General features: G+C 45.2%; 39 protein-coding genes. 26 read left to right on the top strand and 13 right to left on the bottom strand.

Annotation, left to right across the window (positions count from 1 at the left end):
• Positions 1-805 precede the first annotated feature (805 nt).
• The 10 genes from BIZ37_RS11110 to BIZ37_RS11065 all read right to left on the bottom strand — a co-directional run bounded on the left by BIZ37_RS11110 (position 806) and on the right by BIZ37_RS11065 (position 10,001).
• Positions 806-1,057 (bottom strand): hypothetical protein, encoded by a 252-nt coding sequence (locus tag BIZ37_RS11110; protein WP_187461562.1) that lies wholly within the window; start codon positions 1,055-1,057, stop codon positions 806-808.
• A gap of 446 nt (positions 1,058-1,503) precedes the next feature.
• A complete protein-coding gene (locus BIZ37_RS11105; protein ID WP_187461561.1) occupies positions 1,504-2,706 on the bottom strand; it encodes a Gfo/Idh/MocA family protein in 1,203 nt (400 codons plus the stop codon).
• Positions 2,707-2,718: 12 nt separating this feature from the next.
• Complete coding sequence (locus BIZ37_RS11100; RefSeq protein ID WP_187461560.1) at positions 2,719-3,396, bottom strand: hypothetical protein; 678 nt, start codon at positions 3,394-3,396, stop codon at positions 2,719-2,721.
• Positions 3,397-3,488: 92 nt separating this feature from the next.
• Entirely contained in the window at positions 3,489-4,679 is a 1,191-nt protein-coding gene (locus tag BIZ37_RS11095) for a Gfo/Idh/MocA family protein (RefSeq protein ID WP_187461559.1), read from the bottom strand.
• A gap of 109 nt (positions 4,680-4,788) precedes the next feature.
• Positions 4,789-5,799, bottom strand: coding sequence for a DctP family TRAP transporter solute-binding subunit (locus BIZ37_RS11090; protein WP_187461558.1), 1,011 nt, complete (start codon positions 5,797-5,799; stop codon positions 4,789-4,791).
• A 356-nt stretch (positions 5,800-6,155) separates the two neighbouring features.
• Complete coding sequence (locus tag BIZ37_RS11085) at positions 6,156-7,001, bottom strand: class III extradiol dioxygenase family protein (RefSeq protein WP_187461557.1); 846 nt, start codon at positions 6,999-7,001, stop codon at positions 6,156-6,158.
• A 3-nt stretch (positions 7,002-7,004) separates the two neighbouring features.
• Complete coding sequence (locus BIZ37_RS11080) at positions 7,005-7,358, bottom strand: protocatechuate 4,5-dioxygenase subunit alpha (RefSeq protein WP_187461556.1); 354 nt, start codon at positions 7,356-7,358, stop codon at positions 7,005-7,007.
• Positions 7,359-7,367: 9 nt separating this feature from the next.
• Positions 7,368-8,243, bottom strand: coding sequence for an amidohydrolase family protein (locus BIZ37_RS11075; protein WP_187461555.1), 876 nt, complete (start codon positions 8,241-8,243; stop codon positions 7,368-7,370).
• A 20-nt stretch (positions 8,244-8,263) separates the two neighbouring features.
• Positions 8,264-9,331 (bottom strand): 4-oxalomesaconate tautomerase, encoded by a 1,068-nt coding sequence (locus BIZ37_RS11070; protein ID WP_187461554.1) that lies wholly within the window; start codon positions 9,329-9,331, stop codon positions 8,264-8,266.
• Positions 9,324-10,001: a 4-carboxy-4-hydroxy-2-oxoadipate aldolase/oxaloacetate decarboxylase gene (locus BIZ37_RS11065; protein WP_187461553.1), complete on the bottom strand. Its 678-nt coding sequence runs from the start codon at positions 9,999-10,001 to the stop codon at positions 9,324-9,326. The genes BIZ37_RS11070 and BIZ37_RS11065 overlap by 8 nt, the downstream gene beginning before the upstream one ends.
• A 169-nt stretch (positions 10,002-10,170) precedes the next feature.
• On the opposite strand from BIZ37_RS11065, the gene BIZ37_RS11060 reads away from it, so the two are divergent.
• The 10 genes from BIZ37_RS11060 (at position 10,171) to BIZ37_RS11015 (ending at position 21,694) form a co-directional block, all read left to right on the top strand.
• Positions 10,171-11,394 (top strand): LysR family transcriptional regulator, encoded by a 1,224-nt coding sequence (locus BIZ37_RS11060; RefSeq protein ID WP_187461552.1) that lies wholly within the window; start codon positions 10,171-10,173, stop codon positions 11,392-11,394.
• A gap of 140 nt (positions 11,395-11,534) precedes the next feature.
• Complete coding sequence (locus tag BIZ37_RS11055) at positions 11,535-12,416, top strand: NAD(P)-dependent oxidoreductase (RefSeq protein WP_187461551.1); 882 nt, start codon at positions 11,535-11,537, stop codon at positions 12,414-12,416.
• 49 nt (positions 12,417-12,465) lie between these two features.
• Complete coding sequence (locus BIZ37_RS11050) at positions 12,466-13,443, top strand: Gfo/Idh/MocA family oxidoreductase (RefSeq protein WP_187461566.1); 978 nt, start codon at positions 12,466-12,468, stop codon at positions 13,441-13,443.
• The gene (locus BIZ37_RS11045; protein WP_222939642.1) at positions 13,431-14,438 is read left to right on the top strand and encodes an aldo/keto reductase; all 1,008 of its coding nucleotides are present in this window, start codon (positions 13,431-13,433) and stop codon (positions 14,436-14,438) included. The genes BIZ37_RS11050 and BIZ37_RS11045 overlap by 13 nt, the downstream gene beginning before the upstream one ends.
• A gap of 392 nt (positions 14,439-14,830) precedes the next feature.
• On the top strand, positions 14,831-15,841 hold the full coding sequence (locus BIZ37_RS11040) for a DctP family TRAP transporter solute-binding subunit (RefSeq protein WP_187461550.1): 1,011 nt from the start codon (positions 14,831-14,833) through the stop codon (positions 15,839-15,841).
• Between the two features lie 64 nt (positions 15,842-15,905).
• Positions 15,906-16,391 carry a TRAP transporter small permease gene (locus tag BIZ37_RS11035; protein ID WP_187461549.1) on the top strand — a complete coding sequence of 162 codons (486 nt, stop codon included), beginning with the start codon at positions 15,906-15,908 and terminating at the stop codon, positions 16,389-16,391.
• 26 nt (positions 16,392-16,417) lie between these two features.
• Positions 16,418-17,683, top strand: a complete 1,266-nt coding sequence (locus tag BIZ37_RS11030) for a TRAP transporter large permease (RefSeq protein ID WP_187461548.1) — start codon at positions 16,418-16,420, stop codon at positions 17,681-17,683.
• Positions 17,684-17,729: 46 nt separating this feature from the next.
• Positions 17,730-18,671 (top strand): AEC family transporter, encoded by a 942-nt coding sequence (locus tag BIZ37_RS11025; protein WP_187461547.1) that lies wholly within the window; start codon positions 17,730-17,732, stop codon positions 18,669-18,671.
• Between the two features lie 73 nt (positions 18,672-18,744).
• Complete coding sequence (locus BIZ37_RS11020; protein WP_187461546.1) at positions 18,745-19,800, top strand: Gfo/Idh/MocA family protein; 1,056 nt, start codon at positions 18,745-18,747, stop codon at positions 19,798-19,800.
• 43 nt (positions 19,801-19,843) lie between these two features.
• Positions 19,844-21,694: a bifunctional sugar phosphate isomerase/epimerase/4-hydroxyphenylpyruvate dioxygenase family protein gene (locus tag BIZ37_RS11015; protein ID WP_255526736.1), complete on the top strand. Its 1,851-nt coding sequence runs from the start codon at positions 19,844-19,846 to the stop codon at positions 21,692-21,694.
• 128 nt (positions 21,695-21,822) lie between these two features.
• Here BIZ37_RS11015 and aroQ read toward each other — a convergent pair whose 3' ends face one another.
• On the bottom strand, positions 21,823-22,269 hold the full coding sequence (gene aroQ / locus BIZ37_RS11010; protein WP_187461545.1) for a type II 3-dehydroquinate dehydratase: 447 nt from the start codon (positions 22,267-22,269) through the stop codon (positions 21,823-21,825).
• Positions 22,270-22,593: 324 nt separating this feature from the next.
• Here aroQ and BIZ37_RS11005 point away from each other — a divergent pair, with 324 nt between their 5' ends.
• The 4 genes from BIZ37_RS11005 to BIZ37_RS10995 all read left to right on the top strand — a co-directional run bounded on the left by BIZ37_RS11005 (position 22,594) and on the right by BIZ37_RS10995 (position 25,906).
• The gene (locus tag BIZ37_RS11005; RefSeq protein ID WP_187461544.1) at positions 22,594-23,325 is read left to right on the top strand and encodes a PIG-L deacetylase family protein; all 732 of its coding nucleotides are present in this window, start codon (positions 22,594-22,596) and stop codon (positions 23,323-23,325) included.
• Between the two features lie 240 nt (positions 23,326-23,565).
• Complete coding sequence (locus BIZ37_RS30445) at positions 23,566-23,691, top strand: hypothetical protein (protein WP_255526735.1); 126 nt, start codon at positions 23,566-23,568, stop codon at positions 23,689-23,691.
• 184 nt (positions 23,692-23,875) lie between these two features.
• A complete protein-coding gene (locus BIZ37_RS11000) occupies positions 23,876-24,169 on the top strand; it encodes a hypothetical protein (RefSeq protein ID WP_187461543.1) in 294 nt (97 codons plus the stop codon).
• Between the two features lie 519 nt (positions 24,170-24,688).
• Positions 24,689-25,906 carry a hypothetical protein gene (locus BIZ37_RS10995; protein ID WP_187461542.1) on the top strand — a complete coding sequence of 406 codons (1,218 nt, stop codon included), beginning with the start codon at positions 24,689-24,691 and terminating at the stop codon, positions 25,904-25,906.
• A 72-nt stretch (positions 25,907-25,978) separates the two neighbouring features.
• Here BIZ37_RS10995 and BIZ37_RS10990 read toward each other — a convergent pair whose 3' ends face one another.
• Complete coding sequence (locus tag BIZ37_RS10990) at positions 25,979-26,446, bottom strand: hypothetical protein (protein WP_187461541.1); 468 nt, start codon at positions 26,444-26,446, stop codon at positions 25,979-25,981.
• Positions 26,447-26,632: 186 nt separating this feature from the next.
• Between BIZ37_RS10990 and BIZ37_RS10985 the strand changes: the two genes are divergently transcribed.
• Entirely contained in the window at positions 26,633-27,310 is a 678-nt protein-coding gene (locus BIZ37_RS10985; protein WP_187461540.1) for an SDR family oxidoreductase, read from the top strand.
• Between the two features lie 126 nt (positions 27,311-27,436).
• Here BIZ37_RS10985 and BIZ37_RS10980 read toward each other — a convergent pair whose 3' ends face one another.
• A complete protein-coding gene (locus BIZ37_RS10980; protein WP_187461539.1) occupies positions 27,437-28,243 on the bottom strand; it encodes a MerR family transcriptional regulator in 807 nt (268 codons plus the stop codon).
• Between the two features lie 393 nt (positions 28,244-28,636).
• Here BIZ37_RS10980 and BIZ37_RS10975 point away from each other — a divergent pair, with 393 nt between their 5' ends.
• The 11 genes from BIZ37_RS10975 to ald all read left to right on the top strand — a co-directional run bounded on the left by BIZ37_RS10975 (position 28,637) and on the right by ald (position 44,634).
• Complete coding sequence (locus BIZ37_RS10975) at positions 28,637-30,448, top strand: ABC transporter ATP-binding protein/permease (RefSeq protein ID WP_370577336.1); 1,812 nt, start codon at positions 28,637-28,639, stop codon at positions 30,446-30,448.
• A gap of 144 nt (positions 30,449-30,592) precedes the next feature.
• Positions 30,593-31,396 carry a MetQ/NlpA family ABC transporter substrate-binding protein gene (locus BIZ37_RS10970; protein ID WP_187461537.1) on the top strand — a complete coding sequence of 268 codons (804 nt, stop codon included), beginning with the start codon at positions 30,593-30,595 and terminating at the stop codon, positions 31,394-31,396.
• A 342-nt stretch (positions 31,397-31,738) separates the two neighbouring features.
• A complete protein-coding gene (locus tag BIZ37_RS10965; protein WP_187461536.1) occupies positions 31,739-32,746 on the top strand; it encodes a putative 2-aminoethylphosphonate ABC transporter substrate-binding protein in 1,008 nt (335 codons plus the stop codon).
• A 124-nt stretch (positions 32,747-32,870) separates the two neighbouring features.
• Entirely contained in the window at positions 32,871-33,893 is a 1,023-nt protein-coding gene (locus tag BIZ37_RS10960) for a putative 2-aminoethylphosphonate ABC transporter ATP-binding protein (protein ID WP_187461535.1), read from the top strand.
• Between the two features lies 1 nt (position 33,894).
• Positions 33,895-35,613, top strand: coding sequence for a putative 2-aminoethylphosphonate ABC transporter permease subunit (locus tag BIZ37_RS10955; protein WP_370577335.1), 1,719 nt, complete (start codon positions 33,895-33,897; stop codon positions 35,611-35,613).
• A 196-nt stretch (positions 35,614-35,809) separates the two neighbouring features.
• The gene (locus BIZ37_RS10950; RefSeq protein WP_187461534.1) at positions 35,810-36,691 is read left to right on the top strand and encodes a LysR substrate-binding domain-containing protein; all 882 of its coding nucleotides are present in this window, start codon (positions 35,810-35,812) and stop codon (positions 36,689-36,691) included.
• A gap of 136 nt (positions 36,692-36,827) precedes the next feature.
• Positions 36,828-38,759, top strand: coding sequence for a methyl-accepting chemotaxis protein (locus BIZ37_RS10945; protein WP_187461533.1), 1,932 nt, complete (start codon positions 36,828-36,830; stop codon positions 38,757-38,759).
• Positions 38,760-39,020: 261 nt separating this feature from the next.
• Entirely contained in the window at positions 39,021-41,978 is a 2,958-nt protein-coding gene (locus tag BIZ37_RS10940; protein ID WP_187461532.1) for an EAL domain-containing protein, read from the top strand.
• A 66-nt stretch (positions 41,979-42,044) separates the two neighbouring features.
• On the top strand, positions 42,045-42,692 hold the full coding sequence (locus tag BIZ37_RS10935) for an HAD family phosphatase (RefSeq protein WP_187461531.1): 648 nt from the start codon (positions 42,045-42,047) through the stop codon (positions 42,690-42,692).
• 84 nt (positions 42,693-42,776) lie between these two features.
• Positions 42,777-43,043 (top strand): hypothetical protein, encoded by a 267-nt coding sequence (locus tag BIZ37_RS10930; RefSeq protein ID WP_107300437.1) that lies wholly within the window; start codon positions 42,777-42,779, stop codon positions 43,041-43,043.
• A gap of 475 nt (positions 43,044-43,518) precedes the next feature.
• Positions 43,519-44,634 (top strand): alanine dehydrogenase, encoded by a 1,116-nt coding sequence (gene ald, locus BIZ37_RS10925; RefSeq protein WP_107300438.1) that lies wholly within the window; start codon positions 43,519-43,521, stop codon positions 44,632-44,634.
• Positions 44,635-44,874: the final 240 nt, after the last annotated feature.

Here is a 44,874-nt window from a genome sequence, read left to right as displayed (position 1 = left end):
TCTAACAGTCATTCCGATGGTGGGGTATCGGAACGGCCAAGTCAGGATCCTGATCGAAGATATCATTCTAACAGTCATTCCGATGGTGGGGTATCGGAACCTCGCTGCTCGACGGGATGGAGTATGACCCATTCTAACAGTCATTCCTATGTAGCATCTCGCCAGTGAGATTACGTGGCCTAATCGTGGCTATTGAGCATAGCCATACTCATAGCAGATTAACTGTAGTGGATGAGTAAATTTGGCCACCAGATTAGAGGTTTGCAATACCCTCGGTAATCCGTGTACTGCTAGTTTAGGTGAAGCACTGAAAACATTTTGTCCAATGACATGTGCAACTGAAGGGCATTACAGTGAAAGCATCTACTAGCCTAATATTAAGGTTATAGGACGATTCCAGTTTTATCTCTACTTCCCTTTATATCTGTATGGATATAGCTGTGTTGTATTTAGGACTGTTCAAAAATATCGAGTGTTCATTTTTTTTGAACAGTATGATTTATTGAACACAGATCTGATGACGTTGGTTATGCAAAAATTATGAGCGCGGAGTGGTATCTCATTTGATGTATCGAAAGGGACTCTCTTTGCGTGGGACTGTTAGATTTAATGCTCTAAAACATTTATGTCCAGAGGTGTGTTACAGCAATGCATGTAACACACCTTATCAACCTGTTGATGCTGCCAGGTAAGGTGAATCTTTTGCGAATACGTTTTAGTTGCAAATACGAAATCCATCTAGATGTACAAGAATGGTTCGAAGCAGCACTCTTCCATCATTTTGTCAGTTTTATATTGATTAATGCTAATCCCATAGACCAATACCAGCAGGCGCTACATAACGATGCTCTTCTCGCAGCCTGCAACCGTTAATGAAGACAATTATGTCATTTAGGTTATATCGCTTAAGACTCCCAACTTGGTAGGTAGGGCAAAAGAACACCCTAGAGCTAACTAGTTCATCAAACTCCTCTTTAGTTATATCAAGCATGCGAGCAACGGTTTCTCCAGAAACGAGCTTAAGCTCTTCTTGCGTTTGGTGCTGGTTGTTTTCCATGTGTTTTACCTCAGTAGTAACGTTTACTTCACTATATCTCTTGCTCGGTATGTTCGAAGGTTGGCATGTCGGGGAAAATCTGAATGGAGTATGAGTAGGGACTCATTAGTTAATTTAGGGTGATTATATAGTGCGCTGTACTATTTACATTGATTGTGTAGTCTCCTTTATAAAGGAAAGTTCAAAGCGAATTTCAGCCTGAATGTCCTAAAATCTTTCCGAATATTTTTTTGTCCTATCCCATAAGTAATTGAGTTTATTGAGGTGAAAAAAGGGGTTTTATTCGGAAAATTCGGCTTAAGCTACTGATTATTAAAGATACAACAAGGGATTTAAAATCCCTCGGCGTTCGCGCTGTGCCGGTTCAAGTCCGGCCCGGGGCACCATCTATAGGAAAGCCCGCAAGCATTAGCTTGCGGGCTTTTTTGTTTTTCATACAAGACTAATTACAAGTTCAACTTACAACTAACCCAACTTCCACCTTTAGTGTGTGACTCGACCGTAGCATCTGAGAATTTCACCCCAGCAGCTCCAGCTTCAACCAGTGGGAACAACAGCCAATCAGAAGGTGCTTCAATGCCGTCTCTACGGGCTGCAACAGCGAGCGCAAACTCGGTATATAGGTTTGCCCAAGCCTCGATAACGCCTTCGGTAAAACCGCGGGCTAGACGCGTAGTTCGCTCGACGGATGGGAAGAGTTCCCCGCCCTGACCACGTGTTAGTACACGATCGGCTTCACCGTGGACACTGAACTTAAGCTGTTCCGGAAATTCCATATCCCATTCAATGCCGCCTTCGTCTCCGTATACACGAAGTCTAAGCCCCCCACGGTTACCTGATGCCAGCCGAGTTGCCATTAAGGTACCCGGAATTGAGTGATTGTATTTGGTCATCATCATCACTGTATCTTCCAGGGCTTTTGGGGCACCACAAACATGCATTTGGGCCAAGATATCGGTCATTGGCAAGCCGGTAACAAAGGTCGCCAAGTTCTGGGCATGGGTGCCGATATCACCGGTACAACTGGTGGAACCTGACTTTTTCGGATCAAGCCGCCATTTAACATGCTCGGCCTCGTTGATACTTTCGTTCATCATCCAGTCTTGCATGAATTCAACATGGATCTGGTTGATATTGCCGATATCACCACGGGCAATCATGGCTTTTGCCTGGCGTACCATTGGGAAGGAGGTGTTGACGAACGAGACACCGAAAACCAGCCCTGTTTCTTTGGCAAGGTGGATCAAATCAATGGCTTCATCTAGTTCATTGGTTAAAGGCTTATCACACAGTACATCGATACCTTGTTCCAAGAAGGCTTTTGCTGCTTCATAATGGAGGTGGTTCGGAGTGGTGATCATCACTGCATCAACCCCATCTTCCCGCGAAGCTTCTGCTTTGGCCATTTCCTCAAAGGAGGTATAGCAGCGATCTTCCGGTAAATACCACTGTGCCCCTTTGGCTTTAGCCTTGGCTGGATCGGAAGAGAGTGCACCAGCCGTGACCTCCCAGTAGTTGCTAAGTCGTGCAGCAGCAGATTGGGTTACTGAAATACGCCCGCCGCCAACAATCCCCAGTCGGAGGCGACGAGACAAACGCGGGTAAGGACCGGCAAAAGTTAAGTCGCCTGGAAGTAATTTTTCCTTCATGCTGTCACTTCCTTATTGGGTTGCCAGTAATGCTTGTTGAGCCTCGGTTAGCTGAGACGGTGACATCTCCATCTCTATAGCCATAAATACCCCCTGGGTGATGGTCTCGTATTGGTGCCACGGGTAGCTGCCACTTTCATCGTACATCGGTTTGTGGCTAGCACCTGGGGCAAGTGTGTCTTCCAAATACAAGGTCTTGATATCTTTTTCAAAGCACTGTTGCATTTTGCCATAACCGACGATTTGGGTGTGGATTTCCTTGAGGTTATTGAAACCGACATGAGTCTGGTGCAAACCAACTTGCAGTGGTACTCGACCAGCAAAGTACATGCTGAATTTGATGTTGCCGAGCGTGTCTTTCGGTGACATCCAGAAAGGTACCCCTTTAAGGCGTTCTTCCCCGCGGACATCGTAAGCTAGCGCCCATGTTTGCTTGATATTTTCAAACAGCTTGGCTTCATTAGGGTGCGCATCGAAGCCTTCGATTAGCACGATTCGTTCGATATTTTGTAGCTCGATGTTGTTGATAATCTTTGACTCGTAAAAGGCGATACTCTGCGTATTGGCCTTTATGGGCGTATCAGACAGGTTCAGTAAGATACTGTTGTTGCTCACCCTATACAGGGCTTCATTTTCAATTAAGGTCGCTTTGAAAAAAGGGGCGCAGAATTCCAGTGATTGAATGCTCATTAAAGTAGCTCCATGTAATTGCCCAACGAGTCCGGTTTGTTTTTTTTGGGCATAATCCTAGAAATAGATAAACTAATCAAAGTATTAAGCCGTTAAAGCACGGCATCAGTTTGTTGCTCCGCAGAGTGAACTACGGTTTCACTGTCTGGGAAGTTAACGGGCAGTGCCGCAGGGATAGCACACTCTGTAGTTAACTGCTGGTGGTGACCGGTTTTTGCTGAAAGCATGATTCCCTCCATCACTTCGCAAACATGCAGTGCCATTTCTCCACTGGCGCGAACAGGACGCTGATCCCTAGCTGCATACGCGAGATCGATCAAGCCTAGGCCACGTGAATCCTTCGAGAAGTTATGTTGGTTTTTCGCGACGGTCCAATTGTCCAGGCCTTGCTGACGGGGGCGGTAATTCCAGCGGGCGTTGTCACGGGTGCGGTATAGGACGTCGCCCCCGAAAATATTGGTTCCATCGGTAGGATCAGGATCGGCAATGCAAATCGTACCTTTGGTGCCATAGATCTCCAGCCTTGGTAACTCGGAGTCCCAAATATCAAAACTGGTTAGCATCATCGCTGAGACACCGCTTTTGAACTCTAGTAGGCTGGAAATATGGGTATCGACTTCGACATCGATGAGTTCACCAGCACGAGGTTGGGACTCAATCAAACGATGGTTAAATGATTTCTTAGCCATACCCGCACATTGTTTGATAGGGCCTAACAGCGAGATCAAAGCAGTCAGATAATATGGACCAAGATCAAATAGCGGCCCACCGCCCGGCTTATAATAGAAATCAGGGTTTGGGTGATGGCGTTCTACACCATGAGTGCCAACAAACGCCGTTGCACCAATAGGTTCACCGATAATGCCGTCATCCAGTAGCTTTTTACAGGTTTGGATCCGGCTACCCAAGAATGTATCAGGGGCGTTACCGACCAGGACATTGTTTTGCTTGGCAACCGCGAGGATTTCCTTGCCTTGCTCTAAGTCGGTAACAAAGGGCTTTTCAGAATAAACATGCTTACCCGCTTTCACCGCCGCCAGAGAGATATCCCCGTGGACAGCTGGGATGGTTAGGTTGAGGACTGCATCAATGCTGGGATCATTAATGACTTCATCTGGCGTACAGAACTTCGCAATATTGTATTTTTCCGCCTTGGCCTTTGATTCACTTAAATCTAAACTGGCACAAGCAACAATATCGACAATATCAAACTTCTGGCAGGTTTTAAGGTAGATGTCGCTGATAACACCGCAACCAATTAACCCTATGCGTAGTGGTTCCATTTTTTTCTCTTATTTATTGGATGTGATAAGTTATCGGATTGATAAGAGTTCTATTCAATCCGATCATAAGTAATTGTGTTTTTAGTTAAACTGGTTTGAATTGGACTAATTAAATATTAGTGCTGGCATTTTTTACTGACTCTTGTGCTTGGTTAATCCATTTAGGATCAATCTTGGTTGAAAGCCAAGTTAGCATCTTGGGTTGAGAGGCATTTCTAAATGCATTCAACTCTTCAGAATTAAGCGCACGTACATTCATGCCTTCTTTAATAATAGTTTCTAGTCCTTGAGCAGAGTTAATTTGCTGAATCGCGCGTCCTACCGTACCGGCTATTTTTGCTGAGCGGTCAATGATCTCGCGGTCGGCTTGGTTTAATGAACTGTAGAAATTGTCATTAATTACTAAGAAGTCTGCACTGTAAACATGGCCGTCCAAGGTAATATATTTTTGCAGTTCGTAGAGTTTTTTCTCAACAATCACACTGACAGGGTTTTCCTGGCCGTCAATCACGCCAGTGGTCAGGGCTGCTGGCAGTTCAGGCGCCGCAATCGGAGTTGCCATGGCATCCAATACTTTCATAAATTCGATGAAAGTTTGGTTAGGCATAACGCGCATTTTCATGCCTTTGAGATCTTCAGGCTTTGCAATCTCTTTTTTCGAATTGGTAAAGTGGCGGAATCCCGTCTCTCCATAAGCTAATGTTTTTAATCCTGTTTCAACTCGGCAGTGCTCACTCAGGTTTTGACCGAATTCACCATCAAGTACTTCCCAAGCCACTGGTGATGAAGGGAATAAGTAAGGGATCTCTATAATCGCAGCTTCTGGGCAAACTTTTGAAAATGCACCCGATACAATGGTCATGCTCAACATACCTTCTTGTACGGATTGTAATAATTCGGTTTCACCACCGAGTTGCCCGGCAGGAAAAATATCAACCTGGATGCGGCCCCCTGATTCGGCCTCGACTAGGTTTTTGAACACCTGGGTCGCAGCACCTTTTTTAGATACAGTCCATTCTTGTGAATCGACATGACCGATATTTATTTTGATATTTGATGCAGCAACGTGTGGGGTGATAAGTAGGGAAGAAAGTAGGACAATTGATTTAGCAAACTTCATAGGTTGTTCCTGTTATTTACGTTATTGGTAAAAGACTGATCACAACTTAAGATCAAATTTATTATTAACATTTTATTTACAGGGGATAGGTTAGACGTGCTTTTGTATGATGAGAAATAAAATAATTGCAAAGGGTATTAGAATAATATATTGTTGACTTTTATATGCTACTTTAAATAAATAATAATGCCGGTAAAATTGTGATGATGGTTTGATTTTTATAGTAACTAAAAATAAATTTTCACATGATGACTAGTATCAAACCGTATTTTTCAAAGAAAATTTTTAGGGTGTTTAATAAATAAAAAAGCTACTGGCAACAGTAGCTTTTATAACGAGGAAGGTGAAGGCTTAAACTAGAGTTGCTGCTCTTGGATGAGCATTGTACCCGCACCGGTATTTGAGATCGGGTAGTGGTAATTGCTATGTAACACCTCAAGGTTGTTGGATAGTGCACCTCGCATACCTAACCAGAGGATCAGTTCAGGGCCTTGTGATCCGGCTTCAATTATTAGATCGCGGATGCTGAGTTTTGTCAAAGCTTCAGGCTCGCTGATGATCTTGTCCATGCAGTAGCGGTCGAACTCGGTATTAATAAAGCCAGCACGCTCGCCATCAAGTTGGTGGGATAAACCACCAGTACCCAGAATTACCACCTTCAGATCTTTATCGAAAGAGCGGATCGCATCACCGAGTGCCTTGCCCATATCAAAGCACCGCTTTGGGGATGGCATCGGGTGCTGCTCGACGTTGATGCAGACCGGGATCACTTTCATATGGCCATAGCTGTTGTTTGGCCACATTAGCTGCATCGGTACGGTAAGGCCGTGGTCGACTTTCATTTCCTGGCAGATAGTAATATCGAATTCGTTTTCAACCAGTTGATTACAGATATGCCATGACAACTCAGGTGCACCCTTAATAGGCGGGATAGTGTTGATGCCCCAGCCTTCGTCGGCATTATGGTATTCCTCGGCAGCGCCAATCGCGAAGGTTGGTTTCTTATCGAGGAAAAACTCAAGGCCATGGTCGTTGTAGAACACAATGGCGACATCCGGTTGCTCTTCATCAAGCCAAGCATGGATAGGTGGGTAGGCGTCAAAGAAAGGCTTCCAGTAAGGGGTCTGCTGCGAACCCTCAGCGATAGCTTTGCCGATTAGCGGAATATGTGATGTGGTGATACCACCGATGATCTTGGCCATGGCTTAGCTCCCTGGATTATGCAGTTTTTGGTTGAATTCTTCTAGTGTGACGCCGGTTTGGATGGCTCCGATGTCCTGCATGTTTAGCCCCAACATGCCAACAAACTTGGCGAGATAATAGATGCTACCGCCTTCTTCGATTAGCTTGAGTACGTCGCGATCGGCAATGGCTTGTTTTTGTGCCTCGGTGAGGTTGAATTTATCGCAGTAGGCCATCTCATCAGCGGAAAAGGCAGCTCTGCCCTCGGCATTGTTAAGCGAGAAACACATTTTGTTTAGGCCATAGCCTTTTCGGGCCATGGTGCCGTCGAATAGGGTTGTGCCTTCAATGGCATTTGGGTTATCGAGATAAGACATGTGCTCTCCCTAGGCTTGCTGCCAGTAAAGTTTATCGGGGTTTGTGACCAATAGTGCCTGCTGTAGGGCAGGGGTTGGCGCAATTTGCGGGATCACATCAACCAATTGCCCGTCATCCGGGGTGTGCGATTTCATGTTCGGATGAGGCCAGTCAGTACCCCATAGCACTCGTTCGGGGAAGCGCTCTACCAAGTACTTGGCAAACGGTACCACATCGCTGTAATCCGGCGGGGTTTGGGTCAGCCTTTCTGGGCAGCTGACTTTAGTCCAGAAGTGCGGGTTACGCTCCATTAGGTTAACGAAGGCTTGGAATTCAGGTCCGTTTACAGGCTTGCTGACATCGGGGCGACCCATGTGGTCAATAACGATAGTTGTATCCAGCTCTTCGAGGAAAGGGGCGATATCTTCAAGATCTTGGGCTTCGAAATACACTACGATATGCCAGCCAAATGGGCGTATTTTTGCTGCAATGTTTTTGAATACCGTCTTCGGAGTGGTATCAACTAGGCGTTTGACAAAGTTGAAGCGCACGCCTCGCACGCCAGCTTGGTGCATGGCGAGAAGCTCTTCTTCAGTGATGGATTCATCGACAACGGCAACGCCACGGGCAAGATCTCCGGCTGCGTGTAGGGCATCGATCAGAGCAGCATTGTCGGTGCCATGACACGAGGCTTGGACAATCACGTTGCGGCTAAAGCCTAGGTGATCGCGCAGGGCAAACAGCTGATCCTTACTGGCATCACACGGGGTGTATTTGCGCTTTGGAGAATAAGGGAACTGGGCGGCAGGACCAAAGACATGGCAGTGGGCATCTACAGCACCGGCCGGAACCTTAAACGCCGGGGTACTAGGGTTTGGGTGGAAAGGGAGGTAATCAGCGTCCATGTTTATTCCTTTTCGTTTTTTTAAAATTGGTTTGCGACGAATACGTTGCCATCGAACAGTTTTCTTGCGGTTCGTAATATTGCAGCGCTCTCGTCACCATCGCTGCGATTGACTATGACGGTAAGTGCGCCGGTCGGGTGTTCGATGTCCAATGTCATCGTGTTACCAGGTTCAACACTGGCGAGCTCAAAGGCCGGAGATTCTGGTAGTAAGCAGGCGGATGCCACACTCACGGCGCCCAGCACCCCTATAGAGGCGTGACAGCGGTGAGGGATAAATGTTCGGGTCGATATAGCCCCACCATTTTGCGCAGGGCTAACCAATGACATCTTCGGGACGGATTTGCTACTTACATCGCCAAGGTTCATCATCGGACCGGCTTGCAGCCTTATAGACTCCAACTGTGCTTTGAGATCGCTGTTGCTGTCTAATTCATCACGGGTTTCACCACCGCTGATACCAACATCTTCTGCTCGAATGACGACAACAGGCATTCCATTGTCGATGAGCGTGGCAGCAACCCCATCGATGTTATCGAACTGGCGCCCGGTCGGTAATAAAGCACCGCAGCTAGAGCCCGCTGTATCCCTGAAAGTCACTGCAATTGGTGCAGCCGTTCCTGGGACACCATCAATAGCCGCGCTTCCTTGGTAACTTACGGCGCAATTTGGCGTAGGCACTCGGCACTCGGCAATTTGACCGGTATTTTCCATATATACCGTGACAGAGGTTTCCCCGTCTTGGGCATTGACTAAACCACGTTCGATGGCAAACGGGGCGACGCCGGCAAGGATATTGCCGCAATTCTGTCCGTCACTTACCACAGGCTTATCGACAAACACTTGTAGGAACAAGTAATCAACGTCTACACCTTCACGACTTGAGGGGGAGACGATGGCAACCTTGGAGGTAAGGGGATCTGCGCCTCCCATACCATCAATCTGACGAGGATCTGGTGAGCCCATCACCCCAAGTAAAAAGTCATCACGGAGCTTTGGGTTGCTCGGTAAATCACTAGCCAGGAAGTAGGCACCTTTTGATGTCCCTCCCCGCATCCACATGCAGCGAACAGAGGTTTGATCAAACATACTTCAGACCTTTTTCAGCTAAACGACCACGCATGTTGTAGATATCTAGGCCCAATTCACCGTTTGCCAAACGGATGCGCTTTTCTTCTTCCTTCGCCATTCGTGCACGAGCCAGGGAAAGTACTTGTTCGGCTTCATCACGGCGCACGACACAAACGCCGTCATCGTCAGCGACAATGACATCACCCGGATTGATGAGCTCATCGGCACACACCATAGGAACATTGACAGAGCCAAGAGTCTCTTTGATGGTGCCCTGGCTAAAGACATGTTTCGACCATACAGGGAAATTCATTTTCTTCAGGTCACGCACATCACGAACACCGCCTTCAATGACTAAGCCGACCACGCCGCGGGCTTGTGCTGAAGTTGCTAATAAGTCGCCAAAAAAGCCAAAATTCGATGGGGAGGTAGGGGCGAAAACAAGAATATCGCCTTCACGGGCCTGTTCTATAGCAACATGCATCATCCAGTTGTCACCCGCTGCGCCTGAGATTGTCAAGGCCGAGCCGGCAACGGCAACATCAGCGTAAATTGGACGCATGTAGTCGGCCAGCAACCCACGACGTCCTTGCGCTTCATGGACCGTAGCGACTCCGCACTCAGCCAGTCCGGCGATGATTTCAGGGTTAACTCGTTCAATGTTTTGCACCACGACGTTGTTGTTCATAGTGGGGTTCCCTTTTCCTATCCTTGAAAAAATGTATCCAATTGGCTGTTAAAGATTACAGTGATCACAGTATCTGGTCTTAACACTTTTTTTACCATTTCGAAATAATGTAAAGGTATTCGTTTTTGGTATAGTGCCGTTATTAATTCAATTATTATTAGACGTGAAGATGGTAGATATCCCCAATTTAAGGCATTTGCGAGCATTTATTTACATTGCTGATTCAGGCAGTATTAGTAAGGCTTCGGAATTAGTTTTTTTATCCCAACCTGCATTAACCCAAGCAATAGCAAAGCTGGAAAATGCTGTGAAAGCAACGCTATTCGAAAGGCGTTCTGATGGCATGCATTTAACATCACTCGGAATGATATTTAATAAACGAGTCAGTCGTGCAATTAGTATCTTGGATGATGAATTGACCAAAATTCTAAATATAAAAACAGGAAATTCAAAAAAATCAAAATCTTCCAATTATATCAATACCGTCACTATCACTCAGTTAAGAGCTTTATTAGCGGTTGCCGAAAATAAAAGTTATTCGGCGGCAGGGCGCAGTATTGGCGTGTCACAGTCTTCGCTTTACCGAGCATCAAAAGAATTGGAAGCCAGCTTAGATGTCGTGCTATTTGAGAAGACATCGTTGGGGATCAGTATCAGTAAAGTAGGGCTTGGTTTGCTAAAAGCAACCAAGTTGGCGTTCAAGGAAATTCAGCAAGGCCTAGAGGAGATCAGCTCCGAACAGTCTGCAGGGGCAGGGAGAATCGTGATTGGCAGTATGCCGCTTGCCAGAACCTGCCTGCTTCCAGAGACGATCAATGATTTTTCTTATATCAATGATGATTTCAATATCAAGGTCGTGGAAGGAGATTATTCTGACCTGCTTTATCACCTTCGTAATGGTGAAATCGATGTGTTGATTGGCGCACTACGCTTCCCGCCACCGGCTGTAGATATAAGGCAAGAAACCCTTTTTGATTCAAGTAATAATATTATTGCCAGAACCGATCACCCATTAACAAAAGTGGATGATTTAACAATGGATGTTCTCGCCGAGCAAAGTTGGGTGGTACCTGGCGAACATACACCTGCCCGAAGAATGTTTAATGAGTTTTTTTCCGACACCGAGAACTATCCCCAAAAATTAATCGAAACCAGTTCGCAAATACTGGTAAGGGAAATATTACTCGGTAGTAATAAGTTAGCAATCCTTTCAAAACACCAAGTACAGCGAGAGCTTAATGAGGGCAAGTTCACTATTTTAGACTTTCCTTCATTCAGTCATTCCCGGCCGATAGGGCTGACTTTCAGGCAGAATTGGCATGCGACAGAACTACAGAAAAGCTTTATAAGTTTATTGCGTGATAAGGGTCTGGCACTATCGGTTTTGAGTTAGGAATTATTAGTACCTATTCAAAAAATGAATATCTCTCGCTTTTAATTAATTACCTTTAAAAATCAGCAGGTGATAGCTTTTGGTTAACGGCGCATTAACAATTGCGCGTTGTGAATGTTAATCGATTGAAAGGAGTGGCAATGGCCAAGCTATCACAAGTTGCCTTTCTAGGTTTTGGTGAAGCAGGACAGGCGATCATGTCTGGTTGGAGTGAAAACCAAGCTCCAATTGCAACGGCTTATGACATCAAAACGGATAATCCTTCTTTAAGGAAGGCGAAACTGACTGATTATATCGAATCAGGTGTACAGGGATGCTTCAACCTTGGCGCAGCACTGAGTGGCGCGACCGCCATTTTCTCTCTGGTTACTGCTGATCAGGCGCGGGTTGCTGCTGAGCATGCCGCGCTTCATATTCAGCCGGGACAATTTTATTTCGACTGTAACTCTTGCTCGCCGGATTCTAAGCGCATGAATGCCCGATTGATAGAACAAGCAGGAGGCAAATATGTTGATGTTGCCATCATGTCGCCGATCCATCCGAAGCGACACCAGACACCCGTTTTGATCAGTGGCCCCCATGTAGCGGAAGCCAAAAAGATCATGGAGCAGCTGGAGATGAACCTCGATGTGATTGATGGCGATATTGGTGCCGCCTCTTCGGTCAAGATGATCCGGAGCATTGTGGTGAAGGGGATGGAAGCGCTGATGGCGGAATCTTTCCTTAGTGCCAAAAAAGCCAATGTCGAGGACTATGTGTTGAGCTCACTGGAAGCAAGCCATCCGGGTATCAACTGGCGTCAGGCTGCAGCATATAACCTAGAGCGGATGATGGTCCATGGACAGCGCCGAGCCGCTGAAATGCGCGAAGTGGCTCTGACTGTGGAGCAACTTGAGCTGGATAATGCCATGGCGCAGGCAACGGTGAAATGGCAAGAACAAATAGGTGTATTGGCACTGAAAGCCGATAGTGATGAATTTACTGAGTTAGCAAACACGGTGCTTAAACGCTTGGCCTCTTAACAGGTGCAAAAGCGTTACAGACTGACTTAAACATAAAAGGGATGTAATGATGAAAGTATGTGTAGTGGGTGCAAACGGTGCATTTGGTACTAAGCATCTTGAAGCAATCAAGAATATCGAAGGTGTTGAAGTGACGGCACTTGTTGGCCGTGACCTAGATAAACTCCAGTCAGTAGCCGCTGAATACAATCAGCCTCTGGTTACCGAAGAGTTAGAGCAGGCGCTGGCGCTTGAAGATCTGGATGCGGTGATTTTAGCAACACCAACCCAGATGCACGCCAGCCAGGCTATTCAGTGTTTAGAGGCTGGCAAGCATGTGCTGGTGGAAATTCCGATGGCAGATAATTTGGAAGATTCCCGCCGCTTGGTTGATGTACAGCAGACAACCGGTTTGGTGGCAATGGCTGGTCATACTCGCCGATTTAATCCAAGTCATCAGTGGATCCATAACAAGATCCAAGCCGGCGAACTGAATATCCAACAAATGGATGTCCAAACTTACTTCTTCCGCCGTACCAATACCAATGCCAAGGGTGAGCCACGTAGCTGGACGGATCATCTGCTTTGGCACCATGCCTGCCACACTGTTGATCTGTTCCAGTACCAGACCGGTGAAGTCGCTTCGAAAGTCACCGCGTTACAAGGGCCTATCCATCCTGAGCTTGGTATTGCGATGGATATGAGCATTGGTATGAAAGTGCCGTCAGGCGCTATTTGTACTTTGTCCTTGTCTTTCAACAATGATGGCCCATTCGGTACGTTCTTCCGCTACATCTGCGACGAAGGCACTTTCATCGCCCGTTACGATGATCTGTTTGATGGCCGTGAGAATCCAATTGATTTGAGCGACGTTGCAGTATCGAACAATGGTATTGAGCTGATTGACCGTGAATTCTTTGCGGCCATCCGCGAAAAACGCGAACCGAATTCAAGTGTTCGCCAATGCTTGAGCGCAATGGAAACCTTAGACCGCATTGAACAAGAACTGGAAAGTGACTGGTCACGGGGGCATGCATGCGCAGGATAGGGCAGTTGGATACCGCGCCGGTTGCGCTTGGGTGTATGAACCTCTCCCATGCATACGGCCAGCCTCCGACGGAGAAGCAGGGGATAAAGCTGCTCAACCAAGCGCTGGATCTCGGCTATAACATGCTAGATACAGCCATGTTGTACGGTGCTGGGGCCAATGAAGAGTTGTTGGTCAAAGCGGTAGGTCATCGCCGTTCTGAGTTTTTGCTGGCGTCAAAAGGTGGCATGTTCATCGGTGATAATGGCAAGAAGCAAATTGATGGCCGCCCAGCATCACTGCGTCAGCACTGTGAGCAGAGTTTGTCCCGGCTAAAAACCGATGTGATCGATCTGTATTACCTCCACCGCTGGGATAAGTCCGTGCCCATCGAGGACAGTGTCGGTGAACTATCGCGTCTGGTCGAAGAAGGGAAAATTCGCGAAATCGGTTTATCGGAAGTGTCGGCTGATACGCTGCGCAAAGCTGATGAGGTTTACCCCATAGCGGCGGTGCAGTCAGAGTATTCGCTATGGAGCCGCAATCCCGAGATTGCATTGCTTGATGCATGTAATGACATTGGCGTTACCTTTGTCGCATTCAGCCCTCTAGGGCGGGGGGCGTTGACAGGGTGTATCCGTGACCCGGAACTGTTTGAAGGTAATGATATCCGCCGGGCGATGCCGCGTTTCTCTTCGGAATATTACCCAGATAATTTGAAGTTAATTGACCAGTTGTTTGAGGTTGCTGAGCAGGTAAGTTTGCAGGGAGAGCCCTCACGGCAAATCTCGTTGGCCCAATTGTCTTTAGCTTGGGTATTAGCCAAGCAACCAGACAGCATTGTTTTGCCAGGAACCACAAATCGCGCTCACTTGGTTGAGAATTGGCATGCTGCAGATTTTGAGTTATCCGCTGAGGTCGTTGAACAGTTGGATAAGATCATTAATCAGCAAACGGTAAAAGGTCCTAGATACAACAGCGTGGTTCAGCTGGAAATTGATACAGAAGAATTTTAGTTCAATCGAGGTGTGTTGCTAGACGTGAACTGATTTGTAATAGGCGATAAGTCATGTTCTGTCCTTGCCCGAGGCTATGCCTCGGGCTTTTTTTATTTGTTGCATAAATGTGTGTAAATTATTCTGAGTTTTACTGGGTGTAAGTATTGAATAAACGCTATTGTTAGGGCGCTAAATTAAATGTGAGCCAGCATCAATTTATCAATAAAACACCAAAATTAATCCAAAGTAAATTTTTACGTTTATTTGTATAACATAATGAAAAATAAAGATTAAGTTTACGTGTTTTAAACAGCTTATACCTAATTTGAATGCCCTATGCGCTATATCAATTTCTGGGGATAAATTTCCACTGTTAGTATCAAACGTATGTTAACAGGAGGTAAACGGTTGTGAATATTATAAAGTCATTAGTCATAGCGCTTTCGCTAGCAACTGCGGGCACAGTGAGTGCAAAAACAATCAACATCACCATTGGTCACGTCGATGCTCAAGAGTGGACAACATCCAAAAAGGGGGCTGCCACTCAGGTGTTCAAAAACTTGGTTGAGGCAGAATCCGGCGGCAGGATGAAGGTCAACATCTACCCTGCGGGTCAGTTGGGTTCAGAAACCGAGTTGGTGCAGTCTACCCAGGAAGGAATGGTTACAATGAGCTTGGTATCGGGTGCTTTTGCCAAGGTCTGTAAAGAAGCTTCGGTATTGGAAATCCCATACCTGTTCCCTTCATCACCGGTTGCCTGGAAAGTGCTAGATGGTGAGTTCGGCCAGAGCTTGAGTGAGCACTGCCTGCAGCAAACAGGTCTGCGTACTCTTTCTTATGGTGAAACAGGTTTCCGCCACTTCACCAACTCCAAGCGTCCTATCCATTCACCGGAAGATCTGAAAGGTCTGAAAATTCGTGTCATGACGCTGCCTCTATACATCGAGATGATGAAATCACTGGGTGCTGAAGCGACACCAATCGCTTTCCCTGAAGTACCTACAGCACTGACAACCGGTGTTATCGATGGTCAGGAAAACCCAGTTAGCGTTATTACCCTGAGCAAATTCTACGAATTCCAGAAATACATCACCCTTGATGGTCATGTTTACAGCACTGACTTCCTGCTAATCAATGAAGACTTCTACTCATCATTGAGCCCAGCAGACAAAGAAATCATTGACCGTGCCGGTAAAGTGGCTGGTACCGTTGGCCGAGCTATCCAGCAGGTTAACTCTGCACAAGGTTTGGAGATTCTGGCCAAGAATGGCATGGAAATCACCTCACTGTCCCAGGAAGAGCTGGAAAAATTCCGTTCAGCTGCGCAACCACAGATTGTGGAATGGCTGAAGAAGCAGGTTGATCCTAAGTGGGTAGTGAAAGTACAGGACTCTGTTAACGCAGCGAGTCAGGTTCAGTAAGTGGTTTTAGCCGGCATGGATAAACATGCCGGCTCTTCCACCTAAAGCAATATCAAGGATGTGTATGATGGTCTTCTATAAAAAACTACTGTCAGTGCTAGCGGCCTTGTCGTTATTTATTCTTTTTAGTGTCATGCTGGCTGCCAGTATTAGCCGTTACTTTTTAGATAGCCCAATCCTATGGAGTGAGGAAGTGGCCAAATACTCCATGATATACGGTGTTATGTTTGGCATGATCCTCTGCTATTTAGAGGGCCTTCATATAAAGTTTTCGGTGCTTGACAGTTTTTTATCGAAAAAAAGTTTGGATAGGTTAAATATCCTGACGGACATAGCAGTATTGGCAAGTGGTGTATTGATTACTTGGTCTGGCTATTTATTTGTAATTCGTCGTGGTTCAATTACCTCGCCAGGTACTGGCTTAAGTATGTATTTCTTCCAATCAGCCATTGTTATTGGTGGAGCAGGCTTAACCATTGCTGCAATCATGAAGTTAGCTAGCTATATTCAATTGCGCCGCTATGAATTAAGTACGCTTACCAGCAAATAAAAGATAAATAAATATAAGGAAGTAACATGTTATCTTTAGCATTTCTATCCAGTATGCTAATACTGGGTATACCGCTCGTGTTCGGTATTATTCTGTCAATAACGTTATTTATTTCTGATACCCCTATTTCTTTAAGCCTTATCGGGCAACGTATTTTTGGTGGGTTGGACTCATTTTCAATCCTTGCGATTCCGCTTTTTGTATTGGCGGGTGAGCTAATGAACAAAAGTGGCATCACCAAACGAATTATCACTTTTGCCAACGCACTGGTTGGTACGTTTAAAGGTGGTCTGGCGCAGGTCAATATTTGGTCATCGGTTATGTTTGCAGGGCTTTCAGGTTCTGCAGTAGCAGATACTTCCGCACTGGGTCGGGTATTTATCCCCGAAATGGAGAAGGAAGGTTATTCCAAGTCCTTCTCATCGGCATTGACTGCAGCCTCATCGGTCATTGGCCCGATGATCCCACCGAGTATTCCAGTGATTATCTATGCTCTGATTGCTAGTGGTGTATCAGTTCCGGGGCTTTTCTTAGCAGGTATTGTTCCTGGCATTCTCTCTGCAATTTGTTTGTCGGCATATGTGTATTACTACGCGACGAAGCACAATATCAAAAACACAGCAGTTGTGACGGGGCGTTTCAAGGCGTTTGTAAATGCAATCATTCCGTTGACCATGCCGGTACTGATCCTGGGCTCTATCCTGATGGGGATTGTGACACCGACTGAAGCGGCTGCCTTCGCGGCTTTCTATGCCCTAACTATTGGTATGTTTGTCTTCAAGACATTGAAGATTAAAGATTTACCAGAAATCTTCATCACCTCCATGCGCGATTCGTCAATTGTGTTGATCTTGATTGCAGTCGTATCGGTAGCAAACTGGCTACTGACTTTCTCGCAAGTGCCGCAAATGATCAGCCAGCAGGTACTGGATAACATTACCAATCCGATTGTATTCCTGCTGTTGGTTAACTTGATCTTGCTATGCATTGGCCTGTTCCTTGAAGGTATCGCGGCTATGCTGATCCTTATTCCTATCCTTCATCCTATTGCGATGAGCTTTGGTATCGATCCAATCCACTTTGGCATCATCGTCATTTTCAACTTGATGATTGGCTTGATCACGCCGCCAATGGGGATGTGTCTGTTTGTAGCTAACTCAATCTCGAAAGTCGGTATTGCTGCTATTTCTCGCCAGGTTATGCCGTTATTCATCATTGAGGTGTTTGTACTGATGTTCATTACTTTCGTACCTAGCTCAGTGACGATATTGCCAAGGCTATTTGGATACTAGGTTATTTGGGTATTGAGTTGTTTGGGGTCTGTAAGGGATAAGCAACATGTCGGTATTTGAAATTCTAGCGCCAATTATTCTGATGATCACAGTTGGCTACTTTACGATCAGTATTGGCGCTTTTTCCAAGAATTTCGTCACAGAATGCAGCAAGTTTGTCATGTATTTGGCGCTACCGGCACTGATTGTGATTAACGTTAGCACCATAGATCTTTCTCAGGCCATCAGCCTTAACTATCTCTTGGTGTATGGTTCAACAGGGTTGGCGGCAATGGCCTTTGGTTTTGTCGCTAGCCGAGCGCTGTTAAACAACAATCACCAGCGTTCAGCGATGAACAGTTTGGGTTGTGCCCTATCAAACAGTGCGTTTGTTGGTATCCCGGTTGTTATCCAAGTTTTTGAGGATACGACGGCACAAGCGTTTGTCATGTGCTTTTTGATTGAGAATATCCTGCTGATCCCGTTGGCCTTCATGATTATAGAGGTGACCAATAATCGATCAGGGCAAAGTAAAAAACAAATTTACCTGAAATCAGTTAGCAAATTAATCAAGAACCCATTAATTATTGCGGTAACTATTGGCCTTGCTCTTAATATTTCAGGATTAGTACTTCCGGGAGTGATTGACGTTACGCTGGCTATGGTCTCCAAAGCATCAATGGCATTAGCCTTATTTGTTATTGGTGGCTCATTAGTAGGAGCAACATTACATGCAAATATCAGTCGTTCAATATTGGTATGCAGCACGAAGTTAGTCTTCTGTCCAATAATTGCGCTGTTGCTTACTATGATTTTTCCGTTGGAAAAAGAGCTTCAAATGGCGGTAGTACTTTTCTCAGCGATGCCAATGCTCAGTATTTATCCTGTTATCGGTGGTCAATATGACGACGGCGTGTTTTGTTCCAGTACCTTACTGATAACAACCGTATTATCAGGGGTGACACTTTCCGTCATTCTTTATGCAAATCAACTCGCTATGAGTGTTTAACAATAATTCGTCAAGCTTCTGTATTAAAAGTGGCTGTGCACGATAGAAATAAATGTGAATCAAGAGGCAAGTGATGACAAAATTAAAAATAGCTGTGGCAGGAGCCGGGCTAATTGGTAAAACACACCTGAAATTAATCAATGAGAGCAATGAGTGTGAATTAACTGCAATCGTTGACCCTTCTCCGCAAGCTGCAGAACTCGCTCAACAATATAATGTTCCGCTATTTGCAAGCTTGAATGCGTTATTCGATGAAGCTAAGCCTGATGGCATTATCTTGGCAACGCCTAATAAACTGCATGCTGAGCAGGCGATGCAATGTGTCAATGAAGGGGTTCCGGCCATTGTTGAAAAACCGGTAACTCAAACAATTGAAGAAGGCTTTGCTCTTTTCAAAGAAGCGGAAAAGCACGGCAGTAAGATTCTGGTTGGCCATCACCGAGCGTATAGCCCGATTTTGGAAACTGCCAAGCAGGTGATTGAGAGTGAGCGATTCGGTAATCCAGTTGCAGCGATTGGCAGTGCGATTTTCTACAAGCCTGATTTCTATTTCGATGAAGGGCCATGGCGCACGCAAAAGGGTGGTGGGCCAATTTTGATCAATATGATCCATGAAATCGGAAACCTGCGCTACTTGCTTGGGGAAATCGTCGGCGTTCAAGCGATGAGCTCGAATGTGAACCGCCAGTTTGAGGTTGAAGATACCACCGTTATGACCATGCATTTCGCAAGTGGTGCCCTGGGTACCTTTGTGTTATCGGACACCGCTTGTAGTGGCCGGAGTTGGGAGCAAACGTCACTGGAGAACAAGTCTTACGCAAGTTACGGCGATGAAGATTGTTATCACATAGCAGGAACCAATGGTTCTTTATCTATTCCTACGATGCGTATGAAGTTCCACGATGGTAATGAAGAGAAATCATGGTGGAAGCCATTGGCACTCGATACGGTTGAGCTAGAACGAGAAGACCCGCTTGCACTGCAACTGACGCATTTCTGCGCATTGATCCGTGGTGAGGCTGAGCCAAGGGTCAGCATTAAAGACGGCTTGCAGAACTTGTTGGTGATCGACGCGATTGTCGAAGCCAGTGAAAGCAAAAACTATGTAGAGGTGCGACAGGTCGCCTAACACTGCGTCGGGCAGACTATCACGTATTCATTGAAAGGAAGTAATGATGAAATATTCTATCGCAACGGTGAGTCTCTCTGGAACCTTGCCGCAGAAGTTTGAAGCCGCTGCCAAGGCAGGCTTTGATGGTGTTGAGATCTTCGAAAATGACCTGACGCAGTGCCGCTATAGCCCTGCTCAAGTCAAGCGTATGGCGGATGATTTCGGGCTAAGCATTGTTGCCCTCCAGCCAATGCGTGATATGGAAGGGATGCCCGAACCGTTACGCCAACAAAAGATCAATATGCTGCAGAAGAAGTTCGAAGTTGCCCATGAGCTGGGCACAAGCCGTATCTTGATGTGCAGTAATGTACAGTCCTATGCGTCTGCAGATAGAAGCCAGTGCGCCAGTGACTTGCATACTTTTGCTGAGCTTGCACAGCGTGAAGAGATTAAATTGGGTTATGAAGCCTTGGCTTGGGGACGGCATATTGCCGATTATTATGATGCGTGGGATTTGGTCAAACGGGCTGATCACCCTAACATGGGGATTATCCTCGATACCTTCCACATGTTCGCCCGGGGCAATACCTTGGATGTCCTTAAGAATGAAATCACGACAGATAAAATAGCAATGGTACAGGTGGCTGATGCGCCGAAGATCCATATGGATATTCTGCAATACAGTCGCCACTTTCGTTGCTTCCCAGGGCAGGGCGACTTACCAGTGATTGAGTTCCTGCAAGTGCTCAAAGATAAAGGTTTTGATGATTACTTGTCCCATGAAATTTTTAATGATGAGTTCCGTGCTTCGTCACCACTGGAGAAGTCGGTTGATGGCATCCGGTCTTTAAAATGGCTTGAAGATCAGGTGGGCACTGAGGAAAAACCTGCAACCCCTGCGCCTGATATCAAAGACATTGGCTTTATTGAATTTTCTATTACCGATGAATCTGACAACTCTTTCTATAACTTGCTTGCTTCACTCGGGTTTAGGAAAACCCATGTGCACAAGTCGAAGAATGTCGTTCTGATGAACAAAGGCGAAATTAATATTGTGCTCAATGGCGAGAAAAACAGTAGTGCCCATGAGTACCTCAAGCGTCATGGCGAGTCTGTCTGTGCGATTGGATTGATTTCAGAAGATAGCCAGCGCAGTTTGGCATTGGCAAGTCGTTACCACTGCGACATTATCCATAACCAAAGGCTCAATGATGAGTTGAGCATTCCAGCAGTTGTTGGGGCAGGAGATAGCCTTGTGTACTTCTTGGATGAGAAAGCACAGCGTAATTTCTATGACTATGACTTCGAACCGGTTCTTAGCCAAGTGTCCGAAGACGATGGTAACCTATTGCGCATTGACCATATCGGTCAAACGGTGCCGAACACCGATATGCTTTCGATGGCGTTTTTCTATCGTTCCATTTTTGGTTTCAAACCTGAGCAAAGCTTTGACTTGCCAGATATCAATGGCCTGATCACCAGTAAAACGGTCACAAGCAGCAACAATAATGTCAAAATTGTGCTCAATACCACCACAGCATCAGACACCGCCACCCAGCAGTTTTTGACAAAATCAAACGGTGCCTCGGTCAATCAGATAGCATTAGAATGCCGTGATATATTTAAAGCGGCAGAGTCGTTGGATAATGAATTCCAGCTGCCGATCCCAGATAACTATTATCGTGACATTGAAGCTAAATATGGGCTTGATGAGCAATTAATAGAAAACCTTCAGCAAAATAATATTATGTATGACCGCAGTGAAGATGGAGAGTTTTTCCATTTTTACACCAAAGAAGTCAATGGTATTTTCTTTGAGGTGCTTCAACGAGTGGGTGAGTATAAAAAATACGGTGAGGATAACGCCTTTATTCGCTTGTCTGCTCAGGCTGCGACTAGAAAACCTGAGTAAATATAGAGTGTAATGCTGTTTATGTTAGGCCACCTTAACGGTGGCCTTTAAATTTACTGAAAAGACTACAGTCTAAATATAAAAAAGCTATCGCAGATACGATGGCTAAATGTTTTTTATTGATTCACTTAGCAAGTTTCAACTATATACTGGATAGCAAGTTCATACCCCTTTAATCCCATACCAATAATAGTGCCCTTAGCAACAGGGGAGATATAAGAATGATGACGGAAAGTTTCTCTTGCGTGAACGTTTGAAATGTGGACCTCGATCACCGGGACATCGACACTTTTGATTGCATCATACAAGGCTATGGATGTATGGGTATAGGCGCCAGGGTTGAAGGCAATTCCTAGGATCTCCCCTTGCTTAAAGCGTTCTCCAGCTTCATGGATAGCGTCAATCAAGACGCCCTCATGGTTCGATTGGCGAAAATCAATGGTATGATCAAACTTATTGGCCGCAGCAATACAGCGCTCTTTCAAATCGTTAATTGTTTCACTTCCATATTGGGTTGGTTCACGGGTACCCAATAAATTAAGGTTTGGTCCATTCAATACCATAATAGTCGACATAATTTCCTCTTTTTTTGAAGGCGTAGTAATGATTTATTATGGGAAATACAGTGAAACATTACGCCTGTTACGATCACAAATTATCAATGACCAGTATTGTTTTTTGAGAACGAATATAATTATTTGATATGAACCTACACCGTCTTCCCTGGAAAATTGAGCCTTAATAAGGCGTTCTTGATTCTGACAATACCCAGCTATAGCTAAAAGTAATAGCTTCCAACGATTATCAATTACAGAAAGTGGTAAATATTATTTATTATTATTTTAAATCAATTGGCGCAGGTGCAATCGCACTACTTGAAAACGATAAGGACATCCATCATGACAAAAAAGACCGCTTTAGTTATTAGTGCACATTCAGCAGATTTCGTTTGGCGTTGTGGTGGTGCAATTGCGCTCCATCAGAAATTAGGTTATGAAGTGACAATTGCTTGCTTGTCTTATGGTGAGCGAGGCGAGTCGGCAAAACTATGGAAACAAGAGGGTATGACGATGGATTTAGTCAAAAATATCCGTCGAGAAGAAGCCCAAGCTGCTGCTGCAGCACTCAACGCTCATGATATTCGTTTTTTTGATTTTGGCGACTACCCACTGGAAATAGATACAGATGGTAAATACCAGTTGGTTGATCTTATCCGCGAAATTCAACCTGAGTTTATGATGAGCCACTCTAAGTGGGATCCATATAACACTGATCATATGTATGCGACTGAAATAGCATTACAGTGTCGGATGATCGCACAAGCATGGGGTCATAAACCGGGTGAAAAAGTACTTGGCGCTCCTCAGTTATACTTGTTCGAGCCGCACCAGAGTGAACAAATGGAATGGAAACCCAATACATTTTTGGATATTTCCGAGGTTTGGGAGCAGAAAAAAGCCGCAATCGAGTGCATGCAGGGGCAGGAACACCTTTGGAAGTTTTACGAGAATTTGGCAGAAAACAGAGGTAATCATTTCCGCCGTAACTCTGGTGGCCAGGCAAGCGGTCGTAACTGTCTCCATGCCGAAGGTTTTCAGGCTGTGTTCCCGCGTTGTGTGGATTCACTGTAACAGCATTTTCAGTAAACCAATAAGGAAGCCCGCAAGTATTCGCTTGCGGGCTTTTTTGCTTTTCATGCAACAGATAAAAAATATAAAACATCTAAATTAAAATCTGGTTTGACTTAAAGCTGAAAGTTTTATAACACCTTATAAAAACTAAACAAAAATACACTTTAAATAATTCATCAGTAAATTATTATGCCCCTAAACGTGACGACGCCTTCGTTTTCATTATTTGGAGTTAGGCTGATGCTTGAAGAGTTCAAGACAAGGCTAGAGTTAGTATGGCTTTGCATGAAAATAGGCGCTGCCGTGTTCTTCATGGTATGGCTGGTTACCGGTAATTGGGACAAGCTATTAGATATCTTTGCTTAACCAGGTGCGGTTAGCACTTTGATCCATTACTGCCACTGTTTGGATATCTCTTCTCTGAGGTGATGGTGATTTGAACAAAATATGGCGAATACTGAGGCCTAGCTCAGTGACTTCACTCGCCTGCATTTTGCTAACGACCAGTAATTTGACAACGAACAGTATTGAACATTAACAGAAAATAAAAATGAAAAAAATGGCACTCACTGCATTGCTACTTGCGCTACCAGTTACAGCAATGGCTGACGAGTCTTGCGGCAACTTCATGGCAGCAAAAAAAACAGATAACGAAGCGCGTGTTCTGGATTCATACAAGGACGGCATTCGCGACCTACGCGGCTTGGAACAGCCTGCGGTGATGAAACAATTTGAGAACGCTGATCTTGCTCAAAAGAAAGTGTGGGTTGAGCGGGCTTACAGCAAGTGCAAACGCCGTGGCGCAGGAGAAGACCTAGCCAATGTAATCACTGATATTCAATAATTCAGGCATCGCCCCTTTTATATTGGAAGGGGCGCAAAACTCCAGCCTATTCGAAAATGCATAGTAAGATGTCATTCCGAACCAATAATCTTGAGTTATTAAGTTCTTCTGTTAGTTTTTAAATACAGCCATGTCTATCAATGCATATCGAATTAATTCTGTTTTTCTATTTTACAACCGTTAATAAATTATCAATATAGACAGAAGCTTATCAAGTGAAATGTTTTTAAGTAATTGATTTATAGGGCTTAAGTTAAGGCTGTTGGCATGAAAAAAAATATCTGACTGTAACACTAAGGAATGTAATGCTTTTTTTCGTGTTTACACCTTTTCCGATTATTTGTACGCATATTTTTGTTTTAAATTCGTACTTAGTACTTTATATTTGCCGCACGACGGTACTGATTGTGGCTGTGATGGCGAAAGATCCAGCCTCATATTGCGGGGCCCTTAGTCGAGGCGTTTTTACCTTAAATGCGTACTAATTACGTTTAAATGAGTGTGTATCTGGAGAGTAGTATGAATACAAAACCTTTTTTCCCATCAAAGTCTATTGTCGGGACTATGGTCTGTATTGCATTGGTCGGTTGTGGTAGTTCAAGTTCTGATTCACCAGAACACACCCCTGCACCAGTGACAGGGGAAAGCCGAACTGTTTCATTGTCTGTTGTAACGGAAAATGTCATGGCTTTTGATGGAGAGTTAGCATTGCAACAAGATAGCTCTTCAACCATGCATACGCTTGAAACTCAAGGATATGAGATTTGTATTGATGATGATTCAAACTTGAACACACCAGAGGCAGGCTGTGACACTGTCATTGAAGGCTTCAATCTATTTAATGATGTGCTGTCACTGGATATTACAGGTAGTGCGAGCATCAGTATTTATCATCCAGGTAAGTCAACTCGCGTTAGTTATACCGTCGATGGCTATACCGAGATCTCTGAAGATGAATCAAAGATGCTGATTAATATGGTCAACACGCAGTGGTCGATGGTTAAGCTAAAAGACTCTGATGACATTGTGCAGGCCGAAATTGATGGAGTTAACCTTGAGAAGAGCTCCAATAGCGGTTTTTACACAGTGTATATCAATAAAGAAAGTGTCATGACGGTTGATACGTACACTTACAGTGGTTTGTCAGTAGAGATTCCTCAGTTAGGTGATTTTAAGTCAAATTACATTTATGACTATGTGTTGGATTTCAACGAAAACGGCGACTTGATTATCACTCCTCCAAATTTTGAAGAGGGTGAGCCGATAGAGATCCCAGCACCGGACCATGTTATTGACCCAACACAAGTAACAGGTGCAGACGTTATTTTGAATGATGATGGTAGCGCGACATTAGAAGTCTTTCGCGAAACCGGGAACATCTATGAGTGGTACAACGAAGGCCAAACATTCAGTTCAATAGCGTCGATTGATGTGACGTTCAGTGATGGGAACGTGTTAGACGGTTTGAACCTATACATGAATATTTACCTACAAAATGGTGAAGGCCGAAAAGCTGATAAAGTACGACTCGATTTGTATGGCGGTAAATACCATATCCAAGGTGGAGAAACTTTTGACTCCCTAGAGGCTGCGCAAGCTATTTATGGTGATTGGACTATCAGTGCCTATCTTGATGCGTCAATTAACCCAGTGAAGGGCGCCAACTTTATCACAAGGATCAAGAACCATAACGGTAGCCAGTTGACGGTCACAAGCTATGAAGTGAAGTTTAAGTAATCACTTAACCACAATAGAGGGGGCTCGATATCACAAGGATACGAGCCCTTTTGAGAATAGGGGAAACCTGCACTATTTGTTCAAACCTAGCAACCCTGTCATGGTTAAGCCGAAAAGGTGCTGGAGCAAGGCTAAGCCGTCTTCCTTGGGCAATTTATGTTGAATGATATTTTGTAGCCCTTTCGCACCGAGTGCGCCTTGCCCTTTGTCTTCATGCTTGGAGGCATGCATCATGAACATTTTCATTATCATCCTGAATTCCTTGGACTCGAGCGATGCCGACCAGGATTCAATCAAAACCTCTTTAGACTCGAACGAAAGGTGGTCCATGATGATCGGAAGTACTTTTCCATCCATGGCGATAGCAAAGTCCTGGTTGGAAGGGTAGTAGCCCTGCAAGGTGCTTTTGCGAAGCCCGGTTTCTTTGCTTAACCTGTCATACGTGACATGGTCCCATCCTTCGTTGAGAAAGATGTGTAAAATTATCGCATTGTATTTGGCGAGGTTCTCCTGCCACTTCTCTTTAGTAATACGGGCCATTGCATATCTCCCAATGATCTATGTACCAACAATATCATAATACGTATCAAGAACGATATTTTTCTTATCAAGTTATTGATATTGCAGAAAATAGCTCTGTTCAATGCTGATGAGATTTGATTCTTTTTAAGACTTTTTATGGCAGACTTGCACAATCTCCTCATGAAAACAGGCTTAAGGAAAAGGATGAAACGTATTTTAGTGACTGGCGCGACCAGTGGAATAGGGTATGAGCTGGTAAAAACGTTAACCGGAAAAGGACACAGTGTTGTTGCTACGGGGCGCAATCAGGCTAAGTTGGACGATCTGAGTGAGCAAACTGGCTGCTTGACGATCAAAGCTGATCTGAGTGAAGCATATCAAGCTCTGGAGCTATTTGAAGAAGCGGTTCAACAACTTGATGGACTAGATGTATTGATAAACAACGCCGGTATGAACTCACGCAAATGCGGTATCGACGAGTTTACTCTGGAAGAGTTTGACTACCAGTATGCGGTGAACCTGCGTGCTCCTGCTGTGTTAAGTCGTGAAGCCTTGAAAGTGATGAAGCCTGCCAAGAGTGGTCAAATCATCAATGTACTAAGCACGGTTGCCAAGCGCTCGAATGAAACCATGAGCGTCTACACCGCCATGAAACAAGGGTTGGCAGGGTTCAGTGCTATTTTGATGAAAGAGGCACAACCGCATGGCATTAAGGTAACCTCCTTGTTCCCTGGTGGTGCCGATACCAATTTTAGGGAAGTTGACCGCCCGCAGTATATGCATCCAAAAAGTGTTGCCGAGACGATTGCCATGCTGCTTGAACTGCCGCAGGACGTTGTGATGCATGAGATGGTGTTCAGGCCACCGGTCGAAATTGAATAAAATAGCGGGAATGACATAAAACACTCTGCTATCACGAATAAAAAGGCTTAAGAGGGTTTTATATTATTTGTAATAAGCCTGCAGGGTTAACTGCAGGCATTTATAGGTAAATGACTTATTATTATTCTATTTTGCAAAAGGAACCTGTAGCTCAGTTAAAAACTCTTCAGGGTTATCTGTTTCATGTATATCTATCAGATAAATCTCTATTGCTGGCCCTGTCATGGTTAGGTTATGAGTCCGCAGGTATTGCTTGATTCTATCGTAATGATATTGGATTTTTCCCATATCATTATGGCCCCAGAAAGACAGGCAAGCATATTCACCTGCAGGTAGCGTGTGATCCCCTTGCTCATTTAAGATGAAGCAGTCGTTATAGGTACTGTAATTGCCAGCAAGAAAGTCTTTGTGGCAAATTCGGGCACCATAGAGACCTAAATTCACTGTACTATTTTGTTTGCAATTGACTTCGCTTTCAATTTCGCGGTGGACACGGTCAATATCCCAAAATGAGTGGACTTTCTTGGTTCGCAGCCATGCCTTTCTCTCAGCAATATATTGCTCGGTAATATGCATGTCGCTGGAGTGAGAGGTTGCGGCTTTCAATGCTGTTTTTCGTGCCAGGATCTCACTTCTTACTCGTTCGAGCTCTTGCTCCTTTTTAAATATAGTTTCAAGCTGGAGATCAATGAATGCAATACTTTTATCTATACTTCGTTCGATGAGGTAATCCGCAATATCATTTAATCCTATTCCAAGAAAGCGTAAGTCACGGATAACGTTTAGCTGCCAAACTTGTCGGTTAGAATAATAGCGGTAGCCGTTATCTTTGATCACTTCAGGTTGAAGTATTCCGATCTTTTCATAATGCCTAAGCGTATCGACACTAATATCATATAACTTACTAATTTGACCAATTCGATATAACTTCATGATGATTAATCCATTTATATGAAAGTTGCTTGGCATCAACTATTGCAGTTAATAGATAATGCGAAGATAAAGTGTCAAATCCATCTCTCACATATTAAATAGAAAAATATCCATATTCATCAGCTGTAAATTAACCTACCTTACAGACCAGGCGTTTAAAAGTAGAGATATGTTTCATTGTTTAACGAAGTATGAATGTTGGACCTCCGATAAAAAATAATTGACTGTGGGGCTATTCCAGACTGCAAGATAGCCGAGTCAGATCCATTTCTTATATACATTTGAAAGCTTACGAATAGAATAATTCATAGCGTCGGGTCGTTTATATGCCGTTATCATTGTTACTTGGTGGTATGCTCAAGGGTACAGGGAACCCAATAAGACAAGGTAATGATGGAATCGCAATCGACTACGGACAATCCTAATTTGAATCAAGCGTTTCAGCCCCAAGTGAAACGCAAGAGCTTAAGTATCTTGCTGGAGTTAGTGAAGTTTGTGCAGCCATACCGTGGCAGGGTATTGGCAGCGCTGGTGGCGCTGGTCTTTACCGCCTCGCTCACCTTGTCTGTAGGGCATGGGGTTCGTATCTTGATTGACGAGGGCTTTTCCCAGCAGTCGACCAGTGAGTTGGCCAATGCCATTCAGTTTATTCTAGTCGTGACTGTACTTATCTCCATTGGGACCTTTTTTCGCTTTTATCTGGTTTCCTCGGTTGGGGAGCGGGTCAGCGCCGATATTCGGCTAGCGGTGTTTAACCATGTGATCACCTTGCATCCGAGTTACTTCGAAACCAATGGTAGTGGCGAGATCATGTCACGCCTTACCACCGATACCACCTTGCTGCAGAGTATTATTGGCTCGTCGTTTTCGATGGCGATGCGCAGTGCATTGATGTGTGTTGGTGCGATTATCATGTTATTTGCCACCAACATAAAACTAACGCTGATTGTATTGGCTTCGGTGCCGTTTGTACTTGTCCCTATCCTTATCTACGGTCGCCGTGTCAGGGCTTTATCACGTAAAAGTCAGGATTCAATGGCCGATGTGGGCAGCTACGCAGGTGAAGCCATCGAGCACATAAAGACGGTGCAGAGTTATAGTCACGAACAGCAGGAAAGGGCGTCATTTGCCGATGAGGTTGAGAAAGCTTTTGATATCGGTCGGCAAAGGGTCAAGCAGCGGGCAATCTTGATTTCTGGTGTTATTGTTATTGTGTTCAGTGCGATAGCGGGGATGCTTTGGGTTGGCGGTAGCGATGTCATTAATGGGGTCATGAGCGCGGGCGATCTGGGCGCGTTTGTCTTCTATGCCATCATGGTGGCTTCTTCTCTGGCAACGATTTCCGAGGTGATGGGAGAGTTGCAACGAGCAGCAGGTGCGACAGAGAGGTTGGTAGAATTACTTCATGTCGATAGCCACATTGTAGCACCTAGTCAAAATATGGCTTCAACTCATTCACTTGCGGCTGAAGTGGTGTTTGATGATGTGACCTTCAGCTACCCATCCAGGCCGGATCAGGCTGCAATCAAGCATTTACAGCTCACAGCCGAAGAAGGCAAGGTATTAGCGTTAGTCGGGCCATCCGGCGCGGGCAAGACAACCCTATTCGAGTTGTTGCAGCGCTTCTACGATCCGCAACTTGGCAAGGTGACATTGGGCGGTGTCGATATCCGTCAGTTTGATCCGGGTGAATTACGCCAGCAAATGGCGCTGGTACCCCAGCAACCAGCCTTGTTCAGCCATGATGTGTTCCACAATATCCGTTATGGCAATCCAGAAGCGACCGATGAACAGGTGATTGAGGCGGCGAAGAAAGCCCATGCCCATGAGTTTATTCAAAACTTGCCGGATGGCTACAATAGCTTTCTTGGTGAGCGCGGGGTTAGGCTCTCTGGTGGTCAACGCCAGCGAATTGCCATTGCCAGGGCGATATTGAAAGATCCGAAGATCTTATTGCTGGACGAAGCAACCAGTGCACTGGATAGCGAAAGCGAATACCACGTACAACTGGCTCTTGAGGAATTGATGCGGGGAAGAACAACCCTGATTATTGCCCACCGCCTTTCAACGATTCAGCATGCTGACCAAATTGCCGTCTTCGATCAGGGGCGGCTGGTGGATATTGGTGATCATTCATCCTTGATGCAAAGTAGTGACTTGTACCAGCGTTTGGTCGAACTACAGTTCAAGCATATGAGAGCTTAGCTACCTCGTATTCCCATAAGGAATAATAAATTCAATTAAGCTCTATACCAAGTGCCGATCAAGTGTTTGATTTATTGATAGGTCTCTATATTATGGACGTATAGAAGTCTAAATGCGTTAGAAACACTTTTTCAAGGAAGAATAATGAGAACACATACCAAGCTGAAACGTTGGATAATTGCGGCTGTTGCATTAGTAGGCCTTACCGCTTGTGGCCAGGAGGAGTCGTCAGTCATAAAAATTGGTGCGACAGCTGGCCCTCATGCACAAGTGGTTGAAGCGGTGGCCGTGGAGGCAAAGAAGCAAGGCTTGGATATCGAAGTGGTAGAGTTTTCTGATTACATCACCCCAAATGCTGCCTTGGCTGACGGAAGTATCCAATTAAATAGCTACCAGCACCTGCCGTTCTTGCAGAATTTCAACAATGGCCATAACAGTGATTTGGTTTCGATTGGTGAGTCTATCCTGATGCGGATGGGTATTTACTCCAACAAATACAGCTCGTTGGCGGATTTACCCGACAATGCTCAGGTTGCCATTCCCAACGATCCAACCAATGGCGGACGTGGTTTATTACTACTGGAAGATGCTGGGCTAATTACCTTGAAACCGGATGTCGGCTTTAACGCGACGCTGCATGATATTGCTGAAAACCCGAAAAGTCTGAAGTTTATTGAGGTCGAGGCAGCCCAATTGCCAAGAAGCCTTGATGATGTTGATGCCGCAGCTATTACTATGAACTACGTTATGTCTGCAGGCCTAAACCCTAAAGAGCAAGGTTTGTTCCTCGAGGCCAAAGATGCTCCTCTAGCGGTAATGGTTATTGCTGCACGTGAGGAAGATAAAGCGAATAGCACTTATCAGAAAATCGTAGGCATTTTCCAATCCCAACCGGTGAAGGATTTCATGCAGGAAACCTTTAACGGGACGATTGAGCCGGCGAGTTAGCGATATTTCATTTTGCTGAGTTGCTTTTGAGCACAGGATAGAAACCGGAGCCTTTTGGGGCTCCGGTTTTTTATTTTTTAGAGCTTGTGCCCAATTATTAAGTGAAAAATATCGGTTATCTTGATTTTTATAGTAGTAGGTTTTAGCTGTTTTTTATGGTCTATACCATTGATAAATAGGTGCATTTCAGTTTTTGGTCTTTTCCATAAGTTGTACTTAATTCTAAATTAAGAATTAGTTTATTCCCTTTCATTTCAGGTTAATAAAGTCCACTTACCGTAATCGCAACTTTTGAAATACTCCCTTTTGTCATTGATGACACCTAACCAAAGGAACAAACACATGTTGAAGAAAGCTGCCGTTGGTATTCTTGCTGCTCTTGCATCTAGCGCGGTAATGGCGAAATCTGAAGTAACGGTTTATACCGCATTTGAATCTGACATGCTGCGTGATTACGAGCGTGCATTCAATGCTCAATACCCAGACACAAAAATTAACTGGGTACGTGATTCAACAGGTGTTGTAACGGCTAAGCTACTGGCAGAAAAAGACAACCCACAAGCAGATGTGGTTTGGGGACTTGCTGCAACCAGCCTGATGGTGCTGGATAACGAAAAAATGCTGGAACCTTATGCACCAGAAAACTTGGCTTCTCTTTCCCCTGCTTTCCGTGACACTAATGAAGTGCCGCACTGGATCGGCATGAACGCTTGGATTGCGGGCATCTGTTTCAACACCGTTGAAGCTGAGAAGCACGGCCTTGAAATGCCAAAAACATGGCAAGATCTGACGAAGCCAGAATACAAAGGTCACGTTGTGATGCCTAACCCGAACTCATCGGGTACGGGGTTCCTTGATGTATCAGCTTGGCTGCAAATGTTCGGTGAAGACAAAGGCTGGGCATATATGGATGAGTTGCACCAAAACATCGACCGTTACACACACTCTGGTTCTGCGCCTTGTCAGCTAGCTGCAACCGGTGAAACGACCATGGGTGTTTCTTTTGCCTTCCGCGGTGCGAACCTTAAGAGCCAAGGCGCACCTATCGAGCTTATCTTCCCTGAAGAAGGTCTAGGTTGGGATATGGAAGCCGCAGCGAAAATCAAAGGTGCGAAAAACGCAGAAGGTGCCAAGCAAATTCTTGATTTCGCAGCGACACTTGAAGCGAATGAGCTATACAACAAGGGCTATGCCGTAGTGGCTATTCCTGGTGTTGCCAAGCCAGTTAAGCACTTCCCTGACAATCCAGAAGCGCTGATGATTGAGAATGACTTTGCTTGGACAGCGGCAAACCGAGACAACATCCTTGCCGAGTGGGCAAAACGTTACGACGGTAAAACTGAAAAATAATCACCTTTGGTGATGGCTGGGGGGCTTAGGCCCTCTGGCTTTTCTCTTTTTTATTACTGCATTTGAATAGCCCGTAGGTTTTGTACCCATTGGCATTCCTTATTTTGTTTTAGGTTATTTCCCCATGTCTGCTCAGAGCTACTTAAGTATTGGTAATGTCGTTAAAAAGTTCGATCAATTTACTGCATTGAATGATATTTCCCTCACCATTGAACAAGGTGAGTTCGTCTGTTTCTTAGGCCCATCGGGCTGTGGCAAAACGACGTTGCTGCGAGCGATTGCAGGTCTCGAACTGCCAACGAGCGGTAAAATTGTTCAAGCGGATAAAGACATTACTTTCTTGCCTCCGGAGCAACGTGATTTCGGCATTGTTTTCCAATCCTATGCTTTATTCCCTAATCTCACTGTTGCTGACAACATCAGCTTTGCATTGAAAGAGCAGGGGCTCTCTAGGCAAGAGGTTCAAGCTCAACTGCATAAGTGGCTAAAAATAATTGATCTACCCGACTCTGGTAATAAATACCCTTCACAGCTATCAGGCGGCCAGCAACAGCGGGTCGCGTTGGCTCGAGCTTTGGTACTGCAACCTGGTCTGTTGCTACTCGATGAACCACTATCGGCACTCGATGCCAAGGTTCGTACCCATCTGCGAAGTGAAATCCGCCGAATTCAAACGGAGTTGGGTATTACCACCATCATGGTCACTCATGATCAGGAAGAAGCACTGTCGATGGCCGATCGCATCGTGGTGATGAATCATGGGGTGATTGAACAAGTAGGCACGCCGCAGGAGATTTATAATCACCCAGCTTCTGAGTTCGTTGCTCGGTTTGTAGGCTCGATGAACTTTATCCCACAACACCATCACATTTTGCAGTCAGTAACACTGCCTACGATTGGTCAAACGGCGGCATTACGTCCGGAAAATATTACCCTCTGTCACCAGCAAGAAAGCAACGCCAATATTATTGCCTGTGAGTTCTTAGGACCGATTGTCCGCACTACGTGTTATGTGGATGAAGAGCTGACCTTGCTGGTGGATCTCCCTAGCGACCACTATTCACAGCTAGGACTTCACATCGGAAGCCGGGTTCATGTGGGCTTTGAAAGCGATAAGATCCAATTATTTATGGCGGAGGCAGCATAATATGACCTCAACGGTAATGGCACCACCTCGAGTACAGAAGCCGTCTCGGCTTGGATTGAAAAGCTTTAGCCGTGATCAGTGGGTGATGGCGGTACTGCTCTGTTCTGTGATTGGCCTAATGACTGTCGGGCTGGTCCTTCCGCTGCTGAGTATGCTGCTGAAAAGCGTTTACAATACCAGTGGCGAGTTTGTTGGCCTTGCTAACTACATCCAATACCTCAATACGCCAGCCCTCAGCCAGTCATTGTCAAACACCCTGACAATGGGCGTAGTGGTAACCCTTGTTGTTGGTATCCTCGCCTTTGGTTATAGCTTTGCCTTGACCCGTACCTGTATGCCGGGCAAGACACTCTTCAAAGCACTGGGATATTTGCCGATCCTAACGCCGTCTTTGCTGCCGGGTATTGCGCTGATTTACTTGTTTGGTAACCAAGGCGTCGCCAAGGATCTGTTACTGGGGAGCAGCATTTATGGGCCGGTTGGTATCGTATTGGGCTTGGTGTTTTGGTGCTTTCCCCATGCAATGATCCTGATCTCGACCGGGTTGGCCAACTCTGATGCCCGCCTCTATGAAGCGGCGAAGGTGTTGCGCATTCCAGCCTGGAAAACATTTTTTGTTGTTACGCTTTCTAATGCCAAGTACGGCCTGATTTCGGCACTGATTGTTATTTTTACTTTGGTGGTCTGTGATTTTGGTGTCGCCAAAGTGATTGGTGGTCAGTACAACGTGCTGGCTACGGATATCTACAAGCAAGTTGTCGGTATGCAGAACTTCTCTATGGGGGCGGTAACCAGTGCGGTGTTGTTGATCCCAGCATTGGTCGCGTTTGCCATTGACCGTTGGGTACGTAACAAGCAGCAGCAAATGATTTCGACCAGCGCTGTGCCTTATCAGCCTGAACCAAATAAGCTGCGTGATGGCGCTGCTTTTGTTTGGTGTACATTGATTTCAATCTGTATCCTGACTGTGATTGGGATGGCGATTTACGGCTCTTTGGTAAACTTCTGGCCGTATAACAAAGCAATTACCCTTCGCCATTATGATTTTGAAAATTTGACGGTTTATGGTTGGATGCCGTTCTACAACTCGATCAAAATGGCGTTGCTAGCTGCAGGGATCGGTACTGTCCTGACGTTCGTTATTGCGTATGCGGTTGAAAAAGCTAGTGGCATGCAGCGACTTCGCAGTTTGATCCACCTTATTGCTATGTTGCCGATGGCGGTACCGGGTTTGGTTCTAGGCTTGGGTTATATCTTCTTCTTCAATGACGTTAACAACCCGCTGAATATGATCTACGGCACCATGACTATCTTGGTCGTCAATACCATTGTTCATCTCTATACCGTGGGTCACCTGACATCTTTAACCGCACTGAAGCAACTGCCAGCGGAAATTGAAGCAGTTGCCGCTTCTTTAAAAATAAGTCAGTTTAAAGCGTTCTGGAAAGTATCAGTACCAGTGTGTATACCAGCTATTCTCGATGTCTTTATTTATATGTTTGTGAATGCTATGACAACGACATCCGCAGTTGTGTTCTTGTATTCCACCCAAAATATTGTTGCTAGTGTTGCAGTTATGAATATGGCTGATACTGGGGCGATGGCTTCAGCTGCAGCGATGGCAATTATGATAATGGCATTAGCCGCACTGGCTAAAGTGTTCCACTTAATCGTCAGTCATTTCTTGATAAAGCACACCCAGCGATGGAAGACCCGCTAGGATAAAGCTAACGACTCCAAGAAGTATCAGAAGTAAACCGCCTCCTGCATAAAGGGGCGGTTTTGCTTTTATGGTAAAAAATGTTGCAAAAAGAGGTAACTTAAGGTTAATTCATCAATGTTTCATCTTGGTAGCATTGACCGTTTATATTTTTGCTATAGGTTGTCAGCGTCAATATAAATAGACAAGGATGCCTATGTTACCGCCTTTACGTGCTCTAGTGGTTTTTGAAGCCGTAGCGAGACTGAGATCGGTCAGTTTGGCGGCAAAAGAGCTTAACGTGACGCAAGCAGCCGTCAGCCAGCAAATTAAACAGCTGGAATCTTTTTTTGACCTTCCGTTGCTGGAAAGGGGACGTGCTGGAATGACACTGACCCATACCGGTCAACAATACTTGCCGGTGGTATCCCACGCGCTCTCTCAATTAAAAAATAAAACCCGTTCGATATTAGGCGAAGAAAAAGCCGAGGTACTGAAGATACGGGTAAATAATAGCTTGGCACAGGAGTGGCTATTGCCTCGCTTGTCATCATTTTATCGCCAATTTCCGTTCATCAGGGTCGATATCGAGACGGTAGACTGGCCATCCCGAAATCCTTGTGATTCAGTTGATGTCGAGATCACCAATGGTCGCGATGAGAGCGCCAATATCCAGTCAGAGCGGCTATTTAATGAACATTGGTATTTGGTCTGTAGCCCAGATTATTTCCATCAGCATAAACAAAAGCTGGAATGCTCTGATTTACATGGTCTATCTGCTATTCAGGTTAAAGGGTATGAGAGTGACTGGTATTCCTGGCTTGATTATCATAGCCTTTCTTCATCACCTCCCACTGTTATCCTTGAGGTCAATAATTCACTGCAGGCAATGAAGGCCGCTAAACATGATGTCGGATTATTGATGGTGCGTTCATTGCTTGCTGAGGGGATGCTGGAAAAAGGGGAGCTTGTTAGGGCTGTTCCCGGCTCTATGCCCGAGGAACGAGGGCATTACTTGATCACTCAAAGTAAGCGCTCGCCAAAGGTGCAGTTATTTTGTGACTGGCTGTATACCCAAATATCCCTCACCACAGGGTGAAGGGGAATGTCATGTACCAATGAGCTTTTGCCATTAAGTTCGGCTAAATATCAGATAAGATTTTCTTAATTTCCTATCAACGGCTGGTCATGTTAAGCGTTTAAAGTCGCTGAAAATTATTCAGCACTCTATGACTATGATCCCATTTTTACAGCGCTTCTCTTTAAAGTATCTTATTTTATTCCCAGCGATTGTTGCCAGCGCCTGTTTTTTTGTCTTGGTTATTATCAGCCAATTCTCGTTTAATCAATTAGATCACCATGCCGAGACCATCAAGGATACAACGCAAAGCTCTCAATTAACTGATCTGCTCAGCGGGCATCTCAATAGCTTACAGATACATTACCAATTAGCAGCGTCCGATGCCTCTCAACTTGAATCTGCTCAGCAAAGGTTTGAGCAAATAGCCGCTGAGATGAATCAACCGTTATCTGAATTGGCTGCCTCTGGGGGGATTTCTGAACCCGTTTTGCTTGAGTTTGAGCAGATCATGTCGACTATTCCATTGCATTACTCTCAGGCCTTCGAATGGCATCAGGCTTTTAGTGGTGCTTACCTCGCACTACCAGGTCTTATCGAGGCTATCCGGGATGCTGATGTCACCATTTCATTTGCGTTTACGCCTGCTTCGTTTGCACCTCTTTGGGTGAATGCTCAGCGAACACTGTATGCCGAAGCCGGAACTGCCTTGGTGCATAGAGAGCGTTATTTTTCCGCCATGCAACCTGAAAACGCAAAGGAAATTGAAGCGAGTTTAGCAAAAATGAGAGAGGCGATAGCCACATTGCCCAATAACCCAGCAGAGGGGATAGTGGAAGAAGATATTGAGGTTTGGCAACAGCAACTGCCAGTGATGCGCTATGCTGCAGAGCGCTACCAAACGACAATGTACAATGTGTCAGATAGCTTAGAGCAGTTGACCCGCTTCGCCAATGAGCTAAAAGTCGCAGCGATATCAACCTCTACAGACGCGACGGAAGCAAGTCGTGTGCAGGTTGAACAAATCCGCTCATTGATGCTGATGGTCGTTTTGCTGAGTTTAGTGGTTTCGGTCGCTAGTGCCTTGGTAATCTCAAGGGCGCTTGTCAAACCATTAGAGTTATTGGGGAGCGTTATCTCGGCGCTTTCGAAAGGCGATCTGACCCGCCGCAGTAGACTTCAGTTTAGTAATGAATTAGGCCGGTTGTGCAGTCATACCGATAATACGATTGAGTCATTATCTAGTATGGTCAAAGCCTTGGTTGGGATAGGGCAGAACGTTTCGAATAAAGCACAAGTGCTAGCGAAAAATACCTCGGAGTGCGAGTCGACAGCAACAAATGTACTGCAAGAAGTGGCCAGTATTTCCGCTTCCATGACACAGTTATCTGCAAGTGCGGTTGAAGTAGACGGCCATGCGAGAAATGCCGAACAATTGGCAGGGATAGCCCAGAATCTTGGCAACGAAAATAGCGTGCATGTTAATGATAGTGAACAGCTTAGCCAGAATATGGAAATACAATTAGCCGAATGCTCGGCATCGGTAATTGAGTTGTCAGATACTAGTACAAAGATAGCAGAAATCATTCATTTAATTGATGGTATTTCTAGCCAGACCAATCTATTAGCACTGAATGCCGCTATCGAAGCAGCACGTGCTGGCGAACATGGTAGAGGGTTTGCTGTAGTGGCTGATGAAGTACGCGGATTGGCAGGCAAGACCCAAGGCTTGACCCAAGAAATCCATGAAATGATCACTGAGTTACAGATCCGAGCACAATCGGTCAAAGAGGTTGTTGAGACCAGCGTCGAGTTGGTTGGCGATAATCGGCATTTAGCACAGACAAGCCACGCCAAAATGAGAGAGTTGGATGGTGTCATCGCCCAGGTGGTAACGATGAGCACAGAGATTGCTACTGCTGCCAATGAGCAAAGCCAAGCCCTAAACGAGGCCAATGAACATGTGGTTTACGTGAACACGGCCATGAGTGATATATCAGATAGGTTAAATGCAACGCACTCAGCCAGCCAAGCTTTGAGTGAGCTTTCTATTGAACAAAAAAGACAGCTTGCCGTATTCGTTCTATAGGGCGACTTAGGCGATAGCTTTTTGCAGAGCTATCGCCAATACGTTTATGCGACATTGGAATACAAAACCCATTTCGTATGTTATGTAAACGATTGGTTTTCATTAGAGTGATGTTAATCAATATTTTGTTATATCGCTTTTATGAATGCTCGCGATTGCTTTTATCTCTCATTCTCATGCTGTAAAGTCCGCTGCGGGTGTGGTGATAGTGTTATTACTAAATAAGCATTAAGGTTGCTGTTAGTAATAATAGAAAAGCTGATGGATTACAAAAAATTAAATACGTTTAATCAACTCTGCGGGCAAGAGCTCTTTGATATTGTTGGCCTGAGTTTGTATGAAGCCTTTGCTGTCGATAAAGTTATCATTGGCTCTGTTCATGATGACAATGAAGGCGTACATATTCTTTCTAGTTGTTTTCAAGGGGAGAGAGGGGAGAAGAGCTACTTCCCTTTAGTCAATGTCCCTGAGAATCAAGTCGTTGAACTCTGTCAGCGGGTGATTATCCCGAACGCACTTGAACAGGCTTACCCGCTATATACTAACCAGCATGTTGAGTCGGCTGAGACGTATGTTGGAATCCCTCTTTATGCGAGAAACCAACAACTTGTTGGTGTCCTTTCCTGTATTTTTAAACGCCGCTTTGATTCAATTGATGCCCTATGCGAGTTTTGCGAGACATTCACTGGTTATCTTGGGCATGAAGTTGGCTACGAAAACTTATTGATACGCCAATCACAACTGCAATGGCAGTTGGAAGAAGGGCAAAGGGTCGCAAAAGTAGGCAGTTGGATTTGGAACCTCCAAGAAGAGTATTTCGAATGGAGCAAAGAAGTCTATCGCATTTACGATATCAAGGATGAATCGGTACTACCCACCTTATCTTTGCTATCAGCGTTGATTCACCCAGAAGATCGTGAATGGGTGCTCGACACGCTTAATCGCTCAATTGAAAGTGATGCCGTTAATTACAACTTGGTTCACCGAGTTCAGCTTTGGGATGGCACCATTAAGTACCTGCGCAAGCGTGCCGAGGTACTGCGTGATAGCCAAGGCAAGGCGCTAGAAATGCGTGGTACTGTTCACGATGTGACGGATGTGTATCAAATCTCGGCCAAATTAAATAAAGCCTCACGCCAACTGACAACGACATTCAATTCCGTTGATGAAGGGATTTGGGAATTTGATCTTGAGCGTCGAGAACTGGCGACATCGGCTAAGTTTTGGCATCTGCTTGGCCGTGAAAAACCTAAAGAAGGGGATGATCTCGAGGCGTGGTTATCGTGCATTGTTGAAGAAGACAGGGATGAAGGGGTTGATTATTTTGATCGCTTCATTCAGCAACAGCATGCTTCCGTTTTTCAGTTTGAGTTCCGGTTAAAACCCTGTAGCCGGGTTGCGGTTGATGGCAATGAGTGCTGGCTGACGGTTAAAGGCAGTATTGTCGCTCGGGATGAGAATGGAAAGCCAACTAAAGTTGCAGGTATCCAGCGAGATATTACCCATACCGTAGAGGCCAAGCGTCAATTGGACCGAGCTCAGGTGGTGTTTGATAACACCTCGGAATGCATTTTGATCACCGATAAACACAACAAAATTATATCGGTTAACCGTGCATTTGAAGAGACGACGGGCTACCGGGAAAAAGAGTTACTTGGTTTATCTCCGAGTATCTTGTCATCAGGGATCCATGACGCAAAGTACTACCATTCTCTGTGGCATAACTTGAACCGATATGGGCACTGGAAAGGCGAGGTCTGGAACCGGCGTAAGAATGGTGAAATCTACCCTGAAGAAATATCGATCAATGTGATCCGCGACGATAATGAAGAGATCATCAACTACGTAGCAGTATTTCGGGACATTAGCCATTGGAAAAAAGCCGAAGAGCAACTGACTTTCTTCGCTTATAAGGATCCGCTTACCGGCCTGGTGAATCGCCGTAGTTTTGTTCAGCGGGTGAAAAAGCATATCTCTTCAATTGATGACAAGCGCGCTCAAACGTTCTCGTTATTGTTCATTGATATGGACGACTTCAAGTCCCTTAACGATCTTTATGGCCATGACTTTGGTGATAAGGTTTTGGTCCATATTGCCAGCTGCCTAAAGCGTGTTTTTCCTGTTGCAGATGATATCTGTCGTTACGGCGGTGATGAATTTTGTGTGCTATTACCTGAAACCACATCTGGAGCGGCAAGGGTATGGGGGCAACAAGTTGTAGATAGTGTTGCTGAAGCTTTTGTATTGGATGATATTGAGGTGAATACCACTGTTAGTATTGGTATTTCGACTTACCCGGAGAGCGGTGAAACCCATACTGAGTTGCTAAAGAACGCTGACTACGCCATGTACAACATGAAAGGGCAGGGGCGAAATGGGATTTGTCAGTACGATAGTGCTCTTCAGTCAGACTACATAGAAAAACTAAAAATGCGTGATCGCTTGAAAAAGGCGATCTCCGATGAGTTACTAACCGTATATTACCAACCTGTTGTGGATGCAAAAACGGGGCAAATCAGCCGGTTTGAAGCCTTGATTCGGTGGATTGATGAAATCGAGGGAAGTATCTCGCCTACAGAGTTTATTCCTGTGGCAGAGCGCTACGGTTTGATCAGGCCGTTGGGAGACTTTGTACTCCATCAAGTGTGCCGTGATCTGAAACAACTCCATCAATCTGGTTTTGCGGATGTGACTATCAGCCTAAATCGGTCGGTGAAAGAGTTTATCAGTAGCAATGGGCTCCCCCCAATCTGGGACACGATTGAATCTTATGGTTTGCCTTTGAACGCAATCGTTGTCGAGATCACTGAGTCGACAGCATCGAGTGAGAGTAGTGATATCCAATCGCTGTTATCGTCGTTTAAACAGAAGGGGATAGAGATTGCTCTGGATGATTTTGGTACCGGTTTTTCTTCATTGAGTTCGATTGTTGAACTTAGACCCAATATCATCAAAATCGATCGTAGCTTTATAGAAGGGATAGACAAGCAGGAAAATCGAACCTTGGTGTCTTTGATTATTGATTTGAGCCATAAACTGGGGATTCAGGTGGTGGCAGAAGGGGTTGAGACTCGCAAGCAGCTGAATATTTTGCGGGAGATGAACTGCCATTTTGTTCAGGGCTTCTTCTACAGTCCTGCTGTTCCATTTTCTAACTGTATTTCAATCCTTGAAGGGCAGTTGTTGGGTCAAGCGCTGGCTAAACAGGTGGGTAAGTAAACTTGACTTGGATTTGTTGGGTTTAACTGAGTAAGATGACGGTCTTGTTGTTCGTGGAGTAGGCCCATGCAGGCAGTTTGTTTTGATTTTGATGGTACTTTGGTCGATTCTGAAATTTTTCATGCTCAGAATTGGAGCCAATATCTGTCGGGCTTGAATATCGATATCTCAGCACATGATTTTTTAGCGGATTTCGCAGGTGTTCCATGGGAGAAAGTCGCTAACCATTTCTCTTCAATGGCTCCGATTCCCCATAGTACCTCGACCGTGGTATCTGATATGGAGCGATTGACCTATCAAGCTATTGTGGAAAGAGGGATCCCTGCTAAACAGGGGGCGTTTGATTTGATTAAATCTCTTCATGGTTCTCTACCATTAGCCGTGGTGACGGGCTCTCCTAGGGTTTATGTTGAGGGAATCTTGTCGCATCTTGGTTGGCTGGATTATTTTGATCATGTGTTTTGCGGTGAAGATGTCGCAAATAACAAGCCCGCACCGGAAATCTATCAGCTTGCTTGCCGAACCCTGGGTGTCCCTGAATACCAAGCAGTGGCGATTGAAGATAGCCAGACTGGCGCTCAATCAGCATTTACTGCCGGCCTGAGGTTAGTCGTGGTCAATGATTTACATCCGTTTGGTGCTGAAATGACCCCTTATCGCTATGACAACTTGGCAGAGGCGCAAGCTCAGCAGGCTAAATGGCTTGTCGCATAACACCCGTTTTTTCGCCTATGATATAGGCAAAGAACCAAGATTCTGTAAACCGGCCATATTGTAGGCCCTGTTAAAGGCATTGTAATGCAAGACGAAGATATCATGACTGGCGATATGCTGGTTGAAACGGTTAAGAACCAACTTGAAGAAGGCAATCCTATCAAGGTAAAAGAAACCTTGATGCGTTTGATGATGACAGGTACGGCCCGTGAAGAGGCTATCGAAATGATGGCCTGTGCCCTGTCTGTTGAAGTATTTGACGTAGCCAAGAATGGCGGCAGCTTTGATTTGAAACGATACAGTGAAAATTTGGATGCCCTGCCTGATATGCCTTGGGATTTCGAAGACTAACTTTTGGGTTAGCTCACAAAAAAGCCGCTTATAGCGGCTTTTTTGTTGCCTATATGTTTTGGTTTTGTTTCTCGCGCTTGGGTGGGATCTATTTTGAGAAAAATCTGTACTGGATACCAAAATAGAGAAAAATGTCGTATCGGGCCGTTCAGGTGTCACTTTTTTTAAAATAAGCACTTGAAAACAACAAAAAACACGAGACTTTTCTCGTGCTAGTCTAGCGTATAAAACTGCTTTCATGGCTGCTTAGTGGTTTAAATCACTGGATGATCAAAAAATATCAGATAACTGGTCTGGTTTGTTCGTATATGTTGGGTTTTTCTTGTGTGACCAAGCTCAAAAACAGTTCGTTGTGCTGGTTTGGAATAAAATACTAGTTTGATTTGTTGTCTTTAAGTTAAAAAACGGTCACACATTCCAAGGTTTTTTCTTTATTGTGTATATATCTTTTAACGAGGCAGCAAGGAAACAAAAGATGATTATTGGTGTACCTAAGGAAATTAAAGTTCACGAATACCGTGTGGGTATGGTACCGGCTTCAGTTAGCGAGGCGGTTGCCCATGGACACAAGGTATACGTTGAAACCAATGCTGGTGCTGGTATCGGCTTTAGCGATCAGGACTACATTGATGCAGGTGCCCAGATTCTGCCAACTGCTGAGGCGGTATTTGCAGAGTCAGAGATGATTGTAAAGGTTAAGGAGCCACAAGCCGTAGAACGTGCCATGCTTCGTGAAGGCCAAATCCTATTTACTTACCTTCACCTTGCGCCAGACCCAGAGCAGACTCACGACCTAGTTAACAGCAAGGCTGTATGTATTGCTTACGAAACTGTTACAGATGATAAAGGCCGCCTACCACTATTGGCTCCTATGTCAGAAGTTGCTGGCCGTATGTCAATCCAAGCCGGTGCACAGGCACTTGAGAAGTCACACGGTGGCCGCGGTATGTTGCTAGCAGGCGTACCGGGCGTAGAGCCAGCGAAAGTGGTTATCATCGGTGGTGGTGTTGTAGGTGCTAACGCTGCACAAATGGCTGTCGGTCTACGTGCTGATGTTGTTGTTCTAGACCGCAATATCGACGTGCTGCGCCAGCTTGATGCTCAGTTTGGTGGTTCTGTACAGTGTGTGTACTCGACTAAAGATGCGATTGAAAAACACGTACTGGAAGCTGACCTTGTTGTTGGTGGTGTATTGGTTGCTGGTGCTGCTGCGCCTAAGCTAGTCACTGCTGAAATGATCAAGAAGATGAAGCCAGGTGCTGCGATTGTTGACGTAGCAATCGATCAGGGCGGCTGTGTTGAAACTTCACACGCAACCACTCACAGCGATCCTACCTACATTGTTGATGACGTTGTTCATTACTGTGTAGCAAACATGCCTGGTGCGGTTGCACGTACATCAACGTTCGCGTTGAACAATGTTACTCTGCCTTACATCCTTAAACTAGCAGACAAAGGCTACAAAGCAGCACTGCAAGAAGACAAGCACCTGCTGAACGGTTTGAATGTATACCGTGGCCAGATCACTTGCGAAGAAGTGTCTGAAGCACTAGACCTTCCATACCTAGCTCCAGAAAAAGCGCTAGCGTAATCTAAACACGCGAACATTAAATCCCTGCTCTGGCAGGGATTTTTTTTGCCTATAGTATGCCTGAGAGGCGTGAGGCGTGAGGCGTGAGGCGTGAGGCGTGAGGCGTGAGGCGTGAGGCGTTGGCCTATATATTCAACAGTAAGATGTATGTAAGGTATTTATTTGGTTGAATAGCTTACATTTACCATTGGTAATTAGAGTGATAATAATCAAAATAAGTTTAATTTACTCTATAGATAC

The organism is Photobacterium sp. BZF1 (assembly GCF_014349205.1).
GTDB lineage: Bacteria > Pseudomonadota > Gammaproteobacteria > Enterobacterales > Vibrionaceae > Photobacterium.
The sequence above is the reverse complement of the archived record's forward strand: the minus strand, read 5'-3'. Positions and strand labels throughout refer to the sequence as shown.

Excerpts from the sequence above, each read along its gene's own strand:
- BIZ37_RS11080 (WP_187461556.1), bottom strand. The coding sequence starts at position 7,358 with ATGTCTTATCTCGATAACCCAAATGCCATTGAAGGCACAACCCTATTC.
- BIZ37_RS11055 (WP_187461551.1), top strand. The coding sequence starts at position 11,535 with ATGGCCAAGCTATCACAAGTTGCCTTTCTAGGTTTTGGTGAAGCAGGA.
- BIZ37_RS11015 (WP_255526736.1), top strand. The coding sequence starts at position 19,844 with ATGATGAAATATTCTATCGCAACGGTGAGTCTCTCTGGAACCTTGCCG.
- BIZ37_RS11005 (WP_187461544.1), top strand. The coding sequence starts at position 22,594 with ATGACAAAAAAGACCGCTTTAGTTATTAGTGCACATTCAGCAGATTTC.
- BIZ37_RS10975 (WP_370577336.1), top strand. The coding sequence starts at position 28,637 with ATGGAATCGCAATCGACTACGGACAATCCTAATTTGAATCAAGCGTTT.
- BIZ37_RS10930 (WP_107300437.1), top strand. The coding sequence starts at position 42,777 with ATGCAAGACGAAGATATCATGACTGGCGATATGCTGGTTGAAACGGTT.
- BIZ37_RS10945 (WP_187461533.1), top strand. The coding sequence starts at position 36,828 with ATGATCCCATTTTTACAGCGCTTCTCTTTAAAGTATCTTATTTTATTC.
- BIZ37_RS11060 (WP_187461552.1), top strand. The coding sequence starts at position 10,171 with ATGGTAGATATCCCCAATTTAAGGCATTTGCGAGCATTTATTTACATT.
- BIZ37_RS11110 (WP_187461562.1), bottom strand. The coding sequence starts at position 1,057 with ATGGAAAACAACCAGCACCAAACGCAAGAAGAGCTTAAGCTCGTTTCT.
- BIZ37_RS10985 (WP_187461540.1), top strand. The coding sequence starts at position 26,633 with ATGAAACGTATTTTAGTGACTGGCGCGACCAGTGGAATAGGGTATGAG.
- BIZ37_RS10955 (WP_370577335.1), top strand. The coding sequence starts at position 33,895 with ATGACCTCAACGGTAATGGCACCACCTCGAGTACAGAAGCCGTCTCGG.
- aroQ (WP_187461545.1), bottom strand. The coding sequence starts at position 22,269 with ATGTCGACTATTATGGTATTGAATGGACCAAACCTTAATTTATTGGGT.
- ald (WP_107300438.1), top strand. The coding sequence starts at position 43,519 with ATGATTATTGGTGTACCTAAGGAAATTAAAGTTCACGAATACCGTGTG.
- BIZ37_RS11035 (WP_187461549.1), top strand. The coding sequence starts at position 15,906 with ATGATGGTCTTCTATAAAAAACTACTGTCAGTGCTAGCGGCCTTGTCG.
- BIZ37_RS10940 (WP_187461532.1), top strand. The coding sequence starts at position 39,021 with ATGGATTACAAAAAATTAAATACGTTTAATCAACTCTGCGGGCAAGAG.
- BIZ37_RS11000 (WP_187461543.1), top strand. The coding sequence starts at position 23,876 with ATGAAAAAAATGGCACTCACTGCATTGCTACTTGCGCTACCAGTTACA.
- BIZ37_RS11065 (WP_187461553.1), bottom strand. The coding sequence starts at position 10,001 with ATGAACAACAACGTCGTGGTGCAAAACATTGAACGAGTTAACCCTGAA.
- BIZ37_RS11020 (WP_187461546.1), top strand. The coding sequence starts at position 18,745 with ATGACAAAATTAAAAATAGCTGTGGCAGGAGCCGGGCTAATTGGTAAA.
- BIZ37_RS10935 (WP_187461531.1), top strand. The coding sequence starts at position 42,045 with ATGCAGGCAGTTTGTTTTGATTTTGATGGTACTTTGGTCGATTCTGAA.
- BIZ37_RS11105 (WP_187461561.1), bottom strand. The coding sequence starts at position 2,706 with ATGAAGGAAAAATTACTTCCAGGCGACTTAACTTTTGCCGGTCCTTAC.
- BIZ37_RS11075 (WP_187461555.1), bottom strand. The coding sequence starts at position 8,243 with ATGGACGCTGATTACCTCCCTTTCCACCCAAACCCTAGTACCCCGGCG.
- BIZ37_RS11025 (WP_187461547.1), top strand. The coding sequence starts at position 17,730 with ATGTCGGTATTTGAAATTCTAGCGCCAATTATTCTGATGATCACAGTT.
- BIZ37_RS11070 (WP_187461554.1), bottom strand. The coding sequence starts at position 9,331 with ATGTTTGATCAAACCTCTGTTCGCTGCATGTGGATGCGGGGAGGGACA.
- BIZ37_RS10950 (WP_187461534.1), top strand. The coding sequence starts at position 35,810 with ATGTTACCGCCTTTACGTGCTCTAGTGGTTTTTGAAGCCGTAGCGAGA.
- BIZ37_RS10990 (WP_187461541.1), bottom strand. The coding sequence starts at position 26,446 with ATGGCCCGTATTACTAAAGAGAAGTGGCAGGAGAACCTCGCCAAATAC.
- BIZ37_RS11045 (WP_222939642.1), top strand. The coding sequence starts at position 13,431 with ATGCGCAGGATAGGGCAGTTGGATACCGCGCCGGTTGCGCTTGGGTGT.
- BIZ37_RS10965 (WP_187461536.1), top strand. The coding sequence starts at position 31,739 with ATGTTGAAGAAAGCTGCCGTTGGTATTCTTGCTGCTCTTGCATCTAGC.
- BIZ37_RS10980 (WP_187461539.1), bottom strand. The coding sequence starts at position 28,243 with ATGAAGTTATATCGAATTGGTCAAATTAGTAAGTTATATGATATTAGT.
- BIZ37_RS10995 (WP_187461542.1), top strand. The coding sequence starts at position 24,689 with ATGAATACAAAACCTTTTTTCCCATCAAAGTCTATTGTCGGGACTATG.
- BIZ37_RS11050 (WP_187461566.1), top strand. The coding sequence starts at position 12,466 with ATGAAAGTATGTGTAGTGGGTGCAAACGGTGCATTTGGTACTAAGCAT.
- BIZ37_RS10970 (WP_187461537.1), top strand. The coding sequence starts at position 30,593 with ATGAGAACACATACCAAGCTGAAACGTTGGATAATTGCGGCTGTTGCA.
- BIZ37_RS11085 (WP_187461557.1), bottom strand. The coding sequence starts at position 7,001 with ATGGCCAAGATCATCGGTGGTATCACCACATCACATATTCCGCTAATC.
- BIZ37_RS11100 (WP_187461560.1), bottom strand. The coding sequence starts at position 3,396 with ATGAGCATTCAATCACTGGAATTCTGCGCCCCTTTTTTCAAAGCGACC.
- BIZ37_RS30445 (WP_255526735.1), top strand. The coding sequence starts at position 23,566 with ATGCTTGAAGAGTTCAAGACAAGGCTAGAGTTAGTATGGCTTTGCATG.
- BIZ37_RS11030 (WP_187461548.1), top strand. The coding sequence starts at position 16,418 with ATGTTATCTTTAGCATTTCTATCCAGTATGCTAATACTGGGTATACCG.
- BIZ37_RS10960 (WP_187461535.1), top strand. The coding sequence starts at position 32,871 with ATGTCTGCTCAGAGCTACTTAAGTATTGGTAATGTCGTTAAAAAGTTC.
- BIZ37_RS11095 (WP_187461559.1), bottom strand. The coding sequence starts at position 4,679 with ATGGAACCACTACGCATAGGGTTAATTGGTTGCGGTGTTATCAGCGAC.
- BIZ37_RS11090 (WP_187461558.1), bottom strand. The coding sequence starts at position 5,799 with ATGAAGTTTGCTAAATCAATTGTCCTACTTTCTTCCCTACTTATCACC.